This is a genomic window from Acinetobacter sp. AG1 (genome assembly GCF_001005525.1).
Lineage (GTDB): Bacteria > Pseudomonadota > Gammaproteobacteria > Pseudomonadales > Moraxellaceae > Acinetobacter > Acinetobacter modestus.
In genome coordinates, this window is record NZ_LBMZ01000109.1 from 1 (window position 1) to 57089 (window position 57089).

At 40.4% G+C, this 57089-nt stretch carries 65 protein-coding genes, 3 tRNA genes and 2 pseudogenes (1 of these 70 running past the window's edge); 17 read left to right on the forward strand and 53 right to left on the reverse strand.

Annotation, left to right across the window (positions count from 1 at the left end):
- Positions 1-912: pseudogene (locus AAV96_RS18270) on the forward strand (hypothetical protein); the annotation flags it as partial.
- A 118-nt stretch (positions 913-1030) separates the two neighbouring features.
- On the opposite strand, the gene AAV96_RS08330 reads toward AAV96_RS18270, so the two are convergent.
- From AAV96_RS08330 to AAV96_RS08340, 3 genes are all read right to left on the reverse strand, one after another.
- Positions 1031-1107, reverse strand: a tRNA-Arg gene (locus AAV96_RS08330).
- Positions 1108-1153: 46 nt separating this feature from the next.
- Positions 1154-1230: transfer RNA gene (locus AAV96_RS08335), tRNA-Arg, on the reverse strand.
- A gap of 11 nt (positions 1231-1241) precedes the next feature.
- Positions 1242-1331 (reverse strand) — tRNA-Ser (locus tag AAV96_RS08340).
- A gap of 259 nt (positions 1332-1590) precedes the next feature.
- On the opposite strand from AAV96_RS08340, the gene rnr reads away from it, so the two are divergent.
- The 5 genes from rnr to AAV96_RS08365 all read left to right on the forward strand — a co-directional run bounded on the left by rnr (position 1591) and on the right by AAV96_RS08365 (position 8056).
- Entirely contained in the window at positions 1591-4023 is a 2433-nt protein-coding gene (rnr, locus tag AAV96_RS08345; protein ID WP_046738969.1) for a ribonuclease R, read from the forward strand.
- 180 nt (positions 4024-4203) lie between these two features.
- Complete coding sequence (locus AAV96_RS08350) at positions 4204-6243, forward strand: M3 family metallopeptidase (protein WP_046739006.1); 2040 nt, start codon at positions 4204-4206, stop codon at positions 6241-6243.
- Between the two features lie 38 nt (positions 6244-6281).
- Complete coding sequence (locus AAV96_RS08355) at positions 6282-6488, forward strand: YheV family putative metal-binding protein (RefSeq protein WP_004660391.1); 207 nt, start codon at positions 6282-6284, stop codon at positions 6486-6488.
- Between the two features lie 10 nt (positions 6489-6498).
- Entirely contained in the window at positions 6499-6945 is a 447-nt protein-coding gene (locus AAV96_RS08360) for a hypothetical protein (protein WP_046738970.1), read from the forward strand.
- A gap of 226 nt (positions 6946-7171) precedes the next feature.
- Positions 7172-8056, forward strand: coding sequence for a DMT family transporter (locus tag AAV96_RS08365; protein ID WP_046738971.1), 885 nt, complete (start codon positions 7172-7174; stop codon positions 8054-8056).
- A gap of 106 nt (positions 8057-8162) precedes the next feature.
- On the opposite strand, the gene AAV96_RS08370 is transcribed toward AAV96_RS08365, so the two are convergent.
- The 6 genes from AAV96_RS08370 to AAV96_RS08395 form a co-directional block, all read right to left on the reverse strand.
- The gene (locus tag AAV96_RS08370; protein WP_004660388.1) at positions 8163-10367 is read right to left on the reverse strand and encodes a TRAP transporter large permease subunit; all 2205 of its coding nucleotides are present in this window, start codon (positions 10365-10367) and stop codon (positions 8163-8165) included.
- A gap of 179 nt (positions 10368-10546) precedes the next feature.
- Positions 10547-11128, reverse strand: coding sequence for a rhombosortase (rrtA, locus tag AAV96_RS08375; protein ID WP_004660387.1), 582 nt, complete (start codon positions 11126-11128; stop codon positions 10547-10549).
- Between the two features lie 76 nt (positions 11129-11204).
- Positions 11205-12284, reverse strand: a complete 1080-nt coding sequence (locus AAV96_RS08380; RefSeq protein WP_004660386.1) for a hypothetical protein — start codon at positions 12282-12284, stop codon at positions 11205-11207.
- A 359-nt stretch (positions 12285-12643) separates the two neighbouring features.
- The gene (locus AAV96_RS08385; protein ID WP_004660385.1) at positions 12644-12850 is read right to left on the reverse strand and encodes a hypothetical protein; all 207 of its coding nucleotides are present in this window, start codon (positions 12848-12850) and stop codon (positions 12644-12646) included.
- A gap of 210 nt (positions 12851-13060) precedes the next feature.
- Positions 13061-13456: a hypothetical protein gene (locus AAV96_RS08390; protein WP_046738972.1), complete on the reverse strand. Its 396-nt coding sequence runs from the start codon at positions 13454-13456 to the stop codon at positions 13061-13063.
- A complete protein-coding gene (locus AAV96_RS08395; protein WP_046738973.1) occupies positions 13443-13700 on the reverse strand; it encodes a succinate dehydrogenase assembly factor 2 in 258 nt (85 codons plus the stop codon). The genes AAV96_RS08390 and AAV96_RS08395 overlap by 14 nt, the downstream gene beginning before the upstream one ends.
- A gap of 188 nt (positions 13701-13888) precedes the next feature.
- Here AAV96_RS08395 and AAV96_RS08400 point away from each other — a divergent pair, with 188 nt between their 5' ends.
- Positions 13889-15061, forward strand: coding sequence for an acyl-CoA dehydrogenase family protein (locus AAV96_RS08400; RefSeq protein ID WP_004660381.1), 1173 nt, complete (start codon positions 13889-13891; stop codon positions 15059-15061).
- A gap of 54 nt (positions 15062-15115) precedes the next feature.
- Here the strand turns inward: AAV96_RS08400 and AAV96_RS08405 are convergent, their stop codons facing one another.
- The 32 genes and pseudogenes from AAV96_RS08405 to AAV96_RS08560 all read right to left on the reverse strand — a co-directional run bounded on the left by AAV96_RS08405 (position 15116) and on the right by AAV96_RS08560 (position 32881).
- A complete protein-coding gene (locus tag AAV96_RS08405; protein ID WP_005219651.1) occupies positions 15116-15622 on the reverse strand; it encodes a DUF2059 domain-containing protein in 507 nt (168 codons plus the stop codon).
- A gap of 123 nt (positions 15623-15745) precedes the next feature.
- Positions 15746-17236 carry a flavin-containing monooxygenase gene (locus AAV96_RS08410; RefSeq protein ID WP_046738974.1) on the reverse strand — a complete coding sequence of 497 codons (1491 nt, stop codon included), beginning with the start codon at positions 17234-17236 and terminating at the stop codon, positions 15746-15748.
- Positions 17237-17580: 344 nt separating this feature from the next.
- Positions 17581-18156, reverse strand: coding sequence for a tetratricopeptide repeat protein (locus AAV96_RS08415; protein WP_171249138.1), 576 nt, complete (start codon positions 18154-18156; stop codon positions 17581-17583).
- A 220-nt stretch (positions 18157-18376) separates the two neighbouring features.
- On the reverse strand, positions 18377-18742 hold the full coding sequence (gene rplQ / locus AAV96_RS08420) for a 50S ribosomal protein L17 (RefSeq protein ID WP_004641032.1): 366 nt from the start codon (positions 18740-18742) through the stop codon (positions 18377-18379).
- An 18-nt stretch (positions 18743-18760) separates the two neighbouring features.
- Positions 18761-19768, reverse strand: a complete 1008-nt coding sequence (locus AAV96_RS08425) for a DNA-directed RNA polymerase subunit alpha (RefSeq protein ID WP_004660372.1) — start codon at positions 19766-19768, stop codon at positions 18761-18763.
- A gap of 18 nt (positions 19769-19786) precedes the next feature.
- Positions 19787-20413, reverse strand: a complete 627-nt coding sequence (gene rpsD / locus AAV96_RS08430) for a 30S ribosomal protein S4 (RefSeq protein ID WP_004641035.1) — start codon at positions 20411-20413, stop codon at positions 19787-19789.
- A gap of 12 nt (positions 20414-20425) precedes the next feature.
- The gene (gene rpsK / locus AAV96_RS08435; RefSeq protein ID WP_001040166.1) at positions 20426-20812 is read right to left on the reverse strand and encodes a 30S ribosomal protein S11; all 387 of its coding nucleotides are present in this window, start codon (positions 20810-20812) and stop codon (positions 20426-20428) included.
- Between the two features lie 19 nt (positions 20813-20831).
- Positions 20832-21188 carry a 30S ribosomal protein S13 gene (rpsM, locus tag AAV96_RS08440; protein WP_000090816.1) on the reverse strand — a complete coding sequence of 119 codons (357 nt, stop codon included), beginning with the start codon at positions 21186-21188 and terminating at the stop codon, positions 20832-20834.
- Positions 21189-21295: 107 nt separating this feature from the next.
- A complete protein-coding gene (gene rpmJ, locus AAV96_RS08445; RefSeq protein WP_000867907.1) occupies positions 21296-21412 on the reverse strand; it encodes a 50S ribosomal protein L36 in 117 nt (38 codons plus the stop codon).
- A gap of 20 nt (positions 21413-21432) precedes the next feature.
- Entirely contained in the window at positions 21433-22752 is a 1320-nt protein-coding gene (gene secY / locus AAV96_RS08450) for a preprotein translocase subunit SecY (RefSeq protein ID WP_171062401.1), read from the reverse strand.
- Positions 22753-22797: 45 nt separating this feature from the next.
- Entirely contained in the window at positions 22798-23238 is a 441-nt protein-coding gene (rplO, locus tag AAV96_RS08455) for a 50S ribosomal protein L15 (RefSeq protein WP_004660366.1), read from the reverse strand.
- A 3-nt stretch (positions 23239-23241) separates the two neighbouring features.
- Positions 23242-23418: a 50S ribosomal protein L30 gene (rpmD, locus tag AAV96_RS08460; protein WP_003653652.1), complete on the reverse strand. Its 177-nt coding sequence runs from the start codon at positions 23416-23418 to the stop codon at positions 23242-23244.
- 6 nt (positions 23419-23424) lie between these two features.
- A complete protein-coding gene (gene rpsE, locus AAV96_RS08465; protein WP_004657688.1) occupies positions 23425-23922 on the reverse strand; it encodes a 30S ribosomal protein S5 in 498 nt (165 codons plus the stop codon).
- A gap of 2 nt (positions 23923-23924) precedes the next feature.
- Positions 23925-24275, reverse strand: a complete 351-nt coding sequence (gene rplR, locus AAV96_RS08470; RefSeq protein WP_004660364.1) for a 50S ribosomal protein L18 — start codon at positions 24273-24275, stop codon at positions 23925-23927.
- A 14-nt stretch (positions 24276-24289) separates the two neighbouring features.
- Positions 24290-24823: a 50S ribosomal protein L6 gene (rplF, locus tag AAV96_RS08475; RefSeq protein ID WP_004660363.1), complete on the reverse strand. Its 534-nt coding sequence runs from the start codon at positions 24821-24823 to the stop codon at positions 24290-24292.
- Positions 24824-24836: 13 nt separating this feature from the next.
- Complete coding sequence (gene rpsH / locus AAV96_RS08480) at positions 24837-25232, reverse strand: 30S ribosomal protein S8 (RefSeq protein WP_004660361.1); 396 nt, start codon at positions 25230-25232, stop codon at positions 24837-24839.
- Positions 25233-25244: 12 nt separating this feature from the next.
- A complete protein-coding gene (gene rpsN / locus AAV96_RS08485) occupies positions 25245-25550 on the reverse strand; it encodes a 30S ribosomal protein S14 (RefSeq protein WP_004660360.1) in 306 nt (101 codons plus the stop codon).
- Between the two features lie 9 nt (positions 25551-25559).
- Positions 25560-26096, reverse strand: a complete 537-nt coding sequence (rplE, locus tag AAV96_RS08490; protein WP_004660357.1) for a 50S ribosomal protein L5 — start codon at positions 26094-26096, stop codon at positions 25560-25562.
- A 15-nt stretch (positions 26097-26111) separates the two neighbouring features.
- Entirely contained in the window at positions 26112-26429 is a 318-nt protein-coding gene (gene rplX, locus AAV96_RS08495; protein ID WP_004641054.1) for a 50S ribosomal protein L24, read from the reverse strand.
- 9 nt (positions 26430-26438) lie between these two features.
- Positions 26439-26807 carry a 50S ribosomal protein L14 gene (rplN, locus tag AAV96_RS08500; protein WP_004657680.1) on the reverse strand — a complete coding sequence of 123 codons (369 nt, stop codon included), beginning with the start codon at positions 26805-26807 and terminating at the stop codon, positions 26439-26441.
- Positions 26808-26899: 92 nt separating this feature from the next.
- Positions 26900-27157, reverse strand: coding sequence for a 30S ribosomal protein S17 (rpsQ, locus tag AAV96_RS08505; protein WP_004641057.1), 258 nt, complete (start codon positions 27155-27157; stop codon positions 26900-26902).
- A complete protein-coding gene (rpmC, locus tag AAV96_RS08510; protein WP_004660354.1) occupies positions 27154-27351 on the reverse strand; it encodes a 50S ribosomal protein L29 in 198 nt (65 codons plus the stop codon). Before rpmC ends, rpsQ begins: the two co-directional genes overlap by 4 nt.
- Complete coding sequence (rplP, locus tag AAV96_RS08515) at positions 27351-27764, reverse strand: 50S ribosomal protein L16 (protein ID WP_004657678.1); 414 nt, start codon at positions 27762-27764, stop codon at positions 27351-27353. The genes rpmC and rplP overlap by 1 nt, the downstream gene beginning before the upstream one ends.
- Positions 27704-28520, reverse strand: a pseudogene (gene rpsC, locus AAV96_RS08520) (30S ribosomal protein S3). The gene rplP and the pseudogene rpsC overlap by 61 nt, the downstream one beginning before the upstream one ends.
- Position 28521: 1 nt before the next feature.
- A complete protein-coding gene (gene rplV, locus AAV96_RS08525) occupies positions 28522-28851 on the reverse strand; it encodes a 50S ribosomal protein L22 (protein WP_004657676.1) in 330 nt (109 codons plus the stop codon).
- Positions 28852-28862: 11 nt separating this feature from the next.
- Complete coding sequence (gene rpsS / locus AAV96_RS08530) at positions 28863-29138, reverse strand: 30S ribosomal protein S19 (protein ID WP_004641066.1); 276 nt, start codon at positions 29136-29138, stop codon at positions 28863-28865.
- 13 nt (positions 29139-29151) lie between these two features.
- Complete coding sequence (gene rplB, locus AAV96_RS08535) at positions 29152-29976, reverse strand: 50S ribosomal protein L2 (RefSeq protein WP_004660349.1); 825 nt, start codon at positions 29974-29976, stop codon at positions 29152-29154.
- Between the two features lie 11 nt (positions 29977-29987).
- Complete coding sequence (rplW, locus tag AAV96_RS08540; protein WP_004641070.1) at positions 29988-30308, reverse strand: 50S ribosomal protein L23; 321 nt, start codon at positions 30306-30308, stop codon at positions 29988-29990.
- Positions 30305-30907, reverse strand: coding sequence for a 50S ribosomal protein L4 (gene rplD, locus AAV96_RS08545; RefSeq protein ID WP_004660347.1), 603 nt, complete (start codon positions 30905-30907; stop codon positions 30305-30307). The genes rplW and rplD overlap by 4 nt, the downstream gene beginning before the upstream one ends.
- Before the next feature lie 11 nt (positions 30908-30918).
- On the reverse strand, positions 30919-31557 hold the full coding sequence (rplC, locus tag AAV96_RS08550) for a 50S ribosomal protein L3 (RefSeq protein WP_004660344.1): 639 nt from the start codon (positions 31555-31557) through the stop codon (positions 30919-30921).
- A gap of 57 nt (positions 31558-31614) precedes the next feature.
- Entirely contained in the window at positions 31615-31926 is a 312-nt protein-coding gene (rpsJ, locus tag AAV96_RS08555) for a 30S ribosomal protein S10 (RefSeq protein WP_000070912.1), read from the reverse strand.
- 226 nt (positions 31927-32152) lie between these two features.
- Positions 32153-32881, reverse strand: coding sequence for a type 1 glutamine amidotransferase (locus tag AAV96_RS08560; RefSeq protein WP_004660342.1), 729 nt, complete (start codon positions 32879-32881; stop codon positions 32153-32155).
- A gap of 167 nt (positions 32882-33048) precedes the next feature.
- On the opposite strand from AAV96_RS08560, the gene AAV96_RS08565 reads away from it, so the two are divergent.
- The 6 genes from AAV96_RS08565 to AAV96_RS08590 all read left to right on the forward strand — a co-directional run bounded on the left by AAV96_RS08565 (position 33049) and on the right by AAV96_RS08590 (position 39621).
- The gene (locus tag AAV96_RS08565; protein ID WP_046738977.1) at positions 33049-34242 is read left to right on the forward strand and encodes a PLP-dependent transferase; all 1194 of its coding nucleotides are present in this window, start codon (positions 33049-33051) and stop codon (positions 34240-34242) included.
- Positions 34243-34261: 19 nt separating this feature from the next.
- Positions 34262-35809: a helicase HerA-like domain-containing protein gene (locus AAV96_RS08570; RefSeq protein WP_046738978.1), complete on the forward strand. Its 1548-nt coding sequence runs from the start codon at positions 34262-34264 to the stop codon at positions 35807-35809.
- 143 nt (positions 35810-35952) lie between these two features.
- Positions 35953-37164 (forward strand): NO-inducible flavohemoprotein, encoded by a 1212-nt coding sequence (hmpA, locus tag AAV96_RS08575; protein WP_005219633.1) that lies wholly within the window; start codon positions 35953-35955, stop codon positions 37162-37164.
- A 79-nt stretch (positions 37165-37243) separates the two neighbouring features.
- Entirely contained in the window at positions 37244-37696 is a 453-nt protein-coding gene (locus tag AAV96_RS08580; protein WP_004660334.1) for an RrF2 family transcriptional regulator, read from the forward strand.
- Positions 37697-37770: 74 nt separating this feature from the next.
- On the forward strand, positions 37771-38547 hold the full coding sequence (gene yihA / locus AAV96_RS08585) for a ribosome biogenesis GTP-binding protein YihA/YsxC (RefSeq protein WP_046738979.1): 777 nt from the start codon (positions 37771-37773) through the stop codon (positions 38545-38547).
- A 129-nt stretch (positions 38548-38676) separates the two neighbouring features.
- On the forward strand, positions 38677-39621 hold the full coding sequence (locus tag AAV96_RS08590; protein ID WP_004660332.1) for a metal-dependent hydrolase: 945 nt from the start codon (positions 38677-38679) through the stop codon (positions 39619-39621).
- A 55-nt stretch (positions 39622-39676) separates the two neighbouring features.
- Here AAV96_RS08590 and AAV96_RS08595 read toward each other — a convergent pair whose 3' ends face one another.
- On the reverse strand, positions 39677-40918 hold the full coding sequence (locus AAV96_RS08595) for a dicarboxylate/amino acid:cation symporter (RefSeq protein WP_046738980.1): 1242 nt from the start codon (positions 40916-40918) through the stop codon (positions 39677-39679).
- Positions 40919-41054: 136 nt separating this feature from the next.
- Complete coding sequence (locus tag AAV96_RS08600; RefSeq protein ID WP_004660328.1) at positions 41055-41927, reverse strand: acyl-CoA thioesterase; 873 nt, start codon at positions 41925-41927, stop codon at positions 41055-41057.
- Between the two features lie 329 nt (positions 41928-42256).
- Between AAV96_RS08600 and plsB the strand changes: the two genes are divergently transcribed.
- Complete coding sequence (gene plsB / locus AAV96_RS08605) at positions 42257-44812, forward strand: glycerol-3-phosphate 1-O-acyltransferase PlsB (RefSeq protein ID WP_004660325.1); 2556 nt, start codon at positions 42257-42259, stop codon at positions 44810-44812.
- Between the two features lie 51 nt (positions 44813-44863).
- Here the strand turns inward: plsB and AAV96_RS08610 are convergent, their stop codons facing one another.
- Together AAV96_RS08610 and AAV96_RS08615 are read right to left on the reverse strand one after the other, a co-directional pair.
- Positions 44864-45844 (reverse strand): putative solute-binding protein, encoded by a 981-nt coding sequence (locus AAV96_RS08610; protein ID WP_046738981.1) that lies wholly within the window; start codon positions 45842-45844, stop codon positions 44864-44866.
- A 125-nt stretch (positions 45845-45969) separates the two neighbouring features.
- Positions 45970-46788, reverse strand: a complete 819-nt coding sequence (locus AAV96_RS08615) for an NAD-dependent epimerase/dehydratase family protein (RefSeq protein WP_046738982.1) — start codon at positions 46786-46788, stop codon at positions 45970-45972.
- Positions 46789-46806: 18 nt separating this feature from the next.
- On the opposite strand from AAV96_RS08615, the gene recG reads away from it, so the two are divergent.
- Positions 46807-48852: an ATP-dependent DNA helicase RecG gene (recG, locus tag AAV96_RS08620; RefSeq protein ID WP_046738983.1), complete on the forward strand. Its 2046-nt coding sequence runs from the start codon at positions 46807-46809 to the stop codon at positions 48850-48852.
- Positions 48845-49531, forward strand: a complete 687-nt coding sequence (locus AAV96_RS08625; protein WP_046738984.1) for a ComF family protein — start codon at positions 48845-48847, stop codon at positions 49529-49531. The genes recG and AAV96_RS08625 overlap by 8 nt, the downstream gene beginning before the upstream one ends.
- Here the strand turns inward: AAV96_RS08625 and AAV96_RS08630 are convergent.
- Positions 49482-49877: an NUDIX hydrolase gene (locus tag AAV96_RS08630; protein WP_046738985.1), complete on the reverse strand. Its 396-nt coding sequence runs from the start codon at positions 49875-49877 to the stop codon at positions 49482-49484. The two genes, AAV96_RS08625 and AAV96_RS08630, sit on opposite strands and share 50 nt — an antisense overlap.
- Before the next feature lie 9 nt (positions 49878-49886).
- A complete protein-coding gene (locus tag AAV96_RS08635; RefSeq protein WP_046738986.1) occupies positions 49887-50471 on the reverse strand; it encodes a TIGR00730 family Rossman fold protein in 585 nt (194 codons plus the stop codon).
- 172 nt (positions 50472-50643) lie between these two features.
- Here AAV96_RS08635 and AAV96_RS08640 point away from each other — a divergent pair, with 172 nt between their 5' ends.
- Positions 50644-51657 (forward strand): CorA family divalent cation transporter, encoded by a 1014-nt coding sequence (locus AAV96_RS08640; protein ID WP_046738987.1) that lies wholly within the window; start codon positions 50644-50646, stop codon positions 51655-51657.
- 42 nt (positions 51658-51699) lie between these two features.
- Here AAV96_RS08640 and AAV96_RS08645 read toward each other — a convergent pair whose 3' ends face one another.
- The 6 genes from AAV96_RS08645 to AAV96_RS08675 all read right to left on the reverse strand — a co-directional run.
- A complete protein-coding gene (locus AAV96_RS08645) occupies positions 51700-51987 on the reverse strand; it encodes a lipid asymmetry maintenance protein MlaB (RefSeq protein ID WP_004660311.1) in 288 nt (95 codons plus the stop codon).
- Between the two features lie 11 nt (positions 51988-51998).
- Positions 51999-52631 (reverse strand): phospholipid-binding protein MlaC, encoded by a 633-nt coding sequence (locus tag AAV96_RS08650; protein ID WP_004660309.1) that lies wholly within the window; start codon positions 52629-52631, stop codon positions 51999-52001.
- 19 nt (positions 52632-52650) lie between these two features.
- On the reverse strand, positions 52651-53328 hold the full coding sequence (locus AAV96_RS08655; RefSeq protein ID WP_046738988.1) for an outer membrane lipid asymmetry maintenance protein MlaD: 678 nt from the start codon (positions 53326-53328) through the stop codon (positions 52651-52653).
- Positions 53328-54107 carry a lipid asymmetry maintenance ABC transporter permease subunit MlaE gene (gene mlaE / locus AAV96_RS08660; protein ID WP_004660307.1) on the reverse strand — a complete coding sequence of 260 codons (780 nt, stop codon included), beginning with the start codon at positions 54105-54107 and terminating at the stop codon, positions 53328-53330. Before mlaE ends, AAV96_RS08655 begins: the two co-directional genes overlap by 1 nt.
- Positions 54104-54922 (reverse strand): ABC transporter ATP-binding protein, encoded by an 819-nt coding sequence (locus AAV96_RS08665; protein WP_005219612.1) that lies wholly within the window; start codon positions 54920-54922, stop codon positions 54104-54106. The genes mlaE and AAV96_RS08665 overlap by 4 nt, the downstream gene beginning before the upstream one ends.
- A 420-nt stretch (positions 54923-55342) precedes the next feature.
- Positions 55343-57089: the 3' portion of a DEAD/DEAH box helicase gene (locus AAV96_RS08675; RefSeq protein WP_005219611.1), read on the reverse strand. It continues 206 nt past the right edge of the window; only the last 1747 of its 1953 coding nucleotides appear in the window; its start codon lies off the right edge, out of view — the gene reads right to left on this strand; its stop codon occupies positions 55343-55345.

A 57089-nucleotide genomic window follows, 5' to 3' on the forward strand; every position in this document is an offset into this window, starting at 1 on the left:
GCTGTAACTGGTATTAGTGGTGGTATTACTGGCGGTGTCGGGAGCAATCCACTTGAGGCTGTGACTGGTATTATTGGTGGTATTACTGGTGGTATTACTGGCGGTGACCTCGCCAATAATCCAATTACAGGTGCAATCCAAACTGGTATCGATATTCTTCAGGGCGTAGAAAGCCTCAAAACAGAAATTATCAATACAGGAATTAATACTGTTGCAGATACAATTATCAGCGCCGTTCCTCAAGTTGAACACCCTGTTGGTGATCTAGCGGATTTAGGTACGCTTAGTTTCGAAACTTCACGAGATACAGTGAACGGAACACTTGAAGCGATTTCTGATTTATCTGGTGGTGATCTTAGTGGTGTACTTGAGTCTGCAACTGGCGTTGTAGGTACTCTAATCAATAACAGTTCAAGTGCAGCAGATATTCTTCAACATATTACAAATGATTTTGCTTTTGGTAATCCACTTGATATTGCCACTGGCGTTATTGATGGTATTACTGGAACTATATCAGGTAGCCCATTAGTATCTATTTCTGAAATTATCACCAATATAGGTAATGGATTTGATAGTGGTGATGTGATTTCAGGAATTGCTCAACCAATTCAAACGGGTATCACTAACGCTAATCTTGCCATAGATACACTTCAAGATAATCTCACAAATCTAGCAAGTGATAGTACCTTTGAAACTATCGACAGCTTGATTAACGTCAATTTAGGCGGTGGGGATTATCATATTAGTGGCAGCGTAGATAGTATCTTGAATGCAATTACTGGAACTGTTTCATCAACAATTGCTGTAGGTGAACCAAATCCAAATGGCGGATCAGTCACTGACCTCATCTCTCTTCCATCACAATTAACGAGTCTAACTGACAATTTATTCAGTTCAATCAATCATTTCTAAATAGACCAACTAAAAAGCCGCTGATTTCAGCGGCTTTTTACATTTATCATTTAATTCATATTCAATCATAAAATTCAGGCACAAAAAAACCGCAATTAAGCGGTTTCTTCTATTAAGTTGGTGCGCTCAGAGAGATTCGAACTCCCGACCCCTTAGTTCGTAGCCAAGTGCTCTATCCAGCTGAGCTATGAGCGCATTACTTATGTGCCTATTTAGGCCTGTGTTACTTTAAATCTTTACTTGGTGCGCTCAGAGAGATTCGAACTCCCGACCCCTTAGTTCGTAGCCAAGTGCTCTATCCAGCTGAGCTATGAGCGCTTTAAGTAAAGTGGCGGTGAGAGAGGGATTCGAACCCTCGGTACAGTTACCCGTACGCATCCTTAGCAGGGATGTGGTTTCAGCCACTCACCCATCTCACCGTAACACGAGCGCAATAATACAAACTAAAACCACATTACACAAGGGATGATCCTGTTTTTTTCTCTTTTTTTAAATCAATCAAATGTTTTTTAACCAATTCTTATATTTTTTCGGCATTTTTTAGCTCAACGCTTGTTAATATAGTGTTCTCTCCTTTATTCAGATTGGACAATAAACAGAATCTTGCAATCTTTGACGTGCAGTTAAAGTTTGAATGACTTATGCTAAACCGATCTGCCAGATGTGAAATGAAACGATATGACTACAAATTGGGTTGATCCCGAAGCAAAAGCAGAAGCGCAACGTTACGATAATCCTATTCCTAGCCGAACTCTTATTCTAACTACATTAGAACAATTAAAAACTGCACAGTCTCATGCAGAACTGGTTGACCACTTTAATATCCCAGATCAAAAAAGTATTGATGCATTGAATCATCGTTTAAGTGCAATGGTTCGCGACGGTCAGTTAATGAAAGATGGTTTTAAATACCAACCTGCAACCGATTTGCCAAGCCATGAAGCAACGGTTTATATCAACAGTAAAGGCTTAGGTACGGCCAATATCGCAGGTCAGGATGATGTATTGTTACCTGAACGTGAATTACGTCTAGTCTTTAATGGCGATCGCGTTAAAGTCCGCCAAACTTCTGTTGATCGTAAAGGTAAAGCCTGGGGCTTTATTACCGAAGTCGTACAACGTCGTGTCAAACAAATTATTGGTAAAGTCGCTGAACATGAAGGTGAATACTTTATTCAGCCAAGCAATCCAAATCAGCACCAACCAATTACCTTAGAAAAAGAATTGATTGAACATGCCAATGCCAAAGTTGGCGATATGCTACGAGTTGCGATTGATGATTACCCGACTCGTGAAGAATTAGCGACAGGTCATGTTGTACAGTCTATGGCGGACAAAGCTGACACTGAAATTATTATTCCACAAACCATTTTAGAATTTGGTTTGCCTTATGAATTTCCAGAAGCCGTCATTAAAGAAGCTGAAAGTTTTAAGGAACCTTCAGAACAAGATCGCAAAGGTCGTGTTGATTTACGCGATTTGCCATTAGTCACAATTGATGGTGAAGATGCACGAGATTTCGACGATGCCGTATTCGCAGAGAAACGCTCAGGTGGTGGTTACCGTGTTGTAGTGGCAATTGCAGACGTGAGCCATTATGTCCGTTTAGATTCGCCTTTAAATGAAGAAGCTGAAGAACGTGGTACATCGGTTTATTTCCCACACTTTGTTTTGCCAATGCTGCCAGAAGCATTGTCGAATGGATTGTGTTCTCTCAATCCACATGTTGACCGTCTGTGTATGGTCTGCGATTTAAAACTGTCACGTGCAGGTAAAGTCACAGATTATGAGTTCTACCCTGCGGTGATGCATTCCAAAGCACGTTTGACCTATAATCAGGTGGCTGCTTATTTTGATGGCGCAACCGATGCTATTCCGCAAGATAAAAGCGTTCATAAATCGTTAAATACCCTATTCCAGCTTTATCAGACACTAAAAGAGCTACGTGCCAAGCGTCATGCGATGGAATTTGAAACCATTGAAACCTATATGACCTTTGATGAGTTAGGTGGAATCAAGGAAATCTTGCCACGTACTCGTAATGATGCGCATAAACTGATTGAAGAATGCATGTTGTTGGCCAACGTTGCCGCAGCTGAATACTCATTAGAACATGATATTCCGATGTTGTATCGTGTACATGAAGCGCCAGAATTCTCACGTATTCAAAAAGTCCGTGATTTCGTCAAATTACTCGGTTTGCCATTCCCAGAGCAACCAACCCAAGCTGATTACCAAGCCGTGATTGAAGCGACCAAAGATCGTTTAGATGCGCCAAGTATTCATGCAGTGTTATTACGCTCAATGATGCAAGCCTATTATGGTGCGAATAATGCAGGACATTATGGTCTTGCTTATGAAGCTTATACGCATTTCACTTCACCAATTCGACGTTATCCAGATTTATTGTTACACCGTGCCATTAAAGCCTATCTCGATAAGAAAGTTTATCCATTGTCTGGTGCAGCTTTAGATGATGCAGGGGAGCATTTTTCACAAACTGAACGTCGAGCCGATGAAGCTTCACGCAGCGTCACAACATGGTTGAAATGCCATTATATGCAACAGCATTTAGGTGATGAGTTTGTTGGTATCATCAGTGCGGTGACTGAGTTTGGTCTATTCGTGACGCTGAAAGATCTCTATGTCGATGGTATGATTCATGTCAGTCAGCTCGGTGAAGACTTCTTCCTTTATGATCAAGCCAGCCAAAGTTTGATTGGTCAGAATCGTGGACAGTCATTTAGCCTCGGTGATGAAGTCAAAATTCAAGTGGCAGGCGTAAATCTGGAAGAACGTAAAATTGACTTCCAATTGGTTCAACAACTGACGCATTTGGGACGTACAATTCGTCAAAAAGCGCCAAGAACCAATACTTCAAATCGTGCTTCAACCACTGAAGAGGTTTTTGGCAAATCACAATCGACAACAGCTAAAGTCAGTGAAGATGGTGAAAAGCCTGTGCGTAAGAAAAAGGATAAGAGCAAATCAAGTTCTAATTCTTATACCAAAAAAACAGGTAAAAAATCTTCTGCGAAGCCTGAAAGCAAAGAAAAGCCAAAGAAGAAAGTGAAAAAGAAAAAGTCGAATGCCAAGACCAAGAGTGAATAACATTTAATTAGAGAGCTTCGGCTCTCTAATTTTTTGGTCTTGAAATATGTGCGTTAGCAATGAATAAAATTTATAGAACAACAAAATACTCATCTAATAAATAATCAATCAGCCTTGATTTATAGAGGCTTAAGCCCTACATCTATAACTATGTTTAAAGATGAATATGGCAAAAATACAATGACACTCCAACAAGCGACACTTCCCCTTCCTCAATTTGATCAAATTCAACTTGCCGATTTAAAACAACAGATTGAACAAACGATTCAAAACGGTCAAAACTTCTTAAATCAACTCAGTGAAGTTCCGCAAAGTCCTGAAGCACAATTGGCAATCTTGGCAGAAGTTGATCAACTTGAAAATAACATGAGTGAGTCATGGGGCATTTTGTCGCATCTAAATGCGGTCATGAACAATGCCGAAACCCGTGAAGTGTATCAAGCCCTGTTACCAAGTTTAAGTGAATACTATACGCAGCTTGGACAACACACGGCGCTGTATCAAACCTATCAACAGATTCATGACAGTACAGTATTACAAACGCTGAGCGAGGCACAACGAAGTGCTATTAAACTGGCTTTACGTGACTTTAAACTGTCTGGCGTTGCACTCGAAGGTGAAGCCAAAAAACGTTATGCGGAAATTTCAGCACGATTATCCCAATTGTCTTCGGACTTCTCAAACCATGTACTCGATGCTACCCAAGCCTATTTTAAACCTTTGGCAGAAGCCCAACTCAAAGGCTTACCACAAAGCAGTGTTGAACTGTTAAAACAATACGGACAACAACGCGAGCTTGAACAGGCTGTTGCCACACTCGACTTCCCTGCTTATTTTGCGATTATGACCTATGCCGATGATCGTGAGTTAAGGCAAGAGCTGTATAAGGCCTATGTCACGCGCGCTTCAGAACAATCTGACAAAACTGAATTTGATAACACACCAGTGATGGAGGAAATCCTGAACTTACGTCAAGAAATGGCGCAACTGCTTGGCTTCAATAATTTCGCTGAATATTCACTTGCCAGCAAAATGGCGCCTGATGTTGAAACTGTTCATCAATTCTTAGTAGATTTGGCAGAGCATGCGCGAACGCCAGCACTTGCTGAAATTGCTGAACTAAAAAGCATTGCACAACAAGATGGAATTGAAGAACTCAAACCTTGGGATGCGACTTACTATTCTGAAAAATTGAAACAACAACAGTTCAACCTTTCTCAAGAAGCGCTTAAACCGTATTTCCCTGCGCCAAAAGTGGTGGATGGTTTATTCCAGATCGTACAACGTCTTTACGGTATTCAAATCATCGAACGCCAAGCCCCTGTTTGGCAAAATGATGTACGTTATTTTGAAATTGAAGATCAAGGTCAAGTGGTCGGCGGTTTCTACTTTGATTTATATGCTCGGAACGGCAAACGCGGTGGCGCGTGGATGAGTGGTTTCCGTTCTCGTGTGCAAACGGACAATGGTCTACAGAAACCAATTTGCTATATGGTATGTAACTTTACCCCACCGATTGGCGATCAACCTGCACTATTGACTCACGATGAAGTCATTACCTTGTTCCATGAATTTGGACATGGCTTACATCATATGCTCACCGAAGTGGATAACATCTCGATTGCAGGGACTCACGGCGTAGCATGGGATGCTGTAGAGTTACCAAGCCAGTTTATGGAATTCTGGGCATGGGACAATGAAAGTTTAGATGTACTCAGTGAACACACCGAAACTAAGCAAACTTTGCCACAAGAATTGCTGTCTGCGTTACTCAATGCGCGTTTCTTCCAATCGGGAATGCAAACATTACGTCAGATTGAATTTGCATTGTTCGACCTAAACATTCACCGTCAGGCACCTGCCTTAAACAGTCAACAAATCCAAGCGACATTGGACGATATTCGCGATAAATTTGCCGTGGTTCCTGCGGTACCTTATAACCGTTTTCAACATAGTTTCAGCCATATTTTTGCAGGCGGTTATGCGGCAGGTTATTACTCTTATAAATGGGCAGAAGTTTTAGCCAGTGATGCCTTCGATCGCTTCGAAAGTGAAGGTATTTTTAACACTGAGACAGGCAAAGAGTTTAGAAAGTTTATTCTAGCAGTTGGCGGAAAAGATACGGCACTTGATGCGTTTCGCAATTTCCGAAAAAGAGAACCAAAAATAGATGCATTATTACGCCATCAAGGTTGGACGAACACCAATAAAACCGCTTAAACTACGTCATTATTGTTCACAGGGTGTAATTAACTGACATGAAAAGACAGTTCATCGCGGGTGCAAAATGCCCTAAATGTGGCGCGTTAGATCGTGTGGTTAAGATCATCACTGTGGATGACGAGTGGATTGAATGTATCGAATGTGCTTATAGCGAAAAACGCCCGACCCACGTGGAAGAGCAACAACCCGCTGAGCCAGATGAAATTGGGGTGATACAATTCAAACCTCGTCATTTTGACTAGAAGGTTAAAAATGATGTCCACATACCAAACTCAAAATTCCAAATTATTATGGATGATAATTGGTGGAATTAGCGTTGTTGTGGTTTTGTTTCTTGCAATTCAATGGTTTTTATCACAAAAAGATCAGCAATCGACAACCACAGCTACACAACCAATTGCCGAAAAAACAATTATATCCAAGGCAGAAACAACTGTTAGTCCAGATATAAATACGGCGAGCAGTGAAGTTGCTGCACCAATACAATTAGTTGAAGAGTCAATTGTCAAATCACCACTTCCGAGCAATGACAGTTTAGCCAAAGAAGAGATTGCAAAACTAGATGATATTCATCAGCAACTGCAAGACCAACAGCGTGACTTGAAACAACAAAATAACGATGTTGATACTTTACTTAAGCTCAAAGAAGATCAAATTAAACTTTTGGAGGCTCAAATCTCCACACAACATAAATCTTAAAACAACAAAAGCTTTAATCCGATTTAAAGCTTTTTACTCATTTAAATATCAATCTCATATTTCTAATCGCGATTTTTTATACAGATCCTCATAAGTTTGTATTCACACTGATTGCGGTATGATGGATATAAGTCACTCAACAAATCTAAAATCCAGTTTAAAAGCACATTTCTTTCATCGTTTGACAAGCATAGAATAACTTTAGTCTCAAAGTTTCGTGTCTAATATGAATTCACTTCAAACTAATCGCAATCTTTTACTTGCGATTGGTTGCTTGACAACCTCTGCCCTTCTTTTTTCGATCATGGGTATCTGTATTCGTTATGCATCACATACGGTTGATAACTATACAATTGTTTTTTTCCGCAACGTGATTGGACTCATCCTATTTCTGCCTTTTATTTTTAAACAAGGCATTAGCTTTGTAAAAACAGAAAAACTATGGATGCATACTTGGCGTAGTATTGTTGGACTTGCAGCTATGTATGGTTTCTTTTACGCAATTGCGCATTTAAAGCTATCAAATGCAATGGTATTTACCTACTCTTCCCCAATTTTTATTCCAGTTATTGCATGGTTATTTCTAAAAGAAAAAATCACCATTGCTATGCTTTGTGCAGCAGTTTTAGGATTTATTGGCGTATTTTGCGTTGCTAAACCCGATCAAGGTCTACTGAACTGGATTTCGGTGATTGGTATCGCCTCTAGCTTACTTGCATCAATGGCTTTTGTAACCGTTCGAGCATTAACTCAAACTGAACCACCTGAACGCATCGTATTTTATTTCTGCTTGATAGGATCAGCACTTTCTGTGATTCCAATGTTTTGGATATGGCGAACCTACCATGTAAAAGAATTATTATTTTTGATTGGCGCAGGGATACTTGCTAATGTCAGCCAAATTTTTATGTCTCATGCTTATCGACTTGCGCCAGCAGGACAAATTGCACCTGTGAATTATATGGCAATTATTTTTGCAGGTGTATGGGGCTTCTTACTTTGGGATGAAGTACCTGATTTATACAGCGTGATTGGATTTTGTATTATTTTGCTGGCAATTTTATTATGTAGTCCATTGACTCAACGTCAAAAGAAAATGATTCAACGCTAAAATATTTGATCTTTAAAAATAACTTATCAACATTGATGATGTCCAAAGCATTTTAAATCTTAAAAAATAAAAAAAGCACCCGAAGGTGCTTTTTTTATTTCAACACTTAGTGTTTATACCAACCAAACATTTGGAAGATATATGGTGCATAGGTCACCAATACTAAAGATGAGAACAATACGATAATCGGTAATAACCAACGCTCATAACGATAATAGAAACTTGTGTATTTCTCTTTCGCTTCCTTATCAGCAGCCGATACTTCTTCATCCCCGACAGAGAGTCGCGTCAACAAATGGTTTAATGCCACAGGTGGTGTTACATAACCAAATTCGAATGCAACCAATACAATCATCCAGAAGTGAATCGGATGAATACCGTTCTCATAAGCGACTGGCGCTACTGTCGCAGCAACTAAGATTACAGCACCGAATGGATCGGTAGTCATACCAATAATTGCAAGTAACATTGCAATAAAGGCAAGAGAAATGTAGATATTACCCAAGTGTGTTGGTAATAACTCAACCACTTCAGCACGCTCGATTAAACCACCAACGCTCGCAGATAATGCCATCAGTAGAATCAACGCACCGATATGACCAACTGTTTCTGAAGTTGCAAAACGTAATGCACCACCAAAACCAAAACTCTTACCACCATGAGGATCATGGCTTTTTAAGAAGTCTGATTTCTGCTCATGTTCACGAACTAATGCTTCATGCTTTGCATCAACGACTGGAGCTGGTGCAAGTTTTGCTGCAAACAATTTGTCAAACAAAATCATTGCAATCAACACCAATGGTAAAATCATTGGCGCTGTGAATTCATTGATTGATGTATCTAACGCAAGTTTATAGAACATCACAACTGCAAAACCAATGATTACATAAGGAATCACAGGTACACATGCACGTAACATTCCAGGTACAGCAACTTTTGGTGAATTTACACGGAATTTTTCTTCAGCAAGAATCAATGAAACGCCAAGGAAAATAAATGCAGTTAACCAGAAAACATAGATACCATGATCAAATAACTCTGTAGACGTTACATGACGGCTATCCAGCATTGAAATCAAGATAACCAATAAGCATGGACGAATAACCACACCTAACGAACCTGACATTGCTGATACAGCTAAGGCATATTGACGGCGCGCACCAGAATTCCAAACTTCTTTATAAATGATCGCGCCCGCTGCAATAACGAAGATACCAGAAGCACCTGTGTATGCTGTTGGAATCGCTGCTGCAATCAAAATCAACCAAGTTAAAGTTTCAGGTGCAAGATTCCACGGACGTAAGATATTTAAGAATAAATCCATAACACGTGTTTGAGTGAGCAACATACCCGCCCAAATAAACAATGCAAGATTTAAGAAAATACCAGAGAATTCAATCAAAATTCCTAAATAGATCCCTTGCCCCATTGGATAGTCCATGAAGAAGGTAAACACAATACCTGTTACCAAGGACATAAAGGCATAAAGCGGAACGCTTAATAATGCTAGGCCAAAGTTACCTTTAGGCTGTGCAGTTTTAGGAATAAAGATAAATTGGAAAACACTGATAATCGTAAGTGATACGAATAAGGCTATCCACAACCAATATAAAACGGCTGTCTTTCCAGCGACTTCAACACCTGAGTTCAATACAGAATGGTACTGACTAACAACTGAATAGCTGAGTAATGCATTACCAGCCACCATTAGCGCTGAATAAACGCGATAGTCGATTTTACTCTTTGGCGCACGTAGACCAATATGGTGATAACGAAGCGAAGCAGTAATAGAAGCAAACAAAACCATTACAAGTAATAGAACAGTTTGGTTCTCAGAACCTAGCTTAAAGATACCAAAGAAGGTTGTTTCAACTTTACGATAAGTACGAATACTTGGATGAGCTTCCAAGTGCTTCATTGCTTTATCATAGAACTGATATTTTTCATCACATTGCTGTTGAGCAGCTAGTAATGAAGCACGTACATCTGATTCAGAAGCTGCACCAAACATGCTTGCAAATTCATCAGCAGCATTCGCTTTCATCTGCTCTTGAACTTGCGCTTCAATATTAGGATGTCGATCACAAGATGGTTTTTCAGGTTCAGCTCGTAAAAACGAATACTGCATCCCAGTTGTTTGATCACCGTAAAGACGCTCCCCCATACGGAGCATTTGACCGTGAATCATCTCGCCAGTACCAATAAGCAAAGTCATTAGCAACAAAGCAAGAATGATGAATGTTGATATCCAATCATTCCAGATATAGCCTAATCGGGCTAACCCAGACATTTTCTCTTGATCATTTTGCATGTCTATTCCAGTTTATTGTTATCAACACCCATCCAAAGATGTTGAATCATGCGATGTCCATGGTTGATAGATAAGTGAATTTACCCTCTTCGTAACCAATCCCTTTTAAACCGCCTAAATTTGCAGCAATCTTTTCCAAAAAAGAATGACTACAATCACTTTTTTGTTGGTTTTTTTTATCAACTTATATGTTCTCTCTCTATCCTTCTTAATAATAAATAACCTAACCCACAGAACAAACCACCAATCGCACCAATCAAATGAGCTTCTGTCAGAACAGGACTACCAATTAACTGTGCAGTACCTGTCTGACCAAAAGTATTTTCCCATATTAATTTTGCTGCGATCAGCAACAAGACCAACAAGGCAAATTTTCTTTCTTTAGGATATTTCAGATACACGAGACCAACAGCAACATATAATCCATGCAGCACGCCAGAAAGACCAGCATAGGCATCGATATAAGGTAAGTAGAAATAAAAGATAAGACTAATAAACGGAGGAAGGATTAACAGCAGAACACATAAGTGCCAATTACGAGCATGAGGAAAAATAAAAGGTAAACATGCGAATGCCAACATATTTAAGAAAAAATGCATCCATCCAACATGAACCCAATGTGCCGTCCATAAACGCCAAAATTCAGCGAGTAAACTAGGTTTCCAATAAATGAAGTGATCTGCAAATACTTGCAAGCACGCTGATATAGAAACACATACAGCGATTAAAATAACTTTCGGTATCCATACGTGATCTTTCATCCATTACCACCCCATGAAAAAACTGACCTTTTACCAGTTTAAATGTTTCACGTGTAAAAGGTCGTTTAATTCAAGTTTACTCTGCAGGTGTTCCTTCTGCTGGTGCTGATGCACCATCTCCACCGTCAAATAATGCATCCAATTCAGATGAACTTTCTTTCTTATCATCCCAGAAAGAAGTCAAACCTTCATCACCAGAGCGTACGCCTGTATTCTCCGTCCAGTAACGATCAGCTATACCGCGGACCATCAAACCAGCCATCTTATCGATCAATCTAAATTGAGGATTTGCTGGTTTGTCTTCACCTGTTGCAGCAGCATAAGAACGGAAAGCATCACGCAGTTTGGCATCATCACCACTTGCTTGTGCAGCGACTGCATATAATGCATGTGATAAACGAACACCTTTTTTCTCACCAATTTGCATTGATTCTTTCATGGTTGCATAAGGTTCAGGTTTACCGTCACCAGCACCTGGTAATAAAGTCCAAATCACTGCTCGCGTCGCCATCGGCGCGCCCCAGAATTTTTCATTATCCAAACAGGTCATGCCACGCTCAACAATACCCGCAATATCTTTCGGGACATTAATCGCGCCACCAGAGTTAATATCATTGGTCATTGCTTGCAGACCACTTACCATCCCTAAAAGGTAAACTGTCTGATCTAAATCATTGCGCATTGTTGGGCATGAATCACCCAATTTATATTTATATTTTGATTCCCAACGATTAGCAAAAAGTTGATAACCTGCATATTGACGTTCAGCAGCAATCCCCGCCCAACGTTTTTGTTCAATACGAGCGTCTTGAGCTTCAGAAACTTGACCTGCTTTCGAAGCACGCAAATAGCGGAGTTCTGCCTCTAAGGCTTTATTTTCAGCACAAATACCTGCTGAGGTATACAATAACACCGCCATACGTGTTGGATCAGCACCCATATCTTTGGTTGACATCACCGCAGGGGTTAAGGCATTACCTGAATTACACACCATTTCGGCGTCATCCATCGCCAAAATTGGTGGAACAATATGATTTTCACTAAAACTTAATGCGACATTAGCCCCTGTTTTAATGATTTGTGAACACCCTGATAATATTGATGTTGTGAGTAACGCAACCGCCACACCCTGTCCCATTTTCTGGAATTTAGACATTCTTCCTGTCCTCTAATTAATTTGTTTTTCCTTTTAGATGTACCTTATCAGATGCAATACTTGAATTAAAGAGTAATTGCTCTAATTTAACATGTGCATTTTGACACAATTCACAGATAGGTGAATTGACAGAGAGTTGAAAATACAAAAATTTTAGGCAAAAAAAAGTAGCATTGCGACGGTTCAGCACATGCTACTTATTAACTGGTAAAAACGTGAAACTCTTTATCTTTTAGTTTTGTTGAAAGTAATCCTTTAGTAATGTTCCAGCTCTTCCTACAACAATCGCCATAACGATTGCAATTACTAGAAACATCCACATTGAAATCTCCATAGAGACCTCCTACAACATTGCGTATCTACTTTTGATAGATACTAGATTGGCGTTCGTCATCAGTATTCACGGGAGTATGATATATTGATGACACTTTCAATCTCTTTCTCTTGGTCACAACAACTTTTGATTGATGCGATTCAAGAAGTTCCCTGAGTAAAGTTCCTGCTCTTCCTATAACAATTGCAAAAACAATTGCAATCACCAGAAACGACCATGTTGGAATTTCCATCACTTTGGACCTCCACCACACTTTACGTTGGTGTTTGTACTTTAACGAAAATGAATACAAGTTGATGGTCAGATTGTCTGACAATTCAGATTTTCACAAAATTTTAGAGTATTTAATCTAACAATTTAAATGAATGCAAAGCAAAAACAACATAAATAATTGAAAATAAACATATAATTAATTATATACAGTCGTAGAATTGTCCAACAATTAAAGCATTTTTATTAATAATTTTAAGTTTTTCCACTGCGAAATTGACAATTGATCCCACCAAATCGTTAAAGGTTGGTACTGAGTATCAGAAAAATAGATCGTAATATAAGCTTGGTGATCAATAATTTTAGTGATTGTTCGACCTTGGATTGCGATAGAAGTATCCATAAACTCAAATGACCAATGCTGATGATCCAAATACTCAAAACGCTTTATTGAAGGATGCCGTAACAACAGAAACCAAAATAAAACCATGACAACAAGGCTAAGCAGCCAAAATGAAAGAGCTAGCAATTGGTAGGCTAAAATTAGAACAGTGACAAAAACTAAAAGTTGCAATACAAAGGAAAATCGACTGTATTGCAACTCAAAAACACGATTAGCCGTGTACATAATGTTTTAATTTTCGAATAAAATCTTTTAACTCAACGCGAGGCGGCTCACCAACTTCCATAAACCAATCCAACAAGTCTGGATCTTCTTGATCAACCAACTCTGCAAATAGCGCCTTTTCATCAGCATCGGCGGTTAAATAATAGTTTTTAACATAAGGATCGAAATACACATCAATTTCTTTTAAACCACGACGTGCGCGATAAACGACCTTACGTTCTTCCAAACTTATTTCATCAGACATTATTTGTTCCACTATGCAACAATTTTATAGTGATAGTGTACCCGATCCCCCATTAACTTCGCAGCGTTTTTTCTCAAGTGACCAAATACATCAATCAAATTGAGCATTGATCACATTGTTCACTATTTTCAATTTCTTGTATCGTGATGATGATCGTTTACATCCAATGACTAGGGAAAAAATAACAAATGCAATCAGGTGCAATTCGTCCAATTCCAAATATGCTCCCACGTAAGCTATTTACTTCTGATCATGAAGCATTTCGTGAAACTGTACGTAAATTTTATGAAAAAGAAGTTGTGCCAAATATTGAAAAATATGAGAAACAACAACATGTTGACCGTGACTTATGGAACAAAGCAGGTGAACTAGGTTTACTCTGTACCACAATGCCAGAACAATATGGTGGCTCTGGGGTTGATCGTTTGTACAGTATGATTCTCATTGAAGAACAAGCTTATGCAATGGACTCAAGTACAGGTTTCTCATTACACTCAGACATCGTTGCCAATTATGTCAATAACTTTGGTAATGAAGAACAGAAACAACATTGGTTGCCAAAAATGGCAACAGGTGAAACAGTTACAGCGATTGCAATGACTGAACCGGGTACAGGTTCGGATCTTCAAGCAGTTCGTACTACTGCTGTACTTGATGGCGATGAGTATGTCATTAATGGTTCAAAAATCTTCATTACCAATGGCTACCTTTGTGACATGGCAATCGTCGTCTGTAAAACAGGCAACAATGAAAAAGGCTCAGCAAATTTATCATTAATCATCGTTGAAGCTGATCGTGCTGGTTTTAGTAAAGGTAAACCTTTAAATAAAATCGGAATGAAAGGACAAGATACTTGCGAATTGTTCTTTGACAATGTGCGCGTACCTAAGGAAAACCTACTTGGTATGGAAGGTATGGGCTTCATCATGTTGATGAAAGAATTGGCATGGGAACGTATGTTGGTTGCGATTATTTGCCAAGCAGGTGCAGAAGCAGCATTTGCACATACTGTTCAATACACCAAAGATCGTAAAGCATTTGGCAAAGCGATTAGTACATTCCAAAATACGCGCTTTAAATTAGCTGAACTACGTACTGAAATTGATTTCTGCCGTACTTATTTAGATCGTTGTATGGAATTACAACTTGAAGAAAGCTTAGGCGTAGATGCCGCAGCGGCAGCTAAATACAAAATTTCAGATATGTTCTCAAAAGTTGTGGATGATTGCTTACAGTTACATGGTGGCTATGGCTATATGTTGGAATATCCAATTGCACGTGCCTACATCGATAACCGTGCTAACCGTATTTATGCGGGAACAAACGAAATTATGAAAGAATTAATTTCTCGTACACTTTAAACATAAATTGGAAAGTTAAAGGGATCACGTTTAATTACACGATTCCTTTTTTATTTATTTAGTTTCAGGTTTTTCAGTTGTTTGAGCTGGCGTAGGCGTTGGATTCATTCGTGCCATTAGTTGCTTTACCGTTGGATTATCAATATGTTGCTGCATAGTGACATTTAAAGCAGTGCGTGCATTTTGCGTAGTAAAATGTGCAACTTCACTTCCTATCTCACTGGCTTTTTTAGCCCACGCTTTCCCTTCTGTAGATTGATAAAAGGTTAATGCAGCTTGCAGTTCCTTTTGACTGAATGTTTCAACATAGCGTTGAATAATGAATTGCTTACGCTGTTCACTGTTTAAATTTTTAATCAAATCTACGTAAAAATTTTCAGGTATATCTTTAGGCAAACGCATTCGGATTTGCTCTAAAATCATTTTATCGGTGTTTTGTAAACCTTGTTCGGTTCCATCTACAGATACCAATTTTTGAGCAATAACTTCTTTCTGTTTTACATCATCAGCAAAAACAAATGTACTGAATAATAATGTCCCCAAGATTAATAGCTTTTTCACTCAGTCATCCCTGTTTTAAATGTTATTGCGCTCAATATACGCGATATTTTTTATATTTAAATAGCCACTCAAATAAAAAACCCTATGCAACTGCATAGGGTTCCAAAACATTCAAGCAAAAAATTATGATACTAATTTTGGCTTACGATTTGTTTGATCGCCACGCTTATGGAATTCTAAAACCCCATCATTAAACTTAGCATCTTTCAGTTCTTTACGATCAGCTAGGTAATTATTGGTGATCTTCCACGGTGCTTGTTTACCTTGCTTAGGCATTACATCAGCTGCACGTGCGATATAACCAGAAGACATTTTACCCATGATCGTATCATTTTCACGCTGTAAAGGATCAGCGTGCGCAATCACTTCATCAAAACCATTTTTATCCATATGATTGATTAAGCGACAGATATAATCAGCTGCAATATCAACCTTTAATGTCCATGAAGCATTGATATAACCAATGATCATCGCCATGTTAGGGACATCACTCACCATCACGCCTTGATACAGCATATGTTGAGATGTGTTCATTGGCTTACCATCAATTGAACCTTGCACCCCACCTAGAATCTGAATTTCTAAACCAGTTGCCGAGATCACAATATCCGCTTCTAAATGTTTTCCAGATTTTAATTGGATACCATTTGCAGTGAATTTTTCAATTTGATCTGTCTCAACACTTGCTTTGCCTTCACGTAAAGATTTGAATAAATCACCATCTGGCACAACACATAAACGTTGATCCCATGGATTATAGCTTGGTGTAAAGTGTTTCATATCAACTTTACCTTTCAACTGCAACTCAATACCTTTCAACAATAAACGACGCACAGTTTTCGGATATTTTTGCGCTAATGCATAAATACCACGTTGCATACCAATATTACGTGCGCGAGTAAATTTATACGCCGTTTCCTCAGACATAAATTTACGTGTTTTCTCATAAATAAAGTCAATTGAAGGAATCGTTGCAATATAAGTTGGTGAACGCTGTAACATTGTGACATGCCCTGCTCCACCTTTCACCATTGAAGGTACAAGTGTAATTGCAGTTGCACCACTACCAATGATGACCACTTTTTTACCAGTGTAATCTAAATTTTCTGGCCAATGTTGTGGATGAATAAACTGACCTTTGAAATCCTCTTGTTTCGGAAATTTAGGTGCATAACCTTGATCATAGTTATAGTAACCAGTACAACCCATGACAAAGTTTGCAGACCAAGTTTGTTTTTTCTTGTTGTTATCTTCGATCTCAACTGACCATTTTTTCTTTGCAGAATCATAGTTTGCTGAAAGAACACGATGACCAAAGTGAATTTTATCTTTTAACTGATTTTCACTGATCACATCGCTTAAATAACCCTTGATTTCAGCACCACTAGCCAACACTTTGTCTTTTGCCCATGGCTTGAAGTTAAAACCAAAAGTTGACATGTCCGAATCAGAACGAATACCAGGGTAACGGAATAAATCCCAAGTTCCACCGAAACTTTCACGACGTTCTAAAATTTCGAATTTACGTTGTGGACAGTTCTTAGAGAGATGCACAGCTAACCCAATTCCAGAGATACCTGCACCAATAATTAATACATCAACTTGCTTTTCCATTTTTTTTATACCCTGTGTAAATCATGTCTTTATTAAAGCACAAATTTGACAATACACAATGTCAAGTTTAGTCATTCATCGGTTTTTTTATATCAGTTCGGGACATTTTGATAAAAATTCGCTGTCAAAAATGTTGAGATTTTTGCTTGGATTTGTTTAATTAAAGGTTCTAGATAACAGGATAAGATGGCAATAATTAGACTCTTGCGCTTATCTAAATCACTTGAAAGACAATATTTAAAGAATAATATTAAGACGGAACAAAAATATTAAAAACCGCTCGTATATTCTAAACACTCGAATGGTTTTAGATTAAATATTTGTACACCAAATAAAAGCTATAATTATTTTTTCTTAAGGGAGTTTGCTTTATCTTCCCAACGTTTTGCGATATCTAAATTTTTTTCAACGCCTATTCCATATTGATACATAAACTCAATTTCTCTCATAGCTTCTTTACTTCCTTGAGCAGCAGATTTCTGAAGTAAATCTAATGACTGATCAATATTTTTTATAACCCCTTCACCATTACGATATAGCCTAGCTAAACCAACCATAGAATCACTGTGATTAAGATCCGCCCCTTTTGCAAACCAAATAAAAGCTTTTTTATAATGATCTTTGGCATCAATTGGATCTGTATCTTCAACTAAACCTGCATATGTTGCATATCCATCACCCAGCCAATACATAGCATTCACATTCCCATTTTCAGCAGACTTCATAGCCCAACTTTCCGCTTGAGCTTCATCTTCCTCAACCCCATAACCATGGATATAAACATCTGCTAATTCTAATTGCGCTGATGAATCGCCATTTTTAGCTTTTGTTAATAGTTCATTTGAGAAAGTTGGATTAGCAAATGTTTGCATAGTGAGGATTAGTCCTAAAACAATAAATGTAAGTTTGAAAATTTTCATTTCAGCCTTTAAATTAAGGTTATATTTGGTTCTTTAATGTTTTAATAATACTTTATAAATATGAAAATAATGAGACTATCTAAGATAGTTAGGATTATTCAAAACTAAATTAATAACTTCATTAATCTATAAAGCTTCTACCTCTACGCTAAACAATAAAAAAGGTCGGTTATTACACCGACCTTTTTTGGAACAACTGACTGTTCTACACGTAGAAGTATTATTTTACTTCACGGTCAACGAGTTCAACGTAAGCCATCGGTGCAGCATCACCTGCACGGAAGCCCGCTTTAAGAACACGAAGATAACCGCCGTTACGTTCTTTGTAACGAGGGCCAAGAACGGTAAATAATTTACCAACAGTTGCTGCTGAACGAGTACGAGCAAACGCTAAACGACGGTTTGCAACAGTATCGTTTTTAGCCAAAGTGATTAAAGGCTCAGCAACACGACGAAGTTCTTTCGCCTTAGGCAAAGTTGTCTTAATTAACTCGTGCTCTACTAAAGCATTTGTTAAGTTTTGAAACAACGCCTTACGGTGGCTGCTTGTACGGCCTAATTTCACACCACTATTACGATGACGCATGGTGATAGTCCTACTTAATTAACGGCTACGATAGGCAAATCGGTCATCCATACGGAGACTAGCTGGTGGCCAGTTCTCTAAACGCATGCCGAGTTGTAAACCTTTCGATGCCAAAACATCTTTGATCTCTGTTAACGATTTTTTACCTAAGTTAGGAGTTTTTAACAACTCAACTTCAGTACGTTGAACAAGATCACCAATGTAGTAAATATTTTCTGCCTTCAAACAGTTAGCAGAACGAACAGTAAGCTCGAGATCATCTACTGGACGAAGCAAAATTGGGTCAACTTCTTCGCGAGGTTCTTGAGCAACAGGAGTTTGATCTTTCTGAAGATCAACAAAAATTGCAATTTGTTGTTGCAAGATTGTTGCCGCTTTGCGGATAGCTTCTTCTGGATCAACAGTTCCGTTAGTCTCAAGATCGATCACTAACTTATCAAGATCGGTACGTTGTTCTACACGAGCATTTTCTACTGTGTAAGAAACGCGCTTGATTGGGCTATAAGAAGCATCTAACTGTAAGCGACCTACTGGACGTGTTTCACCTTCTGGGAAACGAGAGTCAGATGTCTCATAACCACGACCCTGAGCTACTTTAAGGCGCATTTTCAATGAACCAGAAGAACTCAAAGTACCGATTAGATGATCAGGGTTAACCACTTCAACATTATGAGGTAAACGAAGGTCAGCTGCTGTTACGTCACCTGCACCTTGCTTCTCTAATGTTAAATATGCTTCATTTTGATCGAACAGCTTAATAGACAATCCTTTTAGGTTCAGCAAGAGCTCGACGATGTCCTGCTGCAAGCCTTCTAAAGTACTGTACTCGTGCTCGACGCCTTCTATCTCAACTTCAACCACAGCAGCGCCAGGTAAAGAAGACAATAGAATGCGACGTAAAGCATTACCTAGAGTATGGCCAAAACCACGCTCTAAAGGCTCAAGAATCACTTTTGCCGAGGTCCCGCTCACCGCTTCGACCTTGATCGCTTGCGGAGTTAGAAACTCGTTTGCAGTACGCGTCATTTATTGCTACCTCAAGGATTATTTAGAATACAATTCTACAATCAAGCTTTCGTTGATTTCAGCAGGTAAATCAGAGCGATCTGGTGCAGCTTTAAACGTACCTTCCAACTTAGAATGATCAACTTCCATCCAAGCAGGGATACCACGTTGAGCAGCTAATTCAATAGCGTTTTTGATACGCAATTGTTGTTTAGCACCTTCATGCACTGCAATTACATCACCCGCTTTTACTTGAATAGACGCAATGTTTACACGACGACCATTTAAAGTAATAGAACGGTGAGATACTAACTGACGAGCTTCTGAACGTGTAGAACCAAAACCCATGCGATAAACTACGTTATCAAGACGGCTTTCAAGCAATTTCAACAAGTTTTCACCAGTTGCGCCTTTAACACGAGCTGCTTCTTTATAGTAGTTACTAAATTGACGCTCTAACACACCGTACATACGACGTACTTTTTGTTTTTCACGTAATTGTAGTGAATACTCAGATTGCTTACCACCACGAGCCTGACCATGTTGACCAGGTGCTTTATTGTGTTTTTTGGTTTTTACATCAAACGGTTTAACGCCTGATTTAAGTTGCAGGTCTGTCCCTTCGCGGCGAGAGAGTTTGCATTTTGGACCAATATAACGAGCCATGAATGTTTCTCCTTACACGCGACGTTTTTTAGGTGGACGGCAACCGTTGTGAGGAATTGGAGTCACATCGGTAATGCTGTTAATCTTATAACCCACTGCGCCTAATGCACGAACCGCAGACTCACGACCTGGACCAGGACCTTTTACAAGGACGTCTAGGTTTTTCAAACCGTAATCCAAAGCTGCTTTACCAGCAACTTCAGCAGCTACCTGAGCAGCGAACGGAGTTGATTTACGTGAACCACGGAAGCCTTGTCCACCTGAGGTAGCCCAAGCCAATGCATTACCTTGACGATCGGTAATCGTTACAATGGTGTTATTAAAAGACGCGTGAATGTGTGCAACACCTTCAGAGACGGTACGAGTGACCTTCTTGCGTGTGCGAGTATCTTTAGCCATCTTTTAGCTTCCAGAAATCTTACTTTTTAATCGGTTTGCGCGGACCTTTACGGGTACGTGCGTTAGTTTTGGTGCGTTGTCCACGAACAGGCAAGCTGCGACGATGACGAAGACCGCGGTAGCAGCCTAAATCCATTAAACGTTTAATGTTCATGGAAATTTCGCGACGTAAATCACCTTCGGTCGGAACCTTAGCAACTTCTGCACGAATCGCATCAAGCTGAGCATCATCTAATTCACGGATTTTTGTAGTTTCAGTGATACCTACAGTCGCTAAGATGTTCTTAGCAGTGTGGCGACCGATACCAAAAATATACGTGAGAGAGATAACAGCATGCTTGTTATCCGGAATGTTTACACCGGCAATACGAGCCATTCAATTTTCTCCAAAAAGGCAGTCAAGATAATCAACCGCCCCACAAAAATCTTGAGGGGCGGATAATAACCTAATTAGCCTACTGAAATCAACAGGTCTTAATTAAATTAACCTTGACGCTGCTTATGACGAGGTTCTGCGCTACAAATCACGCGAATAACCCCATTACGACGGATAACTTTGCAGCTACCACAAATTTTCTTTACAGAAGCTTGTACTTTCATGATGAAACCTCTAAGTGCGCTTATCCCTTAGGATGAGCAGTCGTTTTTCTCATTAACGTTTGATTATCATATTGATGCGAAGTAAGGTGCGCTTGAAGTTGCGCCATAAAGTCCATTACTACTACAACTACAATCAGTAAAGATGTTCCACCCAAATGGAATGGAATACTAAACGAACTTTGTAGCACCATAGGCATTAAACACACTACAGTAATGTAAATTGCACCAATAAAAGTCAAACGGTTAAGAATATGATCTAAATAACGAGCCGTTTGCTCACCTGGGCGGATACCAGGCACATATGCTCCGCTGCGTTTTAAGTTCTCTGCAACTTCTTTCGGGCTAAATACTAGCGCTGTATAGAAATAACAGAAGAAAATAATTAACGCACCAAACAGCATTAAATACAACGGCTGTCCAGGCGATAACACCAATGCCAGATCTTGTAGACTACGCTTCACAATCCCTGCATTTGGATCAGCACTACCTAACCATTGCCCCAAACTCGCTGGAAATAATAACAATGAGCTTGCAAAAATCGCTGGAATCACACCTGCCATATTTATTTTTAATGGCAAATGCGTCTGCTGTGCAGTAAAAACACGACGACCTTGTTGCTTTTGTGCATAGTTCACTGGAATACGACGTTGTGCTTTTTCAATAAACACAATCGCAGCTAAAACGGCTAATGAGAGTAAGCCAAATACAGCTAAACCAATTAAACTACCTTGACCATTATCTACAGACGTAAACGACTGTATTACAAGATTTGGCAAACCTGCCACAATACCTGCAAAAATGATCATCGAGATACCATTACCAACACCACGTTCGGTAATTTGCTCTCCTAACCACATCAGAAACATTGTTCCCGCAACTAACGAAGTAACTGCAGGAACATAGAATGCTAAGCCTGATGTCAAAGTAATACCTTGACTGATCAAACCAGCACACATCCCTACACCTTGCACGAGTGCAAGGAATAAGGTGCCATAACGTGTATATTGATTGATCTTTCGTTTGCCTTGCTCGCCTTCTTTTTTCAAAGCTTCTAACGAAGGAACAACCGTAGACATTAACTGCACGATAATCGATGCAGAAATGTACGGCATAATCCCTAACGCTAAAATCGACATGCGTTCTAATGCACCGCCAGAGAACATGTTAAATAAGCCTAAGAAGGTACCTTCATTCGCCTTAAAAAACCGTGCTAGCGCTATATTATCAATACCTGGCAACGGAATATGCGCTCCTAGTCGAAAGACCAATAACGCGCCAATCAAAAACATTAATCGACGAATAATTTCACGATATTTCACATGAAACGGTTGGCCTTTCATCATGTTTACATGACCTGAAGAACTAGGAGTCATAGACACTCGAGATTACTCCTCGACTTTACCGCCAGCAGCTTCAACAGCAGCTTTAGCGCCTTTAGTCAACACAACACCTTGAACAGTGAATGCGCGAGTGATTTCACCAGAAAGAACGATGCGAGCACGAATTTGATCACGACGAACAACGTTCGCAGCTTTTAAAGTTTCAAGGCTAATTACATCACCTTCAACTTTATTCAATTCAGACAAACGTACTTCAGCAGTTTTCAAAGCGATTTGGCTAGTGAAACCGAATTTTGGTAAACGACGATATAACGCTGTTTGACCGCCTTCAAAGCCTGGACGAGTACCACCACTTTTACGTGAGTTTTGACCCTTGATACCACGACCACCAGTCTTACCAACGCCAGAGCCGATACCACGACCTAGACGACGATTTTCACGCTTAGCACCTTCAGCAGGTGCAAGTTCATTTAAACGCAGAGTCATGGCTTATTCCTCTACACTAACCATATAGTAAACTTTGTTGACCATACCACGGTTAGAAGGCGTATCTTGCACTTCTACAGTATGACCAATACGACGCAGACCTAGACCTTGTAAGCAAAGTTTATGATTTTTTAAACGATGCGAAGAAGATTTAGTCTGGGTAACTTTAATCGTTTTCATGATTGATTACCCTTGAATTTGTTCTACTGAAAGACCACGTTTCGCAGCGACTTTCTCAGGAGAAGTCATATCACGCAAACCTTTGAAAGTTGCGTTTACTACGTTAGCAGCATTTGTAGAACCATAACATTTAGCAAGTACGTTATGTACACCTGCAGCTTCGAGAACAGCACGCATCGCGCCACCAGCAATTACGCCAGTACCTTCTGAAGCAGGTTGCATGTATACACGGCTTGCACCATGACGAGCATTCACAGGGTGTTGTAAAGTAGTCCCCGCAAGGTCTACAGTAATCATGTTACGACGTGCAGCTTCAAGTGCTTTAGAAATAGCAGCTGGAACTTCACGTGCTTTACCACGACCAAAACCTACACGACCATTACCATCACCCACAACAGTTAATGCTGTGAAAGAGAAGATACGACCACCCTTAACAACTTTGGCTACACGATCAACGGCAACCAGCTTTTCAACGAGACCTTCGTTTTGTTCAACTTTCGCCATGATTAGAACTCCAAGCCGCCTTCACGAGCAGCATCAGCCAAGGCTTTGATACGACCATGATATTTAAAACCAGAACGGTCAAATGCAACTTTAGTAACGCCAGCTGCTTTAGCACGTTCTGCGATTAAAGCACCAACCTTAGTTGCTGCATCGATATTACCAGTCGCACCACTACGCAAAGATGCATCTAAAGTTGAAGCTTGCGCTAAAACTTTGCCACCATCTGCTGAAATAACTTGAGCATAGATGTGACGCGGAGTGCGGTTTACACACAAACGAGTCGCACCCAATGCACGAATGTGCAAGCGTGTGCTTTTTGCACGACGCAAACGGGTTTGTTTCTTTTCGTTCATAAGAACCTCGCGCCTTATTTCTTCTTAGCTTCTTTACGAAGAATAACTTCATCCGAATAACGAACACCTTTACCTTTATATGGTTCAGGAGAACGGTATGCACGGATTTCCGCTGCTACTTGACCTAACAACTGCTTGTTTGCTGATTTCAAAATGATTTCAGTTGCAGTTGGAGTTTCCGCTGTTACACCTTCTGGTAAAGCGTAGTCAATTGGGTGTGAATAACCTAAAGCAAGGTTAACGACAGTGCCTTTAACTGCTGCTTTGTAACCAACACCAACTAGCTGTAACTTACGTTCGAAGCCTTCGCTAACACCTTTTACAAGGTTGTTCAATACAGCGCGAGCAGTACCAGCTTGCATCCAAGCATCTTTCGACTCTTTAACTGGAGCAAGTTGAAGTTTACCTTCTTCCTGTTTTAGCTCGACCAGCGCATGCAGGTTGAAAGACAATGTACCTTTAGTGCCTTTCACTTCGACCTGCCGGCCGTTCTGAGTAACTGTTACACCATTAGGTACAGTTACTGGGGCTTTAGCCACACGAGACATGAGGAATCACCTATTAAGAAACAAAAGCAATAACTTCACCACCAACGCCCGCAGCACGTGCAGCGCGATCAGTCATGATGCCTTTGCTTGTAGAAACAATTGCAATACCTAAACCTTGCTTAACGCTTGGAAGTGCATCTTTACCGCGATACTGACGTAGACCTGGACGGCTTACGCGCTTCACAGTTTCGATAACTGGTTTGCCTTCGAAATATTTTAACGTAATAGTCAAAGTAGCTTTTGCATCTTCTTGAGCAACTTCTACATTTGAAATATAACCTTCTTGTTGAAGAACGTTTGCAATAGCAACCTTCAACTTAGAAGAAGGCATAGAAACAACTTGTTTCTTTGCCATTTGAGCGTTACGAACACGCGTTAACATGTCGGCAACGGTATCTTGCATACTCATTATAGTCGCTCCTTACCAGCTTGCTTTAACAACGCCTGGTACATCACCCTGCATTACTGTATCGCGTAATTTGTTACGGCTTAAACCGAACTTACGGAAGTAACCATGAGGACGACCAGTTAAACCACAGCGGTTACGAAGACGTACTGGAGATGCATTACGTGGTAATGCTTGTAACTTCATCATCGCTTCGAAACGTTCTTCATCAGAAGCATTTACGTTTGCAATCGTTGCTTTTAATTCAGCACGTTTTGCAGCGTATTTAGCAACTGTCTTTTCGCGTTTCAATTCGCGATTAATCATACCTTTCTTAGCCATATCGACCTCTTATTTGAACGGGAAGCCGAATGCACGCATAAGCGCACGGCCTTCGTCATCGCTACGAGCAGTGGTCGTAATAGTGATATCTAAACCACGGATACGATCAATTTTGTCAAAATCGATTTCAGGGAAAACGATCTGCTCTTTTAAACCCATAGAGTAGTTACCACGACCATCAAATGATTTCGAAGAGAAACCACGGAAGTCACGGATACGAGGGATAGCGATCGAGATCAAACGATCCAAGAATTCGTACATTTGGTCGCCACGTAAAGTAACTTTACAACCAATTGGCCAACCATCACGGATTTTAAAACCAGCGATTGATTTACGTGCAAGTGTCACAACTGGTTTTTGACCAGCAATGAGTTGCATATCAGCAACAGCGCCATCTAATAATTTCTTATCAGTTGCAGCTGCGCCTACACCCATGTTAAGAGTGATTTTCGTGATGCGAGGAATATCCATCACATTCTTAACGCCAAGTTCTTCTTGTAACTTCGCTTTAAGTTCGTCGTTATAACGTGCTTTAAGTCTGGCCATCGCCTATTCAACCTATTACTTCGCTACCGCCACTGATTCACCATTTGATTTATAAACACGAGTTTTCGCGCCATCAATCACTTGGTAACCAATACGGTCAGCCTTTTGGGTTGTAGCATTAAAAATTGCCACGTTTGAAATATGAAGCGTTGCCTCTTGAGTAACGATACCGCCTTCAGCGCCAGTTACACGGTTTGGCTTTTGATGCTTCTTCACTAAGTTAAGACCTTCGACCTTAACTCGATCTTCAGAAACAGACAAAACAACACCTTGTTTGCCTTTTTCTTTACCTGCGATCACAATTACTTGATCGCCTTTTTTAATCTTAGCCATGATTGCCTCTTATAAAACTTCAGGAGCCAATGAAATGATTTTCATGAACTGTTCAGTACGAAGTTCACGAGTCACTGGTCCGAAGATACGAGTAGCAATCGGAGCTTTGTTGTTGTTCAAAATAACAGCTGCGTTATCGTCGAAACGAATAACAGAACCATCTGGACGACGGATGCCGAATTTTGTACGTACAACTACAGCATTCATCACGTCACCTTTTTTAACACGTGCGCGCGGAATTGCTTCTTTTACAGTAACTTTAATAATATCGCCAACTGAAGCATAACGACGGTGTGAACCACCAAGTACTTTAATACATTGTACGCGGCGTGCACCACTGTTGTCTGCTACGTCGAGCATACTTTCGGTTTGAATCATTGCCCTACTCCAAAACCGAGCATCACCGGTCGCAATTTCGAAAGGCTCAAAGAGTACTCGAAATTGTCCGATGATGCAACAAGAACGTCTAATTACTCAGCAGCTGCTTCAACGACTTCCACTAAAGTCCAAGCTTTAGTTTTAGAAATTGGGCGGCTTTCTTTGATGGTCACTAAGTCGCCAGTTTTAGCAACATTGTTCTCATCATGAGCGTGTAATTTAGTTGAACGGCGGATTGATTTGCCGTACAACGGGTGTTGAACGCGGCGTTCAATAAGCACAACAATAGACTTGTCCATTTTGTCACTTACAACTTTGCCGGTTAACGTGCGGACTGTTTTTTCACTCATTGTCCGTTCCCCTGTTTTTCGGTAAGGAGTGTCTTGATACGAGCAATTGTCTTACGAGCAATTTGCACTTCATGCGATTTGCCTAATTGACCAGTTGCTTTCGCCATACGAAGACGGAATTGGTTAAGCTGTTGCTCATCAAGCAAAGCTTTCAACTCTTCTACCGACTTTTCACGTAGATCTTTAATTTTCATTACATCACCGTCCGAGTCACGATAGTGGTTTTAAACGGGAGTTTAGCTGCAGCTAAAGCAAAAGCTTCACGCGCTAACTCATCGCTAACACCTTCAATTTCGTACAGGATCTTACCTGGCTGTATCTGACAAACCCAGTATTCCACGCTACCCTTACCTTTACCCATACGAACTTCTAATGGTTTTTCGGTAATTGGTTTGTCTGGGAATACGCGGATGAAGATTTTACCACCACGTTTAATACGACGGCTAATGGTACGACGTGCAGCTTCAATCTGACGCGCAGTCATACGACCACGTTCAGTTGCTTTAATTGCAATCGAACCAAATGATACTGTACTACCACGATGCGCTAGACCAGTGTTACGGCCTTTGTGCACTTTACGGAATTTGGTACGTTTAGGTTGCAACATGGATTATTCTCCCTTGTCAGCAGCACGGTCACCGCGACGACCACGACGCTCTTGACCTTCACCACGACCACGACCGCGTTTAGCTGGACGCTCTTCAGCAGGAGCAGGGTTCATGACTTGTTTCATGCCACCTAAAATCTCACCACGGAAAATCCAAACTTTAACACCGATCGTACCGTATGTTGTTTCTGCACGCATAGTAGCATAGTCGATGTCAGCACGAAGTGTATGCAAAGGTACACGACCTTCACGATACCACTCAGTACGAGCGATCTCTGCACCACCTAAACGGCCAGAAACTTCAACTTTGATACCTTTAGCGCCAGCACGCATTGTGTTTTGAACCGCACGCTTCATAGCACGACGGAACATAACACGCTTTTCTAATTGAGAAGCAATTGCTTCAGCAACTAAACGTGCATCCAAGTCAGGGCGATCAATTTCATTGATGCTAACTTGAGCTGGAACACCCATAATGTTGGTGAGTTCGCGCTGTAATTTCTCAATATCTTCGCCTTTCTTACCAATAACGATACCAGGACGAGCAGTGCTAATTGTTACTTTAGCAGCGCCTGTAGGACGTTCGATAAGAATATTGCTTACCATCGCATTCTTAAGTTTTTTAAGCAAAAACTCACGAACTTGAAGATCTTTAAGCAAGTATTCAGCGTATTGTTTCGGACTCGCATACCAGTTAGCGTTATGACGTTTCACAACACCTAGGCGGATACCGATTGGATGAACCTTCTGACCCATATCAAACCCCTACCTTAACGGTGATGTGACAAGTACGCTTAGTAATACGATCTGCACGGCCTTTAGCACGTGGCATGATACGTTTAAGGCTCATGCCTTCATCAACGTAAATCGTAGTTACTTTAAGGTCATCAACATCTAAGCTGTTGTTGTGTTCAGCATTCGCGATTGCAGATTCAAGTGCTTTTTTAACGAGCACAGCTGCTTTCTTGTTACTGAAGTTCAAAATGTCTATCGCACGTGCAACCGACTTACCACGGATCAAATCAGCAACTAAACGTGCTTTTTGTGCCGAGATAGCGGCACCGCGTAATTTAGCAGTTACTTCCATCATAGCACCTATTAACGTTTAGACTTCTTATCAACACCGTGACCACGATAGGTACGAGTTGGCGCGAATTCACCCAATTTATGACCAACCATGTGTTCAGTAACAATTACTGGAACGTGGTTACGGCCATTGTGAACAGAAATTGTTAAACCAACAAAGTCTGGAAGGATCATTGAACGACGTGACCATGTTTTGATCGGCTTACGGTTATTAGCAGCAATCGCAGCTTCAACCTTAGCGAACAAATGCGCGTCGACGAATGGACCTTTTTTTAATGAACGAGGCATTATTCAGATTCCCTTACTTGACGCGACGGTCGCGAATAATCATCTTAGTCGTACGCTTATTGGTACGTGTCTTGTACCCTTTAGCTTTTTGACCCCATGGACTTACAGGTTGAATACCTTTACTACGTCCTTCACCACCACCGTGCGGGTGATCTACCGGGTTCATCGCCATACCACGAACGGTAGGACGAATACCACGCCAGCGCGCAGCACCAGCTTTACCCAATGAACGAAGGTTGCTTTCTTGGTTAGAAACTTCACCAATTACAGCACGACATTCAACGTGTACTTTACGCATTTCACCAGAACGTAAACGAACGATAGCGTAAGAACCATCACGACCCAACAACTGAACTGAAGTACCAGCAGAACGTGCTAATTGAGCACCTTTACCGATTTTAAGTTCAAGGTTGTGAAGTGTAGAACCGATTGGCATGTTGCGAAGTGGTAAGCAGTTACCTGGACGAATTGGAGCATCGTTACCAGATTGTACTTTATCACCAGCACGTAAGCCTTTAGGTGCAATGATGTAACGACGTTCACCATCAGCATATTTCAATAAAGCAATATGAGCTGTACGGTTAGGATCGTATTCGATGCGCTCTACAGTCGCTGGAATACCATCTTTGTTACGTTTAAAGTCAACAATACGGTAGTTTTGCTTATGACCACCACCCACATGACGTGTAGTGATGTGACCATTGTTATTACGACCACCAGTACGTTTTTTAGCTTCTACCAACGGTGCATAAGGAGCGCCTTTGTGAAGATGGTCATGAACCACTTTCTCTACAAAGCGACGTCCTGGAGACGTTGGCTTACATTTTTGAATTGGCATAATTCTCGTCCTTATTCCGCTGCGTTTTCAGCGGTATCGCCCAAGTCAGCCATTTCTACATCTTGGCCAGCTTTCAGGGTGACGTATGCTTTTTTCACATCAGAACGACGTCCTAATGTTTTACCAAAGCGTTTTGTTTTACCTTTAGTGATCGTTGTATTAATTTTTACAACTTCAACACCAAAGAGCTGCTCAACTGCTTTTTTGATTTCAAGTTTGTTTGCATTTAATGCAACTTTGAACACTTGAACACCAGCAGTATCACCTAAAACTTGTGCTTTTTCTGAGAATACTGGTCCTAATAGGACTTGATAGATACGTTCGTTGTTCATCCGAGTTCTACCTCAATTTTCTTAGCAGCAGCTACAGACATTACAACTTTATCAAATGCAATCAGGCTAACAGGATCAATAGCAGTAGCATCAACCACATCAACGTGTGGAAGGTTGCGAGCTGCAAGATACAAGTTCTCATCTACAGCATCTGTAATGATCAATGCACGAGTTGCATTCAAGTCTGTAAGTTTTGCAAGCAAGTCTTTAGTTTTTGGAGCTGCAACAGCAAACTCTTCAACTAATACAAGACGATCTTGGCGAACAAGTTCAGCTAAGATACATTGCATTGCACCGCGATACATCTTACGGTTTACTTTTTGAGACCAATCTTGTGGGCGAGCAGCAAAAGTTTTACCACCACCAACCCAGATCGGGCTACGAATAGAACCCGCACGAGCGCGACCAGTACCTTTTTGACGGAATGGTTTTTTACCACCGCCAGAAACGTCTGCACGTGATTTCTGAGCTTTCGAACCTTGACGACCACCAGCTAAGTAAGCTGTAACAACTTGGTGTACAAGCGCTTCGTTAAACTCACGTCCGAAAGCAACTTCAGACAATTCAACAGCAGAGCCGGAAACAGTTTTTAAATTCACAGTATTTCCCCTCAGGCCTTGATGGTAGGACGTACAATAACGTCACCATTCGTTGCACCAGGAACAGCACCTTTAACAACTAAAACAGAACGTTCAGCGTCAATAGATACAATTTCAAGACCTTGAACTGTTACGCGTTCATCACCTAAGTGACCAGCCATTTTCTTGCCTTTGAACACGCGACCAGGAGTCTGGTTTTGACCTGTAGAACCTAATACACGGTGAGATACAGAGTTACCATGAGTAGCATCTTGCGTACGGAAATTCCAACGCTTAACACCACCTTGGAAGCCTTTACCTTTTGATTGACCAGTTACGTCAACAATTTGACCAACTGTGAACAAATCAACACCGATAGAAGCACCAACTTCACGGCCTTCAAGCTCAGCTTCAGTAACACGGAACTCTTTAACTAAACGACCAGCAGCAACACCCGCTTTCGCGAAGTGACCTTTCTGAGCGTTAGTTACGCGCGATTCGCGACGTTCACCAGTAGTTACTTGGATTGCTTGATAACCATCAGTTTCAAGTGTTTTGATTTGCGTAATGCGGTTTGGATCGACTTCGATAACTGTAACAGGTACAGATACACCAGCATCTGTAAAGACGCGAGTCATACCACATTTGCGACCGACTAAACCAATAGCCATGTGCATAAACCTCTAAAAAAGCGGCCTAATTAACTTAACGTTAATTAACCGAAAGCCTTAACCCAAAGCGATCTGAACATCAACACCAGCAGCAAGATCTAACTTCATCAATGCATCAACAGTTTTATCTGTAGGTTGAACGATGTCGATCAAACGTTTATAAGTGCGGATTTCGTACTGATCACGAGCGTCTTTGTTGACGTGTGGTGAAGTAAGAACGTTGAAGCGTTCGATGCGAGTAGGCATCGGGATTGGACCACACACTTGTGCGCCAGTACGCTTAGCGGTTTCTACGATCTCTTGAGCAGATTGATCAATCAGGCGATGATCAAAAGACTTCAAACGGATACGAATTCTCTGGTTAGACATACCAGTAAACTCCAAGCCAAAAATATAAAGAATCACCCATGACGCACCTCACCTTATTGGTAAGTGTCAAGGGCAGTGAAAATCACTAAGGTCATGATCGATGCCACGACTGTAATGCGTTGACTACTTTTTTCGTAGTGAACGCCCTCCATTTGAGGGTCGCCCATTATAACGATTGTTTAAGTCTTATGCAATTCTTCTTTTATTTTTTTAGTTTTATACTTGATTAAGCATTCACCACATACTCTATTGCTCGATTTAGTAATTGATTACCTTGTTCAAACTTACTTTTAATCGTTTTTTTTAATTCTGCGATTGGCTGAACATATTGACCATTAAACACCGCACTATCTTCTTCATTTTCAATCAACAATTGCAAAGCATGTGGTGTCATTTCAGGATGAAATTGAAACCCCAGTACATTGCGCCCAATTTGATACATTTGATTTTGACAAACATTATTCTGCGCTAAACGGACTCCTCCACGGGGTATTTCGAAGGTTTCGCTATGCCACTGCATAATGTTAATTTTTTCTGGTATTTGAAAGTAATTTTCAGGTACGTGTGAAACACGACCTACGTCCATCCAACCCAGTTCTTGATGTTGATTTCGACTCACAGATGCACCAAGTGCATTAGCAATCAGTTGCCCCCCTAAACATAAACCAATCGCAGGTTTACCCGCAGAGAGATAACGTCTTAACCATCTTTTTTCCAATTTTAACCAAGGATAATTTGCTTCATCATTCACGCTCATGGTTCCTCCCATAATGATCAGTAAATCAACTTCATCAATATTAGGTAGAGCCTCCAATTCAAGAGGTAAATCAACGGGTAAAGCAAAGAACTCTGTGGCGGTAATTTTTGCTTGATGTGCCTTTAAATAGTCATAGCAACTGCCAAAACCTTCACCAGCAATGTGCTGAAAATAATGCACTCTTAAATGCGACTTCATGCGCGTAAACCTATTGTAGTTAGAATGATAATTAGTCTTAGCAAAAATAAAGCCAGTTTTGACTAAAAGCTTTGATTCGTAACGTTTCTGTACAAAATATGCAAATGACTAGCAGGATTCGATATTTTCTCTTAACCTAAATCATTCTATTGATTTAATTTTGCCCCATGACTAAACAAAATAGCTTACAAACCACACTCATTCATGCACCACGCCAAGCTCCCCAATACATAGAAACGATTCAACCTCCCCTATTTCGTGCATCAACGATTATTTTTAAAACAACAGCGCACCTTTTTGATCGCCACTGGACTGACCCTTATGATTATAGTTACGGCACACACGGTACACCGACGACGTTCACATTAGGAGATAATATTGCTCGAATTGAAGGTGGAAATTATTGTTTACTTGCACCCAGTGGCTTATCTGCAATCAATTTAGTAAATAGTACTTTTTTAAGCTCAGGGGATGAAGTTTGGGTTGCAGACAATATTTATGGCCCGAATCTGGAACACTTAAAGAATCTACAAGACCGCTACGGCATTCACGTCAAAATCTACAACCCAATTGATGCGAATAGCTTTCAACCGACTGAAAAAACTAAATTGATCTGGATAGAGGCGGCAGGTTCTGTCACTTTAGAGTTTCCAGACCTCAAAAATCTGGTTAAAAAAGCGCAGCAAGCGAATGTTCTGACTGCACTGGATAATACATGGGGCGCTGGACTGGCTTTTAATGCATTTGATTTTTCAGATGAGCATCTGTCTGTCGACATCACTATACATGCGCTAACTAAATATCCAAGTGGCGGTGGCGATATTTTAATGGGTTCAGTAGTTACACGAGATCCGCAATTACATCATAAACTCTACCGTATGCATGCAACCCAAGGGATCTGTGTTTCAGGCGATGATACCGCACAAATCCAACGCAGCTTGGCTCATATGCCACTTCGTTATGAACAACAATCTAACAGTGCAATAGCAGTACTTGATTGGCTAAAGCAACAATTTCAATTTTGCCAAGTTTTACATCCAAGTGATGCCAATTCAGCAGGTCATTTATTTTGGCAGCAAGTCTGTGAAACAGGAAAAAGTGCAGGTTTAGTCAGTGTCATTTTCAAACCTGAATATGATCTCGCAGCAATTCGAAAATTCTGCGATAGCTTAAACTTATTTAAGTTGGGATTCAGTTGGGGCGGCCCTGTCAGCCTTGTTATGCTTTATGATTTAAAACAGATGCGAGAACTAGAAAATACACATTTACAACAAGGTTTATTGGTTCGTTTCTGTATAGGACTAGAAGATCCAAACGATTTAATCCAAGATATTCAAAACGCACTAAAACAACTCGAATGAAATAAAGCATAGGTGAAGAATGAATACACCCATTGTTATTGCAAAAAAAACCACAGATACAACACAAGATATTGTTTTACATTCTCAATTTGCAAACCGCCACGGTTTAATTGCAGGTGCGACAGGCACAGGTAAAACAGTGACCCTCAAGGTACTAGCCGAAAGTTTCTCACGGCTGGGCGTACCTGTCTTTTTGGCAGATGCTAAAGGTGATGTCTCTAGTTTGGCTCAAGCAGGAAGTAGCAACCCCAAATTTGATGAGCGTTTAAAAAACTTACAACTTACCCCCATTCCATTTGCTGCTTCGCCTGTTATTTTTTGGGATTTATTTGGGCAACAAGGTCATCCTATTCGTACCACAATTTCAGAAATTGGTCCGTTACTTTTAGCACAAATGCTCAATCTGAATGACACACAAGAAGGCGTTCTTTCGGCCGTTTTCCGCGTTGCAGATGATCAAGGGCTTTTATTAATTGATTTCAAAGACCTTAAAGCAATGCTGACCTATGTCAGCGAAAATGCAGCCGAATTAAAAGCCGAATATGGCAACCTTTCTCCAGCTAGTCTTGGGGCGATTCAACGTAATTTATTGGCTTTAGGTGATCAAGGTGGAGAGCAATTTTTTGGTGAGCCTAGCCTGAATATCCTCGATTTTATTCAGACCGATACGCAAGGTCACGGTTATATTAATATCTTAGCTGCCGACAAATTGATGAATACTCCAAAGCTTTATGCCACATTCTTACTATGGATGATGTCAGAACTGTTTGAACAGTTGCCTGAAGTGGGTGATATGGATAAACCGAAGTTAGTATTCTTTTTCGATGAAGCGCATCTATTGTTTGATAATGCCAGTCCAGCCTTACAACAAAAGATTGAGCAAGTAGTACGTCTCATTCGCTCTAAAGGTGTGGGGATTTATTTTATTACCCAAAATCCTTTGGATTTACCAGAAAGTGTCTTAGGGCAATTGGGCAACCGAGTACAGCATGCCTTACGTGCATTTACTCCGAAAGATCAAAAGGCGGTCAAAACCGCAGCGGATACCTTTCGAGCCAATCCAGCATTCAAAGTTGATCAAGCGATTACAGAACTTGCTGTAGGTGAAGCATTAATTAGTTGTCTAGATGAACAAGGAACACCGCAAATTGTAGAGCGCGGTTGGGTCATGCCACCTTACTCTTCATTTACGCCAATAACACCAGAAGAACGCCAAGTGATTATTGGGCAAAGTATTGTCGCAGGGGTTTATGATCAGGCAGTGGATCGAGACAGCGCCTATGAAATGTTGCAAAAGAAAGTGCTACAACAGTCTCAACAAAAACAGGCAGATGAATTAGAAAAGCAGCAAAGTAAAGAACAAGATGCTTTAGCCAAACAACAAGCGAAAGAGCAAGAACGCTTTGCGAAAGAGCAACAAAAAGCCGCAGAGAAAGCACAACGAGATCGAGAAAAACTCACCCAAGATATTGTGGGAACTTTTGCAAAAAGTGCGGCTCGTAGCTTAGGCGGCTCTACAGGTCAAAAGATCGTTCGCGGTTTACTTGGTTCATTATTTGGCAAATAAAAATCTTTATTATTTTAAAAATCAGGGGATAATCATTTATCCCCTATTTTTTTTATGGTTTTAGTCAAAACAGATCTTGCAAATAAATTTTATAAGGTATATTTTAAATATATCTTATAAATGATAGCCAAGAGAGATCACCCATGACTCCGCAGCAAATTGACCTTGTAAAAGCCACTGTACCTGTACTCCGTGAAAATGGTGTGGCACTCACTGGTTACTTTTACAATCGTATGTTAGGCAACAACCCAGAATTAAAAGAAACCTTTAACATGGGGCATCAACGTAGCGGCGCACAAGCACAAGCACTTGCTGGCGCAGTTTTGGCGTATGCAGAAAATATCGAAGACCCTTCTGTACTTTTACCTGTGGTTGAGTTAATTGCACATAAACATGTGAGCTTGAATATTCAATCACCTGACTACGGTATTGTGGGCGAGAACCTACTCCATTCAATCAGTGAAGTACTAAATATCTCGATGGAAGACCCATTGATTGGTGCATGGGCTGCTGCGTATGGTCAATTAGCTGACTTATTTATTAGCACTGAAAAAGCCATTTATGATCAACATCAACAAACCAAAGGCAGTTGGTTAGGTTGGCGTAATTTCAAAATTGCCAAGAAAGTCGTTGAGAGTGATGAGATCACTTCATTCTATCTAGCACCCGTAGATGGCGGTGAGTTACCAAAATATGAAGCAGGTCAATATATTTCAGTTCGCGTGTTTGTACCTGAACTCAATTTAAGACAACCACGTCAATATACGCTTTCAACGAGCCCTCAAGCAGATTACTTACGTATTTCAGTCAAACGTGAAGATGAAAAAGGTGAGTTAGCAGGTGGTTGGGTATCTAGTACGTTACATAGCTTAGCTGAGGGTTCAGAAATTGAAGTTTCTGCACCAACAGGTAACTTCTATTTAATTGATAGCAGCAAACGTAATGTATTTATTAGTGGTGGTGTAGGTTTAACGCCAATGATTGCAATGCTCAATCAATTGGTGACTTTAGATATGCCGCAACCTGTGAGCTTTATTCATGCTTGCCGCAGCAGCCAAGTGCATGCCATGAAAAAGCATATCCATGAACTAAAAGCAAAATATCCACGTCTGAGCACATTCACTGCTTATGAGTTTCCTCATCAAGGTGACGTGTTAGGCGAAGATTATGATGCAGCGGGTCGCTTAGATTTAGTGTCAATGGATGCTGGATTATTACCAGCCAATGCAGACTATTATCTATGTGGTCCAATGCCATTTATGGCAGAGCAACATAAAGCTTTAGTTGCTCGTGGCATCCCTGCTGAAAATATCCATAGCGAAGCATTCGGTACGGGTGGCGTAAAACTCAGCTAATCGGTGCTGCGTTTTGCATAGGGCTAGTCTATGTTAGACTAGCCCTTTCTGTTTAAAGCAATAGATTGAGTGAAAACCCATGCAACTCAATAAGTTTACTGATTATGCACTCAGAATCTTAATGTATGTCGCTCGTCCGAGTGATGTACCGTATACGATTGCAGATATTGCACGGGACTTGCATGTATCCCAAAACCATTTAGTGAAAATCGTTCACTTCATGGGAAAACAGCATTGGATCGTAACAATTCGCGGCAAAGGTGGTGGACTTCGTTTAAATCCTGAAGCCAAAAGTTTAAAACTAGGTGAAATTGTTCGTATCCTACAAGGCAATCATCAAATCGTAGAATGTAATACGCCACCTTGTGTTTTACGCTCTCATTGCGGACTTAAAAGTATTTTGGATCAAGCTTTAGAATGTTTTTATCAAAGCCTAGATCAATATACACTTGGAGAAGTGGTGCAATATGGTATTCTTCCCTCTTCTACAAATTCAAATATTGATTTTTTACAACTCGTTCAAAAAGCCTAAACATCAAGATTCGCACGAATCTCTCACATCCTTTATAATAGTCGTTGCTATTTCAATTCAAAAAGTAAGCTTCTATGCGTCGTAGTGAAAAATCGAAAGACACCAAAGCCAAACTCGCACCTAAACAAAAAATCAGTTATGAAAAAAAGACTGATCCTGCTGTAACCGCGTATGCAGTGCAGTCTTTGACTTGGTTACGCCAAGCTGAATTTTTGATGAGTGCGCCTAAACTGGATTTGTGCGTAGAAGATACAGGTTATGAAATTGCATTTGCAGGTCGTTCTAATGCAGGAAAATCGAGTGCAATTAATGCTTTAACTAATCAAAAGCAACTCGCACGCGCTTCAAAAAGACCAGGCCGCACGCAAATGATCAACTTTTTTAGCTTAGGTAATCCAGATCAACGTTTGGTTGATTTACCAGGTTATGGTTATGCGGCCGTCCCTGAAGCCATGAAAATCGTATGGCAAAAAGAACTTGAAAACTACCTCATCCATCGTAAAAGCTTACAAGGCTTAGTACTGTTAATGGACATCCGCCATCCATTACAACACTTTGACTTAATGATGCTGGAATGGGCACATTCACGTCATTTGTTTGTGCATATCCTGCTTACTAAAGCAGATAAATTAAACCGTGGCCCTGCCAATAAAGTACTATTAGAAATTAAGCAGAAGTTGAAGAAAATGAAACTTGATTTCTCGATTCAATTATTCTCTTCACTCAATCGAATTGGTTTAGAAGAATTGGCAAGCGTCATGGGTGGCCGTTTGAATTTCACACTTGATCAACCAGCAGAATTTGACCTTGATCAGATCCCAGAAGCTTCAGAAATAGATGTTGAAGAATAAATAATGCATTTTATGCAACTTGATGCATTAAATAATTTCTAATTGTCCCGAATTGCTAAACACAAACACTAGGTAGTTTTCATATACTGCTTAGTGTTGGTTCATTGCACTATCGATTAGGACTAAACGATGAAATTACTATCATTTATGAAGAACAAAGTTCTTGGTTCTTCGATTGACTATAAAATTCTCCCACGCAAAGTGAAGTTTGACTGGGAAAAAACACCAGTGGATTGGATTCCAAACCAGCCTTATGCCAGTTATTTTATTAATGAAATTAACAATATTTTGCCTGCTGGTGAGTTTTGGTTCTGCCGCTTATACAACAAAGTTCTTCCAGAAATTACTGATGAAAAATTAAAACAAGACGTTCAAGCATTTATTCGCCAAGAAGCGATGCATGCGGTTGCACATACGTCTGCGAACAAAGAATATCTTAGCCAACGTAATATTGATATTCAGCGTAATCTCGATATTATGGATTTCTTATTTAACAAAGCTTTAGCTGATAAGCCTTTTGGTAAAGAAGTTCCTAAAATACTTGACCATCAATGGGATTTGTTCCGTCTAGGCGTCATTGCAACAGTTGAACACATGACTTGTGTATTGGGTAAATACGCACTGTACAACAAACGTTGGGAAGAGCTCGGTGCCGATCCAGAAATGATTGATCTGATTAAATGGCATGGTTCGGAAGAAATCGAACATCGTACCGTTGCCTTTGATCTATATCGTCATTTAGGTGGTGGTTATATTGCACGTTATTACATGAGCGTCGCTGTAATCGTGGGTGTACTTGGTTTATGGGTTGATGGCGCGGCACATATCATGGGTCAAGATCCTCGTTTTGCTGACAAAAAACCGAGCTTATTTAGACCATGGGTTTGGATGGAATGGTACAAAATTGGTCGTCAAGATAATCAGGTTTTACCAAATCCAATTTGGTTAGTCGCTCAACAAATCGACTATCTCATGCCTTGGTATGATCCTGTGAAAGAAGGTAATACTCAAGATGCGGTGAATTATTTAAATAACTCACCAGCAGCAAAACGCGCTTTACAACAAGCTGCATAAGCATTTCAATAAAAAAGCAGGAGTCTTCTCCTGCTTTTTTATTTCTTAAATCGCATCAACTTGATTCAACTTCTGCTTGCTTAGCATAACGATCAACAACAACGCTGATCATCATATCACCCTGTACATTCACTACTGTTCGTACAGTATCTAATACTCGATCAATCGGTAATAAAATCGCAATCGCTTCCGCAGGCAAACCAACTGATTGTAAAACCATAATCATGGTCACCATACCTGCGCTGGGAATACCTGGTGCTCCCAATGAAGCAATCATGGCAGTTAAACATACAATAATTTGCTGTGTTAGACTCAAGTCCAAGCCCATCAAATTTGCAATAAATAAAGCGGCGGCTGCCTCATAAAGTGCTGTACCATCCATATTTAATTGTGTTCCTAAAGGAATCACAAAACCTGCCGTCTGTGGTCGCACACCTAAATTTTCTTGTGTACATTTCATACTGAGTGGCATCGTCGCGGAACTTGAACTGGTCGCAAATGCAGTGACCAAAGCTGTGCGTGCACCTTTAAAGAAAGTGATTGGATTCATTTTACCAAAAATCCAAAGCAATGCCGGCAAAACAATTGCACCATGAAAAATCGTTGTTCCTGTGACAACCACTGCGAATTCCACTAAACGACTTAACACGGAAATATCTTCAGTCGCGATCAATTTAGCAAGCAATGCAAAGATACCGATTGGAGCTAGCTTCATCACCCAGCCCACAAGCATCATCATCATGACAAAGAATTGTTGGCAGGTATTGCGAACCAAACTAAAGCTTTCACCACCTTTGACTAATGCGACTCCAAGGAATAACGCAAAGACCACAACTGCAAGTACATTACCCTCACTAAATGCTTTAAAAGGATTGATCAAGGTATTTTGGATAAAACTGGTCAGAAAACTTGAAGGCGTCAGCGTATCTGGCGTTTGGTGGTTTTGCATGGCTTCTTGGAAGATTTGAATATCTACCCCTTTGCCTACTTCAAATAGATGTGCACAACTAATCCCTAAAATCAAAGCTAAGGTTGTCGTCGTGAGACAGCTTAATGCTGTAATTTTCCAAACTCTTCCAAATTGTCCACCAGCCTGTAAATTTGAAACACCCACAACGATCGAACTAAAAATAAGTGGGATGAGCAACATTTTTAGTAAACCAATAAAAATACTGCTTAAAATCCCTAGCCCATACAAACTATGTTCAGCAAAACTAGTCTGCGGATACAAAGTTAAGAAGAACCCATATATAACACCCAGTACGGCTGCGATTAGAATTTGTGTATTTAAATTCATTCTGATTAATAAAATATTTTAGCTTGTGGGTACTATGGCACGCTCATATTGAAGAATCGAGCAATTTTTTGTCACAACCTTATGACAAAAAAAGCCATCTAAACGATGGCTTTAATTTGAATTTTTCAAATCTAACTTACTGGGTTTCAATTTCTCTTAAGCGAATTAGCCCCTCTTGCACAGTGCTACATACCAGCTGACCATTCTGCCACATGCGTCCAAAATTCAGACCGCGTGAACTGGCACTAATCGTTGCTTCCATATCGTAAAGCATCCAATCATCAGCACGTAACGGGCGATGGAAGTAAATGGTATGATCAATACTTGCACATTGTAAATTTGGCGAAATCCAAGATAACCCGTGTGGACGCAGTGCTGTGGTCATCAAAGTAAAGTCTGAATAAAACGCAACGATGGCTTGATGTAATGAAACGTCATCAACATTTTCCGCAATACGATCATGGGTACGAATGTAGTGCGCATAATATGGTGCTTCAGGCTGCGGCTGAAAAGGATTAACAGGTCGAGTTGGTCTGATTTCAACATGACGTTCGCGCATAAAACTCGTACGTGCATTTTCTGGAACGAAATTGAGCATACTTTCTTTTAATTCTTTCTCAGACTTCAGCTCTTCAGGACTCGGATACTCTGGTTCTTTATGTTGATAATTTAAGCCTTCTTCTGGATTGGCAAAAGATACCATCGCCGAGAAAATTGTACGTCCATGTTGGATTGCACGCACTTGTCGACTTGCAAAACTTTTACCATCTCGCAATGGATCAACTTCATAAATGATCGGTGCATCGACATCACCACCATATAAAAAATAAGCATGCAACGAATGTGCTGGACGGTTTGTGGTATATGACGCCGCTCTTAATGCTTGTCCAAGAACTTGCCCACCGAATACTCGTTTCCCAACCAAATTGCGACTGTTGCCTCGAAAAATATGTTCTTCCAACTTTTCCAAAGTCAAAAGTTCAACCAGTTCTTGAGTTAACGCATTCATGTAATAGCCTTCCAACATCAATGAGGAGAGATCAACTAATCCATTCAGGATTGATCATTTCGATTGTGCCACAAATTCCAATAAATATGCTCAGGATAAAATGATTCATCCGTCACATTAATCTTTATTTATAACTGCTAAAAATACGATTTTTAACGATAAAATCTACCAAATACGCTATATTTTGTCAGAAAATAACATATCGTTTCATGGCAGAATATCGCAGAATGTCGTGTTGACGTTTGTGTTCATCGAGCTATGCCGTACGCTGTGGTTTTACGGCACTATAACAACGCCTCATGCTCAAGGTTATCATTTAGGAGTTTGTAATGTCCAAGACTGGATTTGGTCAAATGTATCGCCAACTTTCGAGTAAGTTACTTGACCTTGTGGTCACTCCACATGTTCTTGGTGAAGTTCCTACAGAATCAACAACAACTGAGCAAAGCACACCAGATTCAAATAAAGTGATTTGCTATGTACTACAAAATTATTCACGTAGTAATGCTTTGGTAGTTGATGGTGAAACGCGTCGCCTTCATTTAAAACCAGCTTTAGATGCCATGAGTTTTGGAACTTATCACGAAAAAAACTCGGTTCTATTTTTACATCAAAATGAAAATAACTTTTTTAATACTCAAACATATCCCCCACGCCTTCTACAGTTGATCGAAGCATTAGAACAAAATCAAGAAGTAGATGTTCAATTAGTTCCCGTTACAGTACTTTGGGGACGCTCACCTGATAAAGAAGATTCATGGTTTAAATTATTATTTTCTGATACTTGGGCAACACCAGGTACAGTTAAACAACTCATGAATATTGGCTTACATGGGCGTGATTCATATTTAGAATTCCATGAGCCTCAATCTCTACGTGAATTGGTAGATTATGCCAAGAAACATCATCCAAATATTTCCCCTGCAACTTATATTTCAAGCTCTTTAGATACTTATCTAGATCAGCAACGTGAAGTCGTACTGGGTCCTGACTTATCTGATCGCCGTAATGTAATGCAGTCAGTAGTAAAAGCACGTGATGTACAAGATGCCATCCGTCGTGAAAGCATTCAGCATAAAATCAGCATGCTTGAGGCAGAACGCCGCGCAATTGGCTATGTTAATGAAATCGTTTCTGATTATTCAGCGTCAGCAGTACGCTTCGCAGATATGGCTTTAACACGATTATGGACACAACTGTATGACGGCGTTGAAGTTCATAATTTCAGTACAGTTCGCGAACTTGCGAAAGACTATGAGATTATTTACACACCATGCCACCGTAGCCATATCGACTATTTATTATTGTCCTATGTGATTTATAAACGTGGCTTGATGATTCCATATATTGCTGCGGGTGATAACCTGAACTTACCTTTTGTAGGTCAGTTATTGCGTGGAGGCGGTGCATTTTTCATACGCCGCTCATTCCGCGGAAATGCACTGTATACTTCTGTATTCAAAGAATATTTATACAGCATTCTATCGCGCAATACGCCTATCGAGTACTTCATTGAAGGTGGTCGTTCACGTACTGGTCGCTTGCTACCACCGAAGACAGGTATGCTTGCAATGACCGTACATGGTCATTTACGCGGTCGTGCTAAGCCAATCGTATTCTTACCGACGTATATTGGTTATGAGCGCTTGATGGAAGGCTCAACTTATGTAGGTGAAATGCAAGGTAAGCCAAAAGAAGCAGAATCAATTTTCGGTATCGTCAAAACTTTACGTAAAATTGAAAGAATTTTTGGCAAGGTACACGTTAACTTTGGTGAACCTGTTTTCCTCGATGATATTTTAAAGCAGCATAATGCAGATAAGATTCAGATCGAAAAAAATGATGCGCCAATTCCAGCTGAAGTATCGAATGTTGTTTCAAGCTCAGCTAATGTTATTTTAGAAAATATTAATCGCGCAGTGGTCATCAACCCTGTTTCATTATTATCTTTGATCTTATTAGCAACGCCAAAGCATACATTAGATGAAGAGATCTGTGCGAAACAGCTTGATATTTATCGTGATTTAGCGACTCAACAACCGTATGATGAACGCACACAAGTCACCTCTTTATCAGGTAAAGAAATCATTGCTTATGGTCTAAAGCTCAAACTGATCAAACGTGTGCAGCATGTTCTAGGTGATATTATTGCCATAGAAGACAATCAAGCCGTTTTATTAACCTATTTCCGTAACAACATCTTACATGCTTTTGTCTTACCATCACTGGTTGCATCATTGGTTGAACATAACGGTAAGATTAATAAAACAGATTTAAGCAATGTGATTCGTACATTGTATCCATTCTTAAAAGCTGAATTATTCATGAAGTGGAAAGCTTCTGAATTGCAACAGCACATTGATAACTATATCAACGCACTCGTGCAAATTGGTCTAATTTTCCAAGATCATGATGGTAACTTATTTAGCCCAACACCAAATAGTGAAGAGCATCAAAAACTTTTGACTTTAGGCATGCCAGTTAAACAAAGCTTAGAGCGTTACTACATGACGCTTGCACTGATCACCCAACGTGGTTCTGGCAATATTTCAACCAAACAAGTCGAAGAGTTAAGTCACTTATTAGGTCAGCGCTTATCTGTTCTATATGAATTCAACTCACCTGAATTCTTTGATAAATCTTTGTTCCAAAGCTTTATTAAGGTTCTGACACAACAAAATTATATTCGTAATAATGAACATGGTTTCATTGAATATGATGATAATTTCAGTGAAATGGCAGCAGGTGCGCAGTTAGTACTTGATGAAACGACCTTGCAAATGTTGCAACACATCACAACATTTACAGATGAAGAACTTGCAACCGCTTTAGAAGCAATGGCTTCTCAACAGGCAAAACGTCGTTTAAAACGCAAGAAAGCTTAATTGTTCAGTATTCACTTTTGATGGGTTAGTCAAAAATTTGGCTAACCCAATTTATTTGCGGCACTCTAAATATTTCGGATCATCTAGACATCTTAGTCGTTTGATTAATTCCACAAAATACGCATCATAATAACCTGAATCCACATAACGATTACGAATCTTAGCAACCAATGCCTCATAGCCCTGCTTTTCATAACCCGAAATATCCGCCCAATAATACGCTGGTAAATGATTTTCCCATTGCATCGCCTGAGCGGCTAAAACATTACTATTTTTTACAAACCAACTTCGGATTTGGTGACCAAAACCAGTGGAATAAGCTTGAGGTCGGATCACAATATTAATTGCGAAATACGCGACTGGAAAATTGACAACTTGGGTCGATTCGCCAAATTCCTTTTTCAAGTTATAAGGTAATACACCATACGCAGGCGCAGCCAAAATATCGATCTTCTTTTGCTTGAAAGAATCAACAGCGGTCGCAAAATCTACATAAACAGGTTTTGCCGACACACTTTGCACCAATGCCAATTGAGGTGGATTATTTTCAAGAATACCAATGGTCTTATTCTTTAATTGCGAAACTTTATTAATCTGCTGCGTATTCATGATCATGTATGCCGTACCAATTGGAATCATTCCTAGTACTTCATAATTTTGATCTAACATACGTTTTTCAACATTTGTATTGGTGAGTAGCTGTAATAGCATACGCGCAACACGATTATTGGAAATCAGACCAATCCCGCCCGTACTTCCCATAAAATGATTGTAACGATAAGTATTAAAGTTCGATGCAACTAAACCTGAACATTTATTTTGATCAAATGCCTGAATCGCATCTTTTTCATTTTTAAAAGTATCAAATTTCAACTGAGTATTGTGTTGAAGCGCGTAAAGCCGAATATCCTGTAAACGGCGACTAATGTCTCCTTGAGTGCCCAATGGATCAAATACACACCATGTTTGTGCACCCGCCCAACTTGTTGTTGCCACAAACCCCAGCATCATCGTAAAAATTATTTTTCTCATATCCACCCCTTAATGCCTCATCACAAACCATGTGCACAACTCAGGCAGTTCCTTTACGGAATCTGTTGGTATTTTATCATCAAAATCTATACCAACTATTCAAATTGTCTTGCAGTTTAATCTAATTATTTTTCATTACCATGTACCGACAACAGCGTCTGATAGTCATTAAAGCAAATCTGATGTTCAAATTTAAATCCCGTTTGTGGCAATCGGGTTGCATAAATTCGCTTCCCAGTCACTTGCTCAGACAAAAGTTGCAACTGAGGCAACTTTAAATATTGTTGAAACCAACTTAATATTTCATGCATGGGTAAAGGATTGTTATTACTGATGATATAACTTGATTCAACAATATCTATAACAGCTAATAACGCTAAAAAATTGGCTAAATCATCGATATGAATTCGATTACTAAAATGTATGGCTGGATAAGTCAGTGTTTGTTCAGCAAGCTTTTTTAAACGAGCAATTGAGGTCCCATAAATTCCTGCTGGTCGGACAATAATACTCTGATGCGGATAATGTGATTGCCACAACAACTCCATCTTCCGAAGCAGATGCCCCTGCTCATCGATGGGTTGAATCATTGATTCATCATCGATTCGCTCCCCTGCATTTTCACCATAAACTCGTGTCGAAGAAACGATGATGATACGTCGAACAGGATGATTTTTGAGAGCATTAGCAATCGATTCAACGCTATCAACATAGGTTTGTTGATATGCTTCTATGCCGCTCTGCGAAGGTGCAAGAATGACATAAACCAAATCAATTGGATCAAGCTGAGTCAAATCTAAATAGTGTATATCTTGAATATAGTGGCTTGCATAACAATCCATTTTTGGACTACGGCTAATTGTGCTAATGTGATGACCTTGCTCAAATAAGTGTTTAGCAACGCGCTGAGATGTTTTACCATAACCAATAAATAAAATATGCATATACACCCTTGAATAGAGATGACTTCAGTCCAGCAATTACAAGGTGTTGGTGCCGCCGCAACAACCCTATTAGAAAAGCTTCATATTTTTAGCACGGATGATTTGTTATTTCATCTTCCTCGTGACTATGAAGATCGTAGCACCATTATTCCAATGAATCAGCTGGTTGTTGGACGAAGTTATTTGCTCGAAGGTGAAGTTCGATCCGTAGATTTTCCTCCAGGCAAAAAGAAATCACTTGCAGCCTTATTACAAGATGATTTTGGCAAGGTCACTTTACGGTTCTATCATATTTATAAGGGATTAACTGATCGCATCAAAATGGGACAACAACTCCGAATATTCGGTGAAGTTCGTGTTGGAGCACGCGGTCTTGAAATGTATCACCCTGAAATACAGGTGATCCAACAGCATACGCCGTTACCCAAAACCCAACTTACAGCGATCTATCCCAGCACGGAAGGTCTGACGCAGCCTAAATTACGTGAATATGTTCGTCAGGCGTTACAACATCATAGTGATGGTTTAGCTGAGTTATTGCCTAAAAAATACAGCAACGGCTATGAACTTAAACAAGCATTAGAATATATTCATGAGCCCCCTGTTGATGCCAACATGCAACAACTCAATCAAGGTTCGCATCCTGCCCAACAACGATTAATTTTTGAAGAGCTGGTCGCCCATCAAATTAGCCTATTAACACGCCGTGCCTATATCCGCCAAATTGCTGCACCTCGCTTTGATAGCAGTAAAATCTTGGCTAAGGCATTATTAGATGGTCTTCCTTTTCAAATGACCAATGCACAAAAACGAGTTTCTAAGGAAATCTTGCAAGATCTCAAGCAAAATCAACCGATGCTGCGTTTAGTCCAAGGTGATGTAGGAGCAGGTAAAACACTCGTCGCAGCAGTTGCAGCCTGCCATGCACTAGAAGCAGACTGGCAAGTTGCACTGATGGCACCGACTGATATCTTAGCAGAACAACATTATTTAAATTTTAAACGTTGGTTTGAGCCACTAGGCATCCAAGTGGCATGGCTTTCAGGCAAACAAAAAGGCAAAGCACGTACACAAGCTGAACAACAAATTAAACAAGGTCATGCACAACTTATTGTCGGTACGCATGCTTTATTCCAAGATGCCGTGGAATTTTCTAAACTAGGCTTGGTTATTATTGATGAACAACATCGTTTCGGGGTCGATCAACGCCTTGCTTTAAGAAATAAAGGCGCTAATCAATTTACCCCACATCAATTGGTGATGACAGCAACCCCGATTCCCCGAACACTCGCGATGAGTGCTTATGGTGATTTAGATACTTCAATTATTGATGAACTCCCCCCGGGACGCACCCCAATTCAAACCGTAACAATTCCTTTAGATCGCCGTGAACAAGTTCTACAAAGGATTGCCAGCAACTGTCGTGAAGGTAAACAAGCCTATTGGGTCTGCACCTTAGTGGAACAATCTGAGGCCCTAGATGCTCAAGCCGCCGAAGCCACCTATCAAGAAATTAAGGAACGCTTTCCAGACATCAATATTGGTCTAGTCCACGGCAAAATGAAAGCAGATGAAAAACAAGCGGTCATGCAAGCCTTTAAAGACAATCAATCACAACTGTTAATTGCCACAACAGTGATTGAGGTTGGGGTCGATGTGCCTAATGCCTCAATCATGGTCATTGAAAATGCTGAACGTCTAGGTCTCTCGCAATTGCACCAACTTCGAGGGCGTGTTGGACGTGGTGCTACCGCTAGTTTTTGTGCTCTGCTCTATAAATCACCCTTGTCTCAAAATGGTCAGGAGCGACTTTCTATTTTACGAGAAAGTAATGATGGTTTCGTAATTGCTGAAAAAGATTTGGAAATACGCGGTCCGGGTGAACTCTTAGGAACAAAACAAACTGGGGATATGGGCTTTCGTGTGGCACGCTTAGAACGTGATGATCATTTACTCACGCAAGCACATTATGTGGCTGAACAAATTCTAAAAGATTATCCACAACATGCTGATGGACTATTAAAACGCTGGCTACCTGAAGCCCCAAGATACGCCTATGTTTAAATTAATTAAAACATCAGCAAAACAAATCTTTGATTATCTAACGCCATGTAGCCTGTGTGATATTGGGATTAGGAAGCAATACGGAGTATGTCAAAGTTGTTGGAATCAGTTACCTTGGTTAAAACAATCCATTCAACGTAATCAACAACAAATATTCGTTGTATGCCATTATCAATATCCGATTGATCGCATCATTCAGCAATTTAAATATGAACAAAAACTGCATCATCAACGACTATTGGAAGGACTACTACAACAACTAAAGCTTCCTAAAGTACATGCCATCGTTCCAATGCCGATTTCAACTGATCGATTAGTTGAACGAGGTTTCAACCAAACGCTATTGCTAGCCCAAGCACTTAGTAAAAGCTTAAATATCCCTATCTGGCAACCAGTACAACGCTTGGATCAACACTCGCAAAAAGGTTTATCGCGCATCGAAAGACTAGAAAATATTGAACAGCAATTTGTGGCTGCGCCGCCCGATCATCTTCGTTATCGCAAAGTCTTGATCGTCGATGATGTCGTCACAACGGGGAGTTCAATTACCGCCTTATCTCAAGTCTTGCAACAACTTGGCTGCCAACAGGTTTATAGTATTTGTTTAGCAGCCCCTATCCGTAATAATGCTAGTTCTCTAAATTTTGATGACACCATGGAATCACCACTTGTTGAGTAAGAGGTGCAAGTAAAGTGACTTGATCTTCCAAATCAATCCATTTCATCTCCGCAATTTCCGCAGCGATACGTGGTGTTTGTTTCAGTTTCACCTCATAAACATAACTCACTAACAGATGATCAGGCTCATTTGCAGCAGCCGTTTCAAAGCGCCCGACAAACTGTTTGATCTCAGATTCACACGCGATTTCCTCTAAAATTTCACGCTGTATTGCAATTTCAGGCGCTTCATTACTTTCTAGCTTGCCGCCTACTTGCATAAAAGCTTGTGTATTTTGCTTACGAACCAAAAGCAATTGATTTTTTTCATTCAATATAATCGCGGCAGCAACGGTTATGATTTTCACATTATCCCCTTAAACTTGAATATCTGCAGCTGACATCCATTTTGGTGTTGCAGGCTGATACACTGAAAATGCAGTTAAAATTTCACCAATATTATCGGCGACAATTAAGTTCTCTACAAACCTTGCCTGACTAAATCCGCGATCTACAGAATCTTGGATCGTTTGAATTAATCCACCATAGAAGCCCTCAACATTTAGAAATGCACAAGGCTTTTGATGAATCCCTAATTGATTCCACGTCCATTGCTCAAAGATCTCTTCCATGGTGCCTGCTCCTCCAGGCAATGCGACAAACGCATCTGCTAATTCTGCCATTTTCGTTTTTCGCTCATGCATATCCTTGACTACATACAATTCAGTCAAACCCGTATGCGCTAATTCTCGATCAACCAAAGCTTGTGGAATGATGCCAATGACCTGCCCACCTGCGGCTATTGCACTGTCTGCAACTACACCCATCAAACCAGAGCGACCGCCCCCATACACAAGCGTTTGACCTTGCTGTGCAATTGCCAGTCCTGTCGCCTGTGCAATTTGTTGATAAATGGGATCATTACCGAGAGAAGAACCGCAAAAAACACATATAGAATTCATACAATTAAAACCGTTTTATATAACTGTCATGCTGATAAAGTAGGCTGTGTAACAAGATTTTTTAGAAATTAACGTTTAGGCAAGTGTTTTTCGTTTCATCCTTGTCTAAAATACACGCTGGTTTTCGGTACAATGCTGAAAATCTCACATTGGCTGCGCGAGGAAAAAAGACATGCTTGAAGCCTTTTATGCCACAGAGCGCGGTAGTCTAGAAGATGCAACAATCAATGGGAGTTTTGATCTCCACCCTGAGTTGGTTTGGATTGATCTAATTGCTCCATCTCAAGAAGAACAACAGTGGGTATTTGATGCTTACGAGCGAAACTTACCAACATTAAAATCACTTGAAGACATTTCCTCATCCGCACGATTTTACCGTGATGATGATGGCATTTTGCATATCAGTACATATTTTTTAACAAAGAATAAAAATTATCAGGTCGATGGCGATACAGATGAGTCATCTCATATGCTTGCAACAGTACAAACTGTTGCCTTCATTCTGCATAAAGATCGTTTGTTTACCATGCGTGGCGAAAAATTAGTTGCATTTCGTGCCTTCCGTGCGCGCGCACGCCGCAATGACTATGATATGGACTATAAAGACCCAACATGGATTTTATTGGGCTTACTTGAAGCTAAACTCGATGAACTTGCGGATATCTTAGAAGATATCCACAAAGACTTAGAAAGATACTCCACAGAAGTACTCAATAACCATCATCGTGAAACCCTGCTCGATCTTGATGACATGATTACACGACTCGCACAACAAGAAGATATGCTTGGAAAGGCGCAACTGTGTTTGATCGATTTACGTCGTGTACTTACCTTCCTCTCTCGTCCTCGAGCTTTAGGCAGTCATATTTATGATGCTGATATTCGAGAATTAAGTGAGGATGTCCGTTCACTGGTCGAACATGATGCATTCTTATTCCAGAAAGTTCGCTTCTTACTGGATACCACATCAGGCTTCATTAACACCGAACAAAATGACACGATTCGTCGATTCTCGATTTTACCCAGTATGCTTGCACCACCGATGTTGATTGCTAGCATTTACGGGATGAATACCGATGTATTGCCGTTTGCTCATGGCAGTCTGAGTTTCTGGATCGTCACTGCTATTTTGATGGCGTTTTTGGTCCTCCCAATGGTGTACTTCCGCTGGAAGAAATGGATTTAATAAAAAAGCACCTTACGGTGCTTTTTTATTACAAGACTTTTTTCATATCAATTTCAAATCATCTTGTAGATGGCAAGCTTGGATGACTTTCAGCATTTTCTCAGACACATTTTTAAAATGTAGACCTTTATTATTTGGCGTTTGACGCAACCATTGCACCAACACTGCCAAAGAAAGGGTGTTTCCTTGTTCAAGCTGACCCAGATCAACAATAAGAGGAAAACTCTTATGTTGCTGGATATGCTTTAAACCTGCTCGATAAACCTGTTCTGCATTCGAGAAATCAATTGTTTTTGAAACAATTAATTGCTGATCAATATACTGAATCACCCGTCACCTACTTATTTCTTGTTAACAGCAGCATCTGCATCTGGCTTAAAGGTTGCAATCGCTTTATTCATATCACCACCATTGCGCTGAACAGTAGCAGCAAACTGGTTACGGAATTGCAAGCCTAAATCAATACCAGACACATTAATATTACGGACTTTCCACTGGTCACCTTTATCTGTCAACTGGAACGATACAGGGATTTTCTCACCATTATGTAAGAAGTCTAATGTAACAACGGGGTTCTTACTATTGGTCGACTTAAAAGGACGCATCGTATAGCTTTCATTGGTATATTTAGCGAAAGCACCGCCATAGTTTTCAATAATCACAGCACGGAAATTTTGCTCAAACTGAGCACGTTGCGCAGCTGTTGTATATTGATTGTTTGCATACGTACCTAATACGATACGTGTAAATGCTTGTGAATCAACATACGGATCAAGATTTTGACGAATAATCGATTTTACTAAAGCAGGATTACTTTGTAATTTCGCATGATCTGCTTTTAAACGTGTAATTAAACCATCAGCCACACGTTTAACAAAATCAGGTGGGGTTTCTGTTGGTGCTGCAAATGCAGCACTCGCAAGCATGGTTGATAATACACTTGCTGTTAACGTCTGTTTCAATAATGTATTCACTTCAATCTCCTAACCTGAATTACTCAACAAATGACGGTTCTGCTTCAGTAGCAGCTGGCTGCGATGCCGAACTCTCTGAAGTTGTTGAGCTTGATGTGGCTTTACCAGCACCACCAGTAATAAACTTACTGATCAAATCTTCTAAATCCATTGTACCTTGGGTATTTGAAACAACATCACCACGTTTTAGGTAATTCACACCACCACCTGGTACAACTTTCAAATACTTCTCACCCAGTAAGCCATTGGTTGCAACCATAATATAAGCATCCTCATCCAAACTGGTGATGGAGGTCATGTTACTGATAAGTTGCTGTTCCATTGCTTTTTGTTTCGCAGCATCAGCTTGTTGATAATCTGAGCTATAACGCAATTCTTCTAAGGCATTTTTCTGCACTTCTTTTAATTGCTCAGTATTAAAGCTGGTTAATTTACCATCCAAATCAAACTTAACTGTTGCTAAACGTGTTACTGGATCAAGCGTAATAGATTCTACACGACCAATGGTCACACCACTCATGGTCACCTTTGCTCGTGGTTTTAAACCATTTACGTTATCAAACTGCGCTGTCATGCTATAGCTATCACGTAGATTTGTACCCACTAAACCACTAACTTTCATCGCAAGAAAAAATAGAGCGATACCGAAGATAATCACAAAAATACCTACGGCCAGCTCACTAGTACGTGATTTCATTAAATCCCTCCGAACATGACCGCAGTCAACACGAAATCAAAACCTAATACACAAAGTGAAGAATATACGACCGTTCTAGTCATCGAAGTCGCGATACCCTCTGGCGTTGGATCACAAGCATAACCTTGATAGACCGCAACCCATGTACAAATCAGCGCAAAAACAATACTTTTAATAATAGTGCCATTAAAAATATCATGCCCAAACTGAACTGTACTTTGCATACCACCCCAGAAAGAACCTTCATCAGCACCTAAAAAATCTACGCCAACCAACTTGCCACCAATGATACCGATCGTTGCAAAAATCACAGTCAACATCGGCAAACTAACAATACCTGCCCACAAACGCGGAGCCACAATTTGACGAAGTGGATCAACGCCAATCATTTCCATACTGGCCAATTGTTCACTCTGTTTCATTGAACCAATTTCGGCAGTGAGAGCCGAGCCTGCGCGCCCTGCAAATAATAATGCAGCAACAACAGCAGCAAGTTCACGTAACAAAGTTAACGAAATCGCAGTCCCCAACATGGCTTCACTACCAAAAGTGACCAAAATGCTATACATCTGCAAGCCAAGGACAGCGCCAATAAACAAGCCTGAGACAGCAATAATCAGCAGAGACATGACCCCAACACGATGCATCTGATACACAAAGCGTTGAAAGCCACCCTTTGAAGGCGCTGAAAATAAAATCTGGATGAGCATAAGTGACGCTGCACCTATCCCCTTTATTCGCTCAATAACGAGTCTACCTAACCAGGCAATCGTATTCATGCACGAACCTCGTTATCTAAATATGCTTGATGAGTAAATTGATATTCAACAGGTCCCTCAGCTGAGCCTGTTAAAAATTGACGTACAAATGGGGAAGCATGTGCCTGTAGCTGCTCAGGTGAACCTTCACCCTGAATTTTGCCTTCAGCAACCACATAAATATAATCAGCAATCGATAATGTCTCTGCGACATCATGCGAGACAATAATTGTTGTTAAGTCTAAAGCTTCACGCAAAGAACGAATCAATCGTGTTAGAACACCTTTAACAATTGGATCTTGGCCAGCGAATGGCTCATCATACATAATCAATTCTGGATCAAGTGCAATCGCACGCGCTAAAGCAACACGACGATTCATACCTCCCGAAAGTTCAGATGGCATTAATGGTTCAGCACCGCGTAACCCAACCGATTCCAACTTTAAAGCGACTAACTCAGCAATCAAATGTTCTGGTAATTGTGTATGCGCACGAATAGGAAATGCAACATTTTCATAAACTGACATATCAGTAAATAACGCACCACTCTGGAATAACATCCCCATACGTGCACGTGCAGCAAACAAGTCTGGACGAGACATGGCTGCAATATTCTTACCATCGAGCAATACTTCACCACGATCAGGGATTAACTGCCCACCAATCAAACGGAGCAAAGTGGTTTTACCTGTTCCCGAAGGTCCCATAATTGCAGTAATTTGACCACGTCGAATTTTAAGACTGACATCATCATAAATGACGCGTTCCCCTCGGTTAAAGCTCAAGTTTTTAACTTCAATTAGGGCTTCAGCATCGAGAGGAGATTTGTTATTCATACTGGCATTCATTCCTGCACTTTTTATGCACGCATACTATACACTGAAAGATTAAGCGCTTGTTTTTATTTTGATATGCTACGTATGAAGATTATTAATTTATGTAATTGTTCTTTTTATCAACTTCTGTGCTCAACTCATGCTGTGAGCTTGCATTCAAAGAGTCGGTATGATTGCGTGCAATAAGTGCATATGCAAAAAATAACCCATTACAAAGCATTAAAATAACAAACAGACATGGCAGCCCTTCACCACAAATGAATGACCATATTTGACTTAAAAGACTTTTATTTTGCTTAACCCTATTCATTTCTTCTGTAAAATTTGAATTAGTAGACATTTTTCGAATTTTACATGACTAATCCTAAATAAAAAAGCCAGTTTTACAACTGGCTTCTTCTTTTCATCGGTTTTTAACTATTAAAAATCGTTTTTGCGACGACGGTCACCACCGAAGCCACCTTCACGTGCTGGACGATCACCAAAATCACGCTTTGGACGGTCTTCACCACCGAAACTACGCTTTGGACGGTCTTCACCACCGAAACTACGTTTTGGGCGATCTTCACCACCGAAACTACGTTTTGGACGGTCACCAAAACCACCTTCACGTTGTGGGCGATCACCAAAATCACGCTTTGGACGGTCGCCGAAGCTACCTTCACGACGTGGTTTGTAATCTACACGGTTACCACGGTTGTCATCATTCGAATCAAAACGTGGTTTATCATTGAAACCACCTTCACGACGTGGGCGATCTGAATTGAACTCGCGACGTGGACGGTCTTCACCACCAAAACTACGCTTTGGACGATCTTCAAAACCACCTTCACGACGTGGGCGATCTGAATTGAACTCGCGACGTGGACGATCTTCACCACCAAATGATGGACGTTCACCACGTGGTTTATCATCAAAGTTACGACGTGGACGGTCTTCAAAACCACCTTCGCGACGTGGACGGTCAGAGTTAAACTCGCGACGTGGACGATCTTCACCACCGAATGATGGACGCTCACCACGTGGTTTATCATCGAAGCTACGACGTGGACGATCATCACCGCCTTCACGACGTTTGAAATTGCTCTCGCCTTCAAAACGACGACCACCACCAAAACCACCACGACCGCCATCACGGCCGCCACGACCACGACCACCGCCATCACGACCGCGACCACCACCATCACGACCTGAACGAGCAGGAGGTGGAGATGGCTCTAAACCTTCAATTTCAGATACATTTAAACGTGCATCTAAATAATCTTCTAACGCACGGATTTTGCCACGCTCACGATAAGTCGCAAGTGTAATCGCTTGACCTGTACGACCCGCACGACCTGTACGACCAATACGGTGTACATAGTCTTCGTTTTTCATCGGTAAACCGAAGTTAATAACATGAGAAATAGTTGGTACGTCTAAACCACGTGCAGCAACATCAGTTGCAACTAAGATTTTTGCACGACCTTCACGGATGCTGCGTAAACGACGGTTACGAACGGTTTGTGGCATAGCACCATGCAATGCAACAACTGAGTGACCTGCTTCAGCCAATTCTTCAGCAAGCATATCTGTATCTTCTTGCGTGCTTGCAAAGACAACAGCTTGATCTACTGACTCGTCAGACAACCAGTGAGTAAGTAATTTTTTCTTATGCTCAAAGCCATCTGTCCAATGTAATGTTTGAGTTACATCAGTATTAGTGCTGTGACCAGTTTCAATTGCAATACGTTGTGGATCATTCATCATACGTTCAGCAAGACGAATAATACGATCAGCAAAAGTCGCAGAGAACATTAATGTTTGATTACGGTTTGCAGCTAACTCACCAATTGCTTCTAAATCTTCAGAGAAGCCTAGATCAAGCATACGGTCAGCTTCGTCGACGATTAACGATTCAACTTTATCAAGTTTCAATTGGCGACGATTTACTAAGTCAAGCAAACGACCTGGCGTTGCAACAATCACTTGTGCGCCTTTAAGCTGTTGAATTTGCTTACCAAAAGGCATACCACCCATAATTGCAGCAATACGAACACCTTTCATATGACGTACAAATGCAATCGCATCTTGGCTTACTTGTTGAGCCAATTCACGCGTAGGACATAAAACCAAGATGCTTGGTTGAGTCACAGCTTTCATGCGCTCTTTAAATGGCACAAAAGTT

Excerpts from the sequence above, each read along its gene's own strand:
- rnr (WP_046738969.1), top strand. The coding sequence starts at position 1,591 with ATGACTACAAATTGGGTTGATCCCGAAGCAAAAGCAGAAGCGCAACGT.
- AAV96_RS08350 (WP_046739006.1), top strand. The coding sequence starts at position 4,204 with ATGACACTCCAACAAGCGACACTTCCCCTTCCTCAATTTGATCAAATT.
- AAV96_RS08355 (WP_004660391.1), top strand. The coding sequence starts at position 6,282 with ATGAAAAGACAGTTCATCGCGGGTGCAAAATGCCCTAAATGTGGCGCG.
- AAV96_RS08360 (WP_046738970.1), top strand. The coding sequence starts at position 6,499 with ATGATGTCCACATACCAAACTCAAAATTCCAAATTATTATGGATGATA.
- AAV96_RS08365 (WP_046738971.1), top strand. The coding sequence starts at position 7,172 with ATGAATTCACTTCAAACTAATCGCAATCTTTTACTTGCGATTGGTTGC.
- AAV96_RS08370 (WP_004660388.1), bottom strand. The coding sequence starts at position 10,367 with ATGCAAAATGATCAAGAGAAAATGTCTGGGTTAGCCCGATTAGGCTAT.
- rrtA (WP_004660387.1), bottom strand. The coding sequence starts at position 11,128 with ATGAAAGATCACGTATGGATACCGAAAGTTATTTTAATCGCTGTATGT.
- AAV96_RS08380 (WP_004660386.1), bottom strand. The coding sequence starts at position 12,284 with ATGTCTAAATTCCAGAAAATGGGACAGGGTGTGGCGGTTGCGTTACTC.
- AAV96_RS08385 (WP_004660385.1), bottom strand. The coding sequence starts at position 12,850 with ATGGAAATTCCAACATGGTCGTTTCTGGTGATTGCAATTGTTTTTGCA.
- AAV96_RS08390 (WP_046738972.1), bottom strand. The coding sequence starts at position 13,456 with ATGTACACGGCTAATCGTGTTTTTGAGTTGCAATACAGTCGATTTTCC.
- AAV96_RS08395 (WP_046738973.1), bottom strand. The coding sequence starts at position 13,700 with ATGTCTGATGAAATAAGTTTGGAAGAACGTAAGGTCGTTTATCGCGCA.
- AAV96_RS08400 (WP_004660381.1), top strand. The coding sequence starts at position 13,889 with ATGCAATCAGGTGCAATTCGTCCAATTCCAAATATGCTCCCACGTAAG.
- AAV96_RS08410 (WP_046738974.1), bottom strand. The coding sequence starts at position 17,236 with ATGGAAAAGCAAGTTGATGTATTAATTATTGGTGCAGGTATCTCTGGA.
- AAV96_RS08415 (WP_171249138.1), bottom strand. The coding sequence starts at position 18,156 with ATGAAAATTTTCAAACTTACATTTATTGTTTTAGGACTAATCCTCACT.
- rplQ (WP_004641032.1), bottom strand. The coding sequence starts at position 18,742 with ATGCGTCATCGTAATAGTGGTGTGAAATTAGGCCGTACAAGCAGCCAC.
- AAV96_RS08425 (WP_004660372.1), bottom strand. The coding sequence starts at position 19,768 with ATGACGCGTACTGCAAACGAGTTTCTAACTCCGCAAGCGATCAAGGTC.
- rpsD (WP_004641035.1), bottom strand. The coding sequence starts at position 20,413 with ATGGCTCGTTATATTGGTCCAAAATGCAAACTCTCTCGCCGCGAAGGG.
- rpsK (WP_001040166.1), bottom strand. The coding sequence starts at position 20,812 with ATGGCTAAAGATACTCGCACACGCAAGAAGGTCACTCGTACCGTCTCT.
- rpsM (WP_000090816.1), bottom strand. The coding sequence starts at position 21,188 with ATGGCTCGTATTGCCGGTGTAAACATTCCGGATAACAAGCATGCTGTT.
- rpmJ (WP_000867907.1), bottom strand. The coding sequence starts at position 21,412 with ATGAAAGTACAAGCTTCTGTAAAGAAAATTTGTGGTAGCTGCAAAGTT.
- secY (WP_171062401.1), bottom strand. The coding sequence starts at position 22,752 with ATGAAAGGCCAACCGTTTCATGTGAAATATCGTGAAATTATTCGTCGA.
- rplO (WP_004660366.1), bottom strand. The coding sequence starts at position 23,238 with ATGACTCTGCGTTTAAATGAACTTGCACCTGCTGAAGGTGCTAAGCGT.
- rpmD (WP_003653652.1), bottom strand. The coding sequence starts at position 23,418 with ATGAAAACGATTAAAGTTACCCAGACTAAATCTTCTTCGCATCGTTTA.
- rpsE (WP_004657688.1), bottom strand. The coding sequence starts at position 23,922 with ATGGCGAAAGTTGAACAAAACGAAGGTCTCGTTGAAAAGCTGGTTGCC.
- rplR (WP_004660364.1), bottom strand. The coding sequence starts at position 24,275 with ATGAACGAAAAGAAACAAACCCGTTTGCGTCGTGCAAAAAGCACACGC.
- rplF (WP_004660363.1), bottom strand. The coding sequence starts at position 24,823 with ATGTCTCGTGTGGCTAAAGCCCCAGTAACTGTACCTAATGGTGTAACA.
- rpsH (WP_004660361.1), bottom strand. The coding sequence starts at position 25,232 with ATGAGTATGCAAGATACCGTTGCCGACATGTTAACGCGTGTTCGTAAC.
- rpsN (WP_004660360.1), bottom strand. The coding sequence starts at position 25,550 with ATGGCTAAGAAAGGTATGATTAATCGCGAATTGAAACGCGAAAAGACA.
- rplE (WP_004660357.1), bottom strand. The coding sequence starts at position 26,096 with ATGGCCAGACTTAAAGCACGTTATAACGACGAACTTAAAGCGAAGTTA.
- rplX (WP_004641054.1), bottom strand. The coding sequence starts at position 26,429 with ATGGCTAAGATTAAAAAAGGCGATCAAGTAATTGTGATCGCAGGTAAA.
- rplN (WP_004657680.1), bottom strand. The coding sequence starts at position 26,807 with ATGATTCAAACCGAAAGTATGCTCGACGTAGCAGACAACAGTGGTGCA.
- rpsQ (WP_004641057.1), bottom strand. The coding sequence starts at position 27,157 with ATGAGTGAAAAAACAGTCCGCACGTTAACCGGCAAAGTTGTAAGTGAC.
- rpmC (WP_004660354.1), bottom strand. The coding sequence starts at position 27,351 with ATGAAAATTAAAGATCTACGTGAAAAGTCGGTAGAAGAGTTGAAAGCT.
- rplP (WP_004657678.1), bottom strand. The coding sequence starts at position 27,764 with ATGTTGCAACCTAAACGTACCAAATTCCGTAAAGTGCACAAAGGCCGT.
- rplV (WP_004657676.1), bottom strand. The coding sequence starts at position 28,851 with ATGGAAGTAACTGCTAAATTACGCGGTGCCGCTATCTCGGCACAAAAA.
- rpsS (WP_004641066.1), bottom strand. The coding sequence starts at position 29,138 with ATGCCTCGTTCATTAAAAAAAGGTCCATTCGTCGACGCGCATTTGTTC.
- rplB (WP_004660349.1), bottom strand. The coding sequence starts at position 29,976 with ATGCCAATTCAAAAATGTAAGCCAACGTCTCCAGGACGTCGCTTTGTA.
- rplW (WP_004641070.1), bottom strand. The coding sequence starts at position 30,308 with ATGAACAACGAACGTATCTATCAAGTCCTATTAGGACCAGTATTCTCA.
- rplC (WP_004660344.1), bottom strand. The coding sequence starts at position 31,557 with ATGGCTATTGGTTTAGTCGGTCGCAAATGTGGTATGACTCGCGTCTTT.
- rpsJ (WP_000070912.1), bottom strand. The coding sequence starts at position 31,926 with ATGTCTAACCAGAGAATTCGTATCCGTTTGAAGTCTTTTGATCATCGC.
- AAV96_RS08560 (WP_004660342.1), bottom strand. The coding sequence starts at position 32,881 with ATGAAGTCGCATTTAAGAGTGCATTATTTTCAGCACATTGCTGGTGAA.
- AAV96_RS08565 (WP_046738977.1), top strand. The coding sequence starts at position 33,049 with ATGACTAAACAAAATAGCTTACAAACCACACTCATTCATGCACCACGC.
- AAV96_RS08570 (WP_046738978.1), top strand. The coding sequence starts at position 34,262 with ATGAATACACCCATTGTTATTGCAAAAAAAACCACAGATACAACACAA.
- hmpA (WP_005219633.1), top strand. The coding sequence starts at position 35,953 with ATGACTCCGCAGCAAATTGACCTTGTAAAAGCCACTGTACCTGTACTC.
- AAV96_RS08580 (WP_004660334.1), top strand. The coding sequence starts at position 37,244 with ATGCAACTCAATAAGTTTACTGATTATGCACTCAGAATCTTAATGTAT.
- yihA (WP_046738979.1), top strand. The coding sequence starts at position 37,771 with ATGCGTCGTAGTGAAAAATCGAAAGACACCAAAGCCAAACTCGCACCT.
- AAV96_RS08590 (WP_004660332.1), top strand. The coding sequence starts at position 38,677 with ATGAAATTACTATCATTTATGAAGAACAAAGTTCTTGGTTCTTCGATT.
- AAV96_RS08595 (WP_046738980.1), bottom strand. The coding sequence starts at position 40,918 with ATGAATTTAAATACACAAATTCTAATCGCAGCCGTACTGGGTGTTATA.
- AAV96_RS08600 (WP_004660328.1), bottom strand. The coding sequence starts at position 41,927 with ATGAATGCGTTAACTCAAGAACTGGTTGAACTTTTGACTTTGGAAAAG.
- plsB (WP_004660325.1), top strand. The coding sequence starts at position 42,257 with ATGTCCAAGACTGGATTTGGTCAAATGTATCGCCAACTTTCGAGTAAG.
- AAV96_RS08610 (WP_046738981.1), bottom strand. The coding sequence starts at position 45,844 with ATGAGAAAAATAATTTTTACGATGATGCTGGGGTTTGTGGCAACAACA.
- AAV96_RS08615 (WP_046738982.1), bottom strand. The coding sequence starts at position 46,788 with ATGCATATTTTATTTATTGGTTATGGTAAAACATCTCAGCGCGTTGCT.
- recG (WP_046738983.1), top strand. The coding sequence starts at position 46,807 with ATGACTTCAGTCCAGCAATTACAAGGTGTTGGTGCCGCCGCAACAACC.
- AAV96_RS08625 (WP_046738984.1), top strand. The coding sequence starts at position 48,845 with ATGTTTAAATTAATTAAAACATCAGCAAAACAAATCTTTGATTATCTA.
- AAV96_RS08635 (WP_046738986.1), bottom strand. The coding sequence starts at position 50,471 with ATGAATTCTATATGTGTTTTTTGCGGTTCTTCTCTCGGTAATGATCCC.
- AAV96_RS08640 (WP_046738987.1), top strand. The coding sequence starts at position 50,644 with ATGCTTGAAGCCTTTTATGCCACAGAGCGCGGTAGTCTAGAAGATGCA.
- AAV96_RS08655 (WP_046738988.1), bottom strand. The coding sequence starts at position 53,328 with ATGAAATCACGTACTAGTGAGCTGGCCGTAGGTATTTTTGTGATTATC.
- mlaE (WP_004660307.1), bottom strand. The coding sequence starts at position 54,107 with ATGAATACGATTGCCTGGTTAGGTAGACTCGTTATTGAGCGAATAAAG.
- AAV96_RS08665 (WP_005219612.1), bottom strand. The coding sequence starts at position 54,922 with ATGAATAACAAATCTCCTCTCGATGCTGAAGCCCTAATTGAAGTTAAA.